Consider the following 57671-nt stretch of genomic DNA (forward strand, 5'->3'; position numbering starts at 1 on the left):
AAGTGCGCCAGCGGTGAGATTCCCGATTAGGGCGTCGCTAGCAGGTGCGGCTCGTGACATGCGGTGAACAGACATTCGAGGTGCGCTATGTGAGTGTCCCGGATGAGTCGGCAGCGGTCAGTTGCTTTTGACCGCAGCCGGCCAGGTTCCGTCATTCGCTCGCGCGACGCGACGGACACTCGAATGTCCGCATCGGATAGTGACGATTTGCTTGAGGGGCGCCTGCACCAACCGTGTCGGGCAGTCGTGAATCGACACAGCGAAGCTGACACGTTCGATCTCACGCGACGTCCACGACGACCTTCCCGCGTGCGGTGGCGTTCGTGATGGCGTCGTAGGCGCATTCTGCGGATCGCAGGTCGAACCGGCGCGGATCGAGATTCGGAGTGAGCTTGCCGGCTTCGACCAACCGTGTGGCCTCGCGCAGTATCGCTCCGTGATGCGCGCGATGCATGCCCGTCAGGAGCGGATAGAGGGTGAAGACCCCAGAGTACGTGGCTTCTCGGAAAGACAGCGGCGCCAGCGCATGCGTACCCCAACCCAACGCGCTGACAACATGGCCAAAATGCTTGACCGCAGCAAACGAAGCATCGAGCGATGGGCCGCCGACGGTGTCGACAACGAGGTCGAAGCCAGTGTCGTGCGTCAACGATGCGACATACTGTTCGACGGATTGCGACCGGTAGTCTATTGGCTTAGCGCCGAGCCGCGCAACGAGATCGTGGTCGCGTGAACTTGCTGTTGCAAAAACTTGAGCACCGAGTGCGCGCGCCAGTTGCACCGAGATATGTCCGACACCGCCTGCTCCACCTTGCACCAGCACCGTTTCGCCCGCTTGCAGATGGGCCCGATCGACAATGCCGGAATAGGAAGTGATGAACGCGAGGGGGAGCGCCGCGGCTTCACGCATCGATAGGTTGGAGGGCTTGATCGCAAGCAGATCGGCATCCACCGCCGCATACTGGGCCAGCGAGCCCTGAATGCCGCCGACGCCGCCCGTCATACCGTAGACCTCGTCGCCGACATGGAAAGCGGTCACGCCCGGCCCGACGGCATCGACTACGCCAGCCATATCGATGCCGAGCACCAGCGGGAGCGGATGCTTCGCATGCGCCGCGCTGCCAGCGCGGATCTTGGTGTCGAGCGGATTGAGACCGCTTGCGGCAATGCGCACGCGCACCTGGCCGTGTGCGGGTTCAGGCATCGAGATTTCGGTCAATTCGAGCGGGCCGTTGTAGCGGCTGAGGACGAGCGCTTGCATAGTCATGGTGGTTTCCAATCGGGTTGTCTTTCCGTTGAGCTAATGGGTCGATGGGTTCATCGTGGCGTATGCTATAACGCATGTAAATCAAAGTTTTAGCACGGAGTCCATGCAAAAATGAATGACCCGTACCTGGATTGGGGCGATGTCCGGATTTTTTTGGCGATTGCCCGCTGCGGCACGCTGGGGGCGGCAGCGAAGCGCGTGGGCCAGACCCAGCCCACCATGGGGCGCAGGTTGCGCGCACTCGAAGACGCGCTCGGACATATGCTGTTCCAGCGCACGAGCAATGGCTTTGTGCTGACGGATGAGGGTGCTACGGCGCTCGCCTATGCCGAGCGAATGGAGGAGGAAGCGCTTGGATTCACGCGCGCGCTCACCGGGAAAGAGACCCAGTTGACGGGTCTGCTCCGTGTCTCCTCGTCGGACTGGTTCGGCGTGCACATACTCACCCCCGTGTTCGCGCGCTTTCTAGCGAAGTACCCGGGCATCTCGTTGGAACTCGTCACGGATTCGCGCCTCTACAACCTCGCGCGGCGCGAGGCGGATCTGCTATTCCGCATCACGCCATTCGACGAACCCGACGTCATCCAGCGCAAGCTGATGCACATCGATTATGCGTTGTACGGGCACGTCGATCTCGTCCCGCCGACACGCGGGGACGGTGACGGCTACACGCTGATCAGCATGGACAGCGAGTTCAGCTCGCTGTCCGACGTCGAGTGGGTCAAGCGCATGCTGCCCCGGGCCAGGATCGTGTTCGGCAGCAACAATCGTGGAGTACAGGCGCGCATGTGTGCCGAAGGATCTGGCTTTGCAGTGCTGCCCTGTCCGCTGGGTGATGCGACGCCGGGCATCCGACGAGTCGATTTAGGCGAAGCCCCGCCGGGTCGCGATGTTTGGCTTGGCTTTCACCGCGATTTACGTCGAGTCGCGCGACTGCGCGCACTTCTGGATGCAACGATTGATTCGCTAGCGAACCTTTGAGTGAGGCGGGCGATCAATGCCTCCGTGCGATGTACGTCCGCTTCGCTGGACCGCCTTTCAAAGAATACCCCCAGGGTATCGCAACAATTGTCCTCCAGTGGCTATACGGGTTTGCTCGCGCCCGGCCGTGCGAATGACCATTGTTGCCGGTTGAATCCACCCCAGGAACCGGCCAATTCGTACATGGCAACTCGAAGTGCCCTTATGGGTCGAGATGCGCCGCTCGGACGTCGCCCGCTCGCTCGAGCGGCGCGACAGCATCGTATGGCGCAGTTCGGCCACGAGCCGCCAGACGGTCAGAACATCTGGACGTCGGATATCGGCCCGAGACCTGCCCCTGTCCGACTACCGGCGGATGCGTTTGGTCGCCGGACTCGCCCTCATATTTGCACGACGTCTCGCGCCCGTGTGAACCGATTGCCATCGGCCGAACCGCGGCTTGCCTTTACCTCTCGGATACGCGACATTTCTGGAACCGCCCTCAGGGGAGCAGAACACCCTGATCCAGGACAGTTTGTCACCGCAGCATCCAGGAACAATGCGCATCCCACCGCTAAAAGCCATCGTCGCGTTCGAGAGTGTCGCCCGGACAAAGAGTGTCAATCGGGCGGCCGATGAATTAGGGTTAACGCCGTCGGCGGTCAGCCATCAGATTGCCAATCTCGAATCCATGGTTGGAAGACCCTTGTTCATGAGGCTGGGGCGGGGACTGGTGCTGACGCCAACGGGTCAGCAGTATCTGGCCGATGTCACCGGATCGCTCGCCGACCTGAGCCGCGCGACGGAGCGTGCATCGAGCCAGTCGGGTATCGAGATTCTTCGCATTCATTCGAGTCCCAGCTTTGGGTTGATGTGGCTGCTGCCGCGGCTGGCCTTGTTTCAGGAAGCGAACGGCGACATTCAGTTGAATCTCGCGTGCTCGTACGAGGACGTGTCGTTCACCTCGGGCCACTATGACCTCGACATAAGGCATGGCTACGCCCATTGGACCGATGGCGAGATCAAGACGCTACGCAACGAGTTCATCACGCCTCTTGCCTCGGAGGAATACCTCAAGCAACACCCGGTGCGTACCCCCGAGGATCTGCTCGAACGGCGCCTGATCTTTTCGGAGACGCCTCTCGTACAGTGGAAGCAATGGTTCGGCAAGTTCGGCGTCGCGGTATCGCACAAGGCATACGATTTCGCGTTCGACCGCTCGTACATGTCCCTCGAGGCCGCGGCATTGGGACACGGCATTGCGCTCGAAAGCACGATGCTCGCATCCGTCCATCTCAAACGAGGTTCACTCATACCGGTCTTCGATCGCACGTATGCGGTCGAGGTCGGAGCTCATCACCTCGTTTACCCTGCCAGGAATCTGGACTTGCCACGCGTGGCCAAATTTTTGGACTGGGTCGAGCAAGAGACCAGCCGCGCCGCCTTGTAGCGTCGGGCCGCGCAGGGCGGGGCGGCGGCACACCAGCGTTATGCCAAAAGGCCGCTTCTGATACCCGTGAGTCCACGTCGCAGCCACACCTGAAAATTCTTCAGCAATAGTTGAGCCGAACTGCATTGATCGAGATAGTTGAAGCACTGAAACTGCGTCTACCAACTAACGTGATCGATGGAGACAAACATGTTGCTCGACAGCAAAGTGGTCATCGTAACCGGTGCCGCCTCGCCGCGCGGCATCGGCAAGGCGACCGCAAAAGCGCTCGCTGCGCAAGGCGCGCGCGTAGTGATTCTGGATCTTCACAAGGGAGACGCCGAGCGTGCTGCGCGTGAGTTCGGCGAGGACAACCTCGGTCTCCACTGCGATGTGACCGACAAAGCCGCATGTATAGCTGCCGCCGCGGCGGTCATCGAGAAGTACGGCCGTGTAGATGGATTGATCAACAACGCAGGTATCACGCAGCCTTTGAAGACGATGGACATCGGGGCCGACAACTTCGATGCGGTCATCGACGTGAACCTGCGCGGCACGCTCTATATGTCGCAAGCGGTCATTCCGCAAATGCGGGCGCAAAGGAGCGGCAGCATCGTCTGCATGTCATCCGTTTCCGCGCAACGCGGCGGCGGCATCTTCGGCGGTCCGCACTACAGCGCAGCCAAAGCCGGTGTGCTCGGTCTCGCTCGCGCGATGGCGCGTGAACTCGGCCCGGACAACATCCGCGTCAACTCGATCACCCCGGGTCTCATTCAGACCGACATCACAGGCGACAAGCTCACGACCGAGATGCGCGCCGAAGTCATCAAGGGCATTCCGCTCGGCCGGCTCGGCGATGCCGCGGACGTCGCGAACGCTTGCCTGTTCCTCTCGAGCGACCTGTCGACTTACCTCACAGGCATCACGCTCGACGTCAACGGCGGAATGCTGATCCATTAAGTACGACATCGGCCGCGGTTGCGGCAGATGGGTCAATGCACCCGGCGGTAAAACCCGGGGCGATATGGCAGGAGACAACCATGAAAACGAAGGCCACCGCGCCGTCAATGGCGGGCGATGTCACGAAGCTCGCCGACCCGGCGAGCTTCGAATCAAAAACGTATGCGAAAGTCGGACGGCGCCTGATACCGTTCCTGATGCTGTGCTACCTGGGCGCTTATCTCGATCGTGTCAACGTGGGCTTTGCAAAACTGCAGATGCTCAACGACTTGCGCTTCAGTGAAACCGTGTATGGCCTTGGCGCCGGTATTTTCTTTCTCGGTTATTTTCTCTTCGAGGTACCGAGTAATCTCATGTTGCACAGAGTAGGCGCACGAAACTGGCTCGCTCGCATCATGCTGACCTGGGCTGTGATTTCGGCCTCGTTTGTCTTCGTCAAGTCGCCCACAACGTTCTATGTTCTCCGCTTTATGTTGGGCGTGGCCGAGGCGGGGTTCGCGCCGGGCGTCATTCTGTATCTGACATACTGGTTTCCTTCGGCACGGCGCGCAAAAGCACTCTCACTCTTTTTCATGGCTATTCCGCTGGCCGGCATTGTCGGCGGGCCGCTGTCCGGTTACATCCTGCATGCGTTCCAGGGCGTGCAGGGATTGGCTGGCTGGAAGTGGCTGTTCATCCTCGAAGCCCTGCCGTCGCTGCTCCTTGGTGTCACGATCCTGTTCTACCTCGATAACGGTATCGCTGCCGCGAAGTGGCTCACCGATGCGGAGAAAGCACTCCTCGCACGCAACGTGGCGAACGACAACGCGCACAAGATCGCGCATGTGTCGATCAGGTCGTTCATCGGTGATCGTCGTTTGTGGTTGATGGCCTCCATCTACTTCTGCGTCGTGCTCGGTCAATATGGGCTCACATTCTGGCTGCCGACGATCATCCGCAAATCCGGTGTGGCCGATCCGCTGTGGGTGGGCGTCTTTACAGCCATCCCGTACCTGTGCGCGATCATTGCGCTGCCGCTGGTGGGAGCGAGCGCTGACCGGCATCGCGAACGCCGTCTGCATCTCGCGATCCCGATGCTCGTATCGGCAGCGGGCTTCGCAACGCTTCCGACACTGGGCGGAGTCGGCGCGTCGCTGGTGTGTGTCAGCGTCGCCGCCGCAGGCATTCTCGCTTCGTCTTCGCAGTTCTGGTCACTGCCGACCGCGCTTCTCGGCGGCATGTCCGCCGCGGCGGGTATCGCGGCGGTGAACTGCTTCGCCAATCTCGCCGGCTTCTTCTCGCCGGCCATCGTGGGCTGGTTGAACGATCTGACCGGTAAATCGACGGCTGGGCTCATCTTCATCTCCGTCGCGATCGTCATCGGTGCCGGGCTTGTTTTCCTCGTGCCGGCCAAAACCGTCAATCGCTGACACCGTCCGCTGCAAAGACTCACCTTTCTGAATCAAGGATCCACCATGAACAATCCGTCATCAGATGGGCTGACGCTCGCCGAGCGCGCCTACCGGATTCGCAGAAACGCATTGCTGATGGGCGAGGTACAGGGCCAAGGCTATATCGGCCAGGCGCTCGATATCGCCGATGTACTCGCGGTTGCCTACTTTGGCGCGATGCGCTACCAGCCCGACAGTCCGGACTGGGAAGGCCGCGATCGCTTCCTGTTGTCCAATGGTCACTATGCAATCGCGCTCTACGCCGCGCTTTTCGAAGCCGGCTTCCTGCCACCGGAAGAACTCGAAACCTACGGCAGCGACGACAGCCGGTTGCCGATGTCCGGAATGGCGAGCTACACGCCCGGCATGGAGATGTCCGGCGGCTCGCTCGGCCACGGTCTCACGATCGCGGTGGGCCGCTGCCTGGGACTGAAGCGCAAGGGCTCGAACGCCTTCGTCTACACGCTCTTCTCCGACGGTGAACTCGACGAAGGCGCCATCTGGGAGGGCCTCATGTCGGCCGCTCACTGGAAGCTGGACAACCTGATCGCCATGGTCGATGTCAACAACCAGCAAGCCGACGGTCCGTCCTCGACGATCATGGCGTTCGAGCCGCTCGTCGAGAAGCTCGAAGCATTTGGCTGGTTCACCCAGCGGGTGGACGGCAACGACATTGACGCAGTGAAGGCTGCCTTCGATGCTGCACGCAATCATCCGAAAGAGCAGCCCCGGATCATCGTTTGCGATACCCGCATGGGCTGCGGCGTGCCGTTCCTCGAAGAACGGGAAAAGAATCATTTCATCCGCGTCGACGCCCATGAGTGGCAACTGGCGCTCGCAGCACTCGAAGCAGGGAGACAAGCATGAGCGACACCACTCTCACCACGAAGCCGCGCCTGAAGACCTCGGCGATGATCGCCTCTATTGCCGGCGAAGGACAGGTCACGCGTTCCGCCCCGTTCGGTCATGCGCTGGCCCGGTTGGCTCGGGAGAAGACGAACGTAGTTGGCATGACTGCCGACCTCGGCAAGTACACCGACCTGCACATCTTCGGAAAGGAGTTTCCAGACCGTTACTATCAGATGGGCATGGCCGAGCAATTGCTGATGGGCGCGGCCGCCGGTATGGCGCATGAAGGCGCCCAGCCGTTCGTGACGACGTACGCCGTATTCGCAACCCGTCGCGCGTATGACTTCATGCACCAGGCCATCGCGGAAGACAACCTCGACGTAAAGATCATCTGCGCACTGCCGGGGCTTACGACCGGCTACGGACCGAGCCATCAGGCGGCCGAGGATCTTGCGCTGATGCGCGCGATGCCGAACATGACGGTCATCGATCCGTGCGATGCGCTCGATACCGAGCAGATGGTGCCCGTGATCGCCGCGCATAACGGGCCGGTGTATGCGCGCCTGCTGCGTGGCAACGTTCCGGCCGTGCTCGATGAATACGACTATCAGTTCGAACTCGGCAAAGCCAAGCTGCTGCGCGACGGCGCCGACGTTCTGATCATCTCCTCGGGCATCATGACGATGCGCTCGCTGGAAGTCGCGAAGGTGCTCGAAGCGGACAACGTAGGCGTTGGCGTATTGCACGTGCCGACCATCAAGCCGCTCGACACCGAGACGATCTTGCGTGAAGCCCGACGCACGGGTCGCATGGTCGTGGTCGCCGAGAATCATTCGGTGATCGGCGGTCTTGGCGAAGCGGTCGCGACCTCGCTGCTTACGGCGGGCGTGATGCCAATGTACCGTCAAATCGCACTGCCCGATGAGTTCCTCGGTGCGGGCGCGCTGCCGACCTTGCACGATCGCTATGGCATCTCCACCCACGTCATGGCCAATACCATCAAGGGCTGGCTTGGTTGAGCCCACAGTGTTGTCCCGGCGCAGCACCACGGCGGACATCGCTTCGCCTGCGTATGAAACATGTCCTCGGCTAGCTTGAGCGGGGAGGGTGCGTCGGTTCCATCTACGCACTCTCCTGAAAAAGTAGGCTGCTGACATGTGTCAAGCAAAGCCTGCCCGACTGACGAAGAGCGCTGACGGGCCGCTTGCCGCTTGTCATCGGCCTCTCGGAATGAGCGAGCGACTGGCAGCACCGGGTCGGCCGCGGTCGGTTGCTTTTGACCGCAGCCGGCCACGACCGCTCATTCGCCAGCGACTCCACATGGCCGTGCGAGCGTGTGCTGATATCTTGGTAACTGCGGCCCGGCCTCGATCCACGCCGCCTGCCACATGACCGAGACGTGGCGTGGCAGAAAAAAGGGGCGATGCCTCATTTGCGATGCCCCTTATCACCGGCTACGGTGCCGATGTGCTGCGCGGCTGTATAGCGCGCAGATATCGGGCTATCTCCCCCGCCGCGTCGCGAGCGCTACGCATTACACCGATGAGCGTGGCAGACGCGGCGCCGCACCACTCGCCGTAACCGACAAACCACAAGCGTTCCTCGTCGCTGGCTCGCGTCCCGTCTGTCCTCGGCATTCCGTTTGCATCGCTGATCTGTAGCGGGTCAAGATGTTTGAGTGCGGGGCGGAACCCGGTGCACCAGATCACGACATCGACGCGGGAATGCGTGCCGTCGCTCCACGCGACGCCGTCTGTATCGAAATGGCTGAACGGACGCATTGCGTGCAGAACGCCACGCGCACGCGCGTCCCGTACAGGTGGCACCATGACGATGTCGCCCAAACCACCTACCGGCGCCGTCATCGTGTGCCCATCGCGTAGAGCCTGCCATTTGGCGGTCGCGCGTTCGAACAAGACCCGGCCATCCACGTCGTCCGGAAGAAAAACCGGTTCCTGCAACGTCACCCACATGGCGTTGCAGACTGTCGATACCTCCGCCAGGATTTGCGCGCCCGAGTTGCCGCCGCCCACCACCAGCACGTTTTGTCCGCGCAGATCGTTCGGATTGCGATACTGAGCCGAATGCATCTGACGACCGCGAAAGATCTCGCGTCCAGGATAGTCGGGGACATACGGCGCGCTCCAGGTACCGGTCGCACTCACGATCGCCCCGGCGAGCCATTCCCCGCGATCGGTACTGACCAGCAACCCACCCTGAACGCGTGAAACGGATTCGACATGAACGGGGCGTCGGACAGGGATGTGATAACGCTCCTCATATCGCGCCAGATAGTCGATAACCTCGTTGCGCGACGGGTACCTGTCGTGTGATACGGGCATCTGCCAGCCTGGCAGCGAACTCCATTGCGCCGGCGAAAACAGGTGTAGCGAGTCCCAGGTATGTCGCCAGGCGCCTCCTGGGGCGCTTTGGTTATCCAGCACGAGATAGTCGAGCCCCGCGCGACGCAGAAAGTAGGCGGTGGCAAGCCCGGCCTGGCCACCGCCGATTACCACGACATCAATGTCTACAGGCATCCGCTTTCGTCCCATCTCATGATTCGGATTCCGGCGGTCACGCCGTCCATTGAGCTCAAAGGCGGTGGGCGGTGCACTGCACTACGTGGCCACCCGCGACGTAATCACGTGCTCGAGGCCAGCTGGCCCGACCGGTGCCTCGGCGAGCCACGGAATGAGTGCGGTGCGCTGGGCCAGATCGTCCGCCACGCGGCGGACGAACGGCACCTCGTAAGTGCCCCGCTGGCACAGCATCGGGTCGGTCGTGCCACTCGCCAGCAACGACTGGTTGATGACCCACGCGTACGGCGTAATTCCCGCGCGCGCGAGGTCGGCGCTCAGGCGTTCCGCTTCGTGAACCGGCGTGGCTTCCGGCAACGTGACGATCAGGATGCGGCTGTAATCCGGGTCCCGCAGGCGCGGCAGCAGTTGACGGACCGACTCCGGCATGTCGCCTTGTGTGCGCATCACTTCGCGGTGATAGGCCTCGGCAGCGTCCAGCAGCAGAATGGTGTGCCCGGTCGGCGCGGTGTCAAGCACCACGAAGCCGGACTTGCCTTGATCGACCGTGCGCGCGAAGGCCCTGAAGACGGCGATTTCCTCCGTGCAGGGCGAGCGCAGATCTTCCTCGAGCATTGCCCGGCCGCCCGCATCGAGGTGCGATGCCGCTTTGGCCAGCACCTCTTCGGTGTACTGCTGCACTTCGCGCGCCGGGTCGATGCGTGTGACGCTCAGGCGAGGCACGACGCCATCGACGGTGGCGGCCACGTGCGAGGCCGGATCGGTGGTCGAGAGGATCACGTCGTGTCCGCGCCCGGCCAACGCAACTGCGATCGCGGCTGCTACCGTGGTCTTGCCCACGCCGCCTTTACCCATCGTCATGATCACGCCGCGGCCCGCGGCCGACAGCTCGTCTACCAGGCCGCCCAGGCCCGGCGGCAAGGCGGTGTCGGGCATCCGGTGTTCGGTCGGCATGCGCACGCGTTCGGGATGCGCCATGTCGCGCAGCGCATCCAGCCCGACCGTGCCGCGCGGCAGAAACGGAATGCGCGTCTGAGGCAAGCCCGCCAGTTCGTGCGGCATGTCGGCCAGTGCCTGTTGCGCACGCCGGGTCATGGCGGTCGCAATCGCGTCGTCGTTACGATCTTTGTAGAAGAGTCCGTTGATCGCCAGCACCTGGTTGCAGATGCCGAGGTCGGCCAGTTCGTGCCGCGTGCGATTCGCTTCGCGCAGTGCTGCGACTTCGGGCCGGCTCACCAGCACGACGGTGGTCTGGGCTGCGCTCGACAGCCGTTCGACGGTTGCCGCGTAGAGCGCTTTCTGCTTCTCCAGTCCGGCCAACGGTCCGAGGCACGAGGCGCCCCCCGTCGACGACGAGATGAACGCGTTCCACGCCGAAGGCAGCGTCAACAGGCGCAGCGTGTGGCCGGTCGGAGCGGTGTCGAAAATCACGTGATCGAAATCGGCCGTTGCGGCGGGGTCGCCGAGCAGTTTGGAGAATTCGTCGAAGGCAGCAATCTCGACCGTACACGCCCCGGAAAACTGCTCTTCCATATTGCGGATCGCCGCGGCAGGCAAGACGCCGCGATACGGTTCGACCATGCGTTCCCGGTAGGTCTGCGCGGCCACTTCCGGATCGATGTTCAACGCGAACAGGCCCGGCGCGCCCGGCACCGCGGTCGGCAACTGACTCAGGCGGACGCCGAGCACCTCGTCGAGATTGGAGGCCGGGTCCGTGCTGACGATGAGCACCCGCTTGCCGGCATCGGCCATGGCAAGGCCCGTGGTACAGGAAAGCGATGTCTTGCCGACGCCGCCTTTTCCGGTGAAGAAGAGATATCGGGTCTGCGTTTCAGGAAGGGACATGAGCGTTCCTTAGCAGCAGCCCGAGCCCGGCGAACAGCAGCTGCCGGCCTTGATATGAGGCTTTTCCTCCGTCGTCAGCGCAATGCCGAGTTTCTGCGCAAGCTGCTGGCGCGACGGATACATCCCCGTCGAGACGATATGGCCGTCGACCACGAGGATCGGCAGCCGCTCCATGCCGGCTTCCATTTCCTTGACCACCGCGGCGTTGGCGGCGAACGCCTGCGGCGCGTGGCCCAGGTTGTAGCGGGCCACCGTCACGCCGTGCGCCTCGACCCACTTCAGATCGGCGGCGAATTGCGCCAGTACGGGGTCGACGTCTACGCCGCAAACGCCGGTCGAGCAACACATGGCGGGATCGAACACTTCGAGATTCTTCATGGCAGGCACCTTGGAGCAATTGGAATTCAGCGACTTCCACAAGCTCGGATGCGTCTGCGGACAAAGATGCGTGAATTCGGGCAGACCGCGGATCGCTTCGGGAATGAGGGTTCGCTCAATGCGTGTGAATCCGCGGCGCGCAAAAAAATTGAGGGCGGATTCATCGTTCGGAATAAGGTATAGCGCGCGCAGCGATCGCGTTTGCGCCAGCGCAATGGATGCGTCGATAAGTCGGCCACCCAGACCGGATGCGCGCAGCCGCGGGTGAACGGCGACCGAACGCAAAAGGGCCGCATCGCCAACTTGCTCCAGCCCAGCCACCCCGACGATCCCGGCGTCCCGTACGGCGACGTGGAAGCCGTCGAGGCTTTGCGCCGTGAGGTCGCTCGCGGGTAGCCCGCACAGGTCCAGCAACGCAAGGATGCCGCCGAAGTCTGTGGCGACTGCCGGGCGAATCTCATCAACGGGCGTGCTCATGCCAATTCTCCCTTACGTTCACGGTATGTAAGTGGCTGCCGGATGATCAAGGTGATTTTTGTGCGGAGGCTGCCAGGGTAGTCCCGCGTGGTAACGGCAAACACCGGGTCGTAGAGGGGCGCCGGCGTCGCGGCGAAAAGGGAGACGGCGTAGCAGATGGTTCCCCACGAGACAAGCTGGGCGATTGCCAGCGCCCATGTCACGGTGTTGTCGTTCTCGTGGCGACGGGGAGCGAAGGCCGGCATGCGGTTAATCCGTTTCCAGAGTTTGTCGATTTCCCGATCGATATCTTTCACGTCAGGCTCTCCGTTCTGTCATAGACCATCTGGCTCGACCATTGTGGTGCCTCAGCTTGCAGAGTGGCGACGGTATGCGTCTTGACGCACGTCAAGGAGGACCGGACTGCCCTTGCCATCATGGAAAGCCGTCTTCTGTGCGACCGGAACAGTGCGGGGACCGGCTACCGACGTATGCGCAAGAGCACTACACCGGACAACATCGCTCTTCGTAAAAGTGAGGTGACGGTCATCTGCGATGTGACCGTGCGGACGTCCCCTTATAGGCCCAAAGCCGTCATCGGCCTCAGTGCTTGCAGAAGGGCGGATATGGGTCGGCAGCGATCAGTTGCTTTTGACCGCAACCGGCCATATCCGGCCATTGGCATCAGCCGCATCAAGGGCTGCTCTTCGATCGAAAGCAGACGTCTCCGCTTGAACGGTGATTGGCCATAACGGTTCGACATTCTATCGATACGCTGCACCACGTGCGGCAAGATAGGTGCCATTTTGAGATTGATGCGCGGCTTAAGCATCTTGTCGACGGCGCGTCAACCGGCGCCACTCTCGCTGCACGCGAGTCGTCTCTGTTAGAGGCGTCGGGATAGAAGTGAACGCAACACTTTGAGATAAACGACACAACCGGATGCGAACGCAGAACAAGCGGAACCTGTCCACCTGAGCGCTTTGTCAGCGATCAGCGTCCCGAATCGAGTATGTGGATTCCCAGCCGCCACCGAGCGCCTTGCACAGCGTGACGAGGTTAGTGTCGGCGGTTGCCTTGCTCTGCTCGAGATTGCTCTGCGCCGCCACCAGCTGCTTCTGCACGTTCAGTACGTCGAGATAATCGACCGCGCCAGCTTTGTACCGTTGCTGTGCGATCGCGAGCGCGCGCTGGTTCAGCGTTACCACGGATACGAGCCGATCGCGCCGGCGCTGTTCGGCAGCGTAGACGACAAGCGCGTCGTCCACCTCCCGCCATGCCTCGAGTACGGTACGTTGGTAGTTGATCGCAGCCTCCTGTTGTTGCGCTTCACGGAGGTGGAGCATTCCCTTGAGACGCCCGCCCTCGAAGATCGGAAGTGTAATCGACGGTCCGATCACGAACTGGCCCGATGCCCAGTTGGCGAGGCTCGACAGCTGCAGGCTCTGGAATCCCGCGCTGCCGTTCAACGAAATGCGCGGATAGAAGTCGGCCTTCGCCATTCCGATCGACGCCGTCGCGGCATGCAACTGTGCCTCCGCTCGCCGGATATCCGGTCTGCGCTGCACGAGTTCGGACGGAAATCCGATCGGCACCTGCTCGGGGAGCGGCGGAACGTCGCGAGACTCGCCGAACGCATGCCGCAGCGCCCCCGGCTCCTGGGCGAGCAACACGCCAATCGCGTTGATCGTCGTCTCGCCTTTCGCTTCGAGCGTCGGAATCAGGCTTTCAATCGATTCGGCCTGTGCTGACGCATTTGCGACATCCAGCTCCGTCGTGACCCCTTCGCGTACGCGAACGTGCGCGAGGTTTACCGCGTCCCGGGCAATCTCGAGGTTCTGCCGCGCGATACGAAGCTGAGACTGCGTATCGCGCAACTCGATATAGTCGCGCGCAAGCTCGGCCCGGACCGACAGCAGCACCGCATTGCGGTCCTCGTATGACGCGTCGCTCAATGCGGTCGCCGCTTCGACGCCACGTCGAACCCGGCCCCAGATGTCGATCTCCCACGACGCATCGAAGCCCGACTGATACAGATTGTAGGCCGGCGAACCTTTGGACCCCGGCAATGCTGCCACGCCGACCGGCGAGGTTCCCGATGCCGATTGCGGTTGCGTCTGTGTCGGCGTGACGCCAAGCAACGACAATATCCCGTTCTCGCTTCCACGCTCGCGGTCATACGATGCAGCGCCGACGATGGAAGGAAGTTCCGCGGCACCGGCGACCCGCTGTTGCGCACGGCTCTGGCGCAGGCGCGCGGACGCCACCGCCACGTCCAGGTTCGCGTCGGCGAGCTGCTTTTCCAGCGAGTCGAGCACCGGATCGCCGAAGAGCGTCCACCAATCTGCATTGAATTGCGATTCGACGGTCTTGCTCGATGCTTGCGCCGCTTCCGTGCGGCTGAAGACATCGGGGGTCGAGGTTTTCGGACGCTCGAAGTCCGGACCCAACGTGCATCCCGCCATCACGAGACACGCGAGTATCGCCAGTACCGTCTCGCGGACGGAGAATTCGTTCGTATTCATTTCCCGTTCCCTCCCGCCGTCGGCGCATCGCGATGTTTGCCAACAGCTACCTCCGCTTCGACGGAAAGCCCGACGCTCAGTGCGGACGCTGCCTGCTGTCCGCGGTCGATCGTGATCTTGACCGGTACGCGTTGCACGACTTTGGTGAAATTGCCCGTCGCGTTGTCGGGCGCGATGGGCGCGAAGCTTACGCCGGTCGCGGGCGCGAGACCGTCCACGTGACCTCGAATCACCACGCCCGGAAAGCTGTCGACCTTGATGCGTACGCCGGCACCGCGCCGCATGTTGGTAATCTGGTTTTCCTGAAAGTTGGCCACGACATACGCGTCCCGGAGCGGAACGATCGCGAGAATCGCCGCGCCGGGCGTCACGAACGCGCCCACACGCGCGGAACGTCGCCCGATCTTGCCGTCGACCGGTGCGCGGATCTCGCTGTAGGACAGGTTGAGCGTCGCCTGTTCCAGTGCCGCCTCGGCACGCGCCAGTGCCCCTGCCGCCTTGTCGCGCCCGGCGCGCAGGACGTCGAGGTTCTGCTCGGTCGCCGTCAACACGGCCCGATCGCGCGCTTGCTGTGCAAGCTGCTCGGCAAGCGTCGTCGCAGCATGCTGCTGCTCCTGTGCCGTCCCTGCACCAGCTTCCGAGAGATTCTGGTAGCGCGATGCATTGGCCCGCGCAAACGCGATACTGGCATCGTCGGACCGCAGCGTCGCGCGCGCCTGCTCGACGAGCGACGGCTGCCGTGCGATCTCGGCGTCGAAATTGGCCACGGACGCCTTGGCCGCGACCACATCGGCCTGGGCACTCAGCAATGCTGCGCGGAAGTCGCGATCGTCGATGCGTACCAGCAACTGGCCGGCCTTCACCGACTCGTTGTCGTCCACCAGGACATCGGAAATCTGGCCGGCGACGCGTGGCGCCACGAGCGTGAAGTCGGCTTGCACGTAGGCGTCGTTCGTGGATTCGGTTTCGGGTGCGGAAACGAGCCGTGCGCAGCCCCATACGGCCATGCCTGCCGCGACCAGGGATGCGGCAACGTAAGTGGTCTTGAACGGAAAACGGGTGGCGGTCGACATGATTTCGTCCATCAACGGGAAGGAGGCGGCGTAATGGTCCACGGCGGATAGATCCGCACGGGCAACACCGGAACAAGGAAAAGAAGTGCAACGGCGACGCCCGCCATCACGCGATAAAGATCGGCCGACGTCAGCACGAACGCCTGCTCGTGGACTCGGTGTGCAAGTTCGCCGAAATCATGAAGGCTGTCGATGCTCTGGTCCGTCATCGCCATGTGGTTGCCCAGGCGGTCCACCAGCACGTTCGAATGGAAGCGTTCGCGAGCGGTACCGACACCTTCGATCAGCGCAGTCGCCGCAGCGGCGGAGAACGTCTTCAGCGAATTGAACATGGCCGACGCGAACGGGCCCTCGGTCGGCGGCAAGCCCGTCGTCACGCCCATCAGGATCGACAGGATCACCATCGGCTGGGCCGCGATCTGTAACGACTGAAGCAGGTAGAAGTTGTCGCGAATCCACTCGGACGTCATCACGCTGCCCATCGCGCAGGTCGTTGCCATGAGGGCAAGGCCGATACCGAGCACCCAGCGGCGATCGATCTGCCTAAGGTTCAGCACGGCGGCGGTCAACGGCAGCGTGATCAGCAGCGGAAGCGCGACCAGCAGCGACAGCGGAGCCGTCTGCAGCGCTCTGTAGGCGTGAACCTTCGCGAGATACTGTCCCGGTATCGCAGCAACGCCGACCAGCAGCACCACAGCGCCCGTGAGCGTGAGGAGGCCGTGCGCGAAGTTGCGGCGGCCGAGCATCTGCAGCTTGAAAAAGGGCAGCGGGTGAAACCATTCGTTGACGAAAAACACCGCAAGCAGGAGCGCCCCGCCGGAAAACATCGCCCAGACGAAGCCGGAATTCAGCCAGTCGAGGCGATCGCCTTGCAGAAGACCGATCACGAGCATCGCCACGCCGGGAAAGCCGGTGAGGAATCCGATCCAGTTGAACGAACCGAACCGTTCGAGTTTCAGCGGATCGGCCGGAAGGCCGAACTGAATCGCCACACAGCTGCCGATCCCGAGCGGCACGATCTGAAGAAAGGCCATGCGCCAGCTGACATACTCCGTCCACAACGCAGCCAGCGGCGTGCCGAGCGCGGGCCCGAACGTCGCGGTCAGCGCGTAGCCTGCTAGCCCGTACAACTTTACCTTGGGCGGCAGATAGCGCAGCGCGACGATGATCAGCATCGGCGGCAGGCAGCCGCCCGCCACGCCCTGCAGCACGCGCAGCACGTACAGCGCGGGCAGGGTCGGCGCGATCGGGCAAAGCATGCCGAAGATCAACGTGGCGACGACGGCGCCGATCGTGAATCGCTTCAGCGTGAAGGTCATGCCAAACCACGGGGCGAACACCATCGTCGCCACGTTGGCGGCTTCGAACAGCGCGGTCAGCCACGTCCCGTCGTCATGTCCGATCGACAGTGCGCCTTGAATGTCGGCCATCGCCGCTGCGGTGACTTGTTCGTTGAGTATCGCCAGCAACGACGCGAACAGCATTCCGGTCAGGCCGATAGCGACACGCGGCGACAATGCAGCGTGACCGGAGCCTGTTTGCACCGGCGTCTGCGTGCTCCGCACCGGCGCGTGCGCCGGTGCGGGTATTCCGAGCGGCTCGCTCGTTCCGGTCGTCGAAGGGTTGGCGGAACTCATAGGATCCCTTGGCTACTGAGATTGGAGAAATGACGGCATGGGCGCGACGCCGTCAGCGTGCGGCCGGTTCATGGCGACGCGCTTCGTCGAAGTACTGCGGCGCTTCCCGGCGATCGAACATGCCGTACTCCCGCACGATGCGGATATGCCGAACGCGCGTATCGGAACGCAGATTCGCTCCGCGTTCGAACGCGGCGGCGGCAGCTTGGTCGCGCCAGGTCGCGACGACGATCACATCGCCGGGCGTCAACAGCGCGTCGAATGCGTCCCATGCAACGAGGCCGTGCGCCTGCGTGTCGAGCCCCAACCATCCGGCAACCGCTCGCGGACCTGCCTGCCTGGGCCAGTCCGGCGCGCACGTCGCGTCCAGCAGCGTGACGGCCGTGCCTGCGCCGACCTCGGTCACGTCGAGGCGCTGTTCCTGCAGGACCTGGCCTGCCGGAACACACGTATCGGCCACGACCTGGCCGATGCGCAGCTGGTAGTCGGAAAATATGCGATCGCGCGCGACCTGCTGAATGGTGTGGTGCTTCGTCGAGGTTCGCCAGCGCACCAGCGACTTCTCGTCGCGCCAGCTCGACAGCGACAGAAGCCATCCGTCCCGGGTCAGGCTTCCATAGCGCGTGTTGTCGACAAACCCGTCGATCTTCTCGAGTTCGGGCCGAAGCATCTTCGCCATGCCGAGATAGGCATCGAACTGTTCCGGTATCGGCTTGACTTCAAGCATTGCAGCAAACATGGCGGACTCCTTCATTCGGTTAGCGATACGGCGCAATGCGCAATGCGCGCGGCGCCTTTGATGCGGGCCGGTATCGTCGTGCTGTCGCAGCCACGCGGTGATGGAGTTCATTGTCGGAGATGAAGTGGCGCTCTCATAGCGCGGGCAGTTTCGGTTTTGGGCCAATGAGTGAGCGAATTGCGCCACGGCCGCAATGGACGTCTTCATTACCTGCACGACCGGAAAGACGCTGTTGCCGTCCGGCCGCAACGATCTGGCATCGGCGAACCGTGGGTGGCACGATCGGCCTGCTTCATGCCGAATGAAAATGGATCGATTGCGGCCATCCTGACGCGCTTTTGGGTCAGCCGAACGTGTGAAAGCTCGACGTGCAGCATCGCGCGCATACAATCGCGACGTAGGGATTCAATCGACCGCGTCGGGAGGCGGAATGGACAAGTTGCGCGAGATGGAAGTCTTTGTGGCCGTCGTCGACCGCGGCAGCTTCACCGCCGCATCGGAGAAGCTCGGCTTGTCGACGGCAGCGGTTTCGCGGGCGGTGCATTCGCTCGAAACCCGAATCGGCACGCAACTGCTGGCGCGCACGACGCGCTCGGTGCGGGCGACGGATGCCGGCACGACGTACGCCGATGCGTGCCGCAAGGTGCTCGACGTGATCACGGACGCGGAGGTGAATATCGCCACGGATCATGAAAACCCCGTGGGCACGCTGACCATTTCAGCCCCGGTGCTGTTCGGCCAGCGATTCATCGCGCCGCTGGTGAATGCATTCGTATTGCGTTATCCCGATGTCGACGTCAACGCCGTGTATGTCGACCGGACCACGCGGCTGCTCGAGGAGGGTGTCGATATTGCCATCCGGATCGGCCACTTGGGCGACTCTTCGGTATTCGCGCTTCCGTTGGGTGTCGTTCGGCGGCGAACGTATGCAGCGCCTGCCTATCTCGCTGCGCACGGAGAACCCGCGCATCCGCGCGACCTGCTCCATCACGACTGCGTGTCATGCACCGGCGTGTCGCTTCCGCTCGAGTGGGTGTTTCACGACAACGGTTCGCGAGTGCCCGTTCGACTTCGGCCGCGGATGATCGTCGATCTGGTTCCCGCCGCCGTTCTGGCTGCCGTCGATTGCGTGGGCGTGACCCAGCTCTTGTCGTATCAGGCTGCCCCGGAGGTGCGCGACGGCAGGCTTCGGCCAATCCTGACGGCGTTCGAGCACGAGCCGATTCCCGTAAGCCTGCTCCATGTCGAGCGGCGAGGCGCGAGCGGGAAGGTCCGGGCCTTCGTGGATTTCGTTACCCACACGCTGCGCAACAATGCAGAACTTCAGGGCACGGACGTGATCGCGACACGGAGCTCGCGGTAGGCGGCCACCAGCGAATCGAGGTCGAACGCGCGGTTCAGGCCGCTCGGATTCGGCAGCACCCATACACGCGCACCGCCGAACGTATCGGATTGCGCGCCCCACTGGATGTCGCGCTTGCCGGACATCGCCGCAAGGGCGGTCTTGCCGAGAAACGCGACGTACCTCGGCGCATGGTATTGGATCTTCCGCTCGAATCCCGATGCGGCCGCTTCGAACTCCGATCGCGACAATTCGGCGGCACGGGCCGTCGCACGCGAAACGGCGGTGGTGAGCCCGCAACCATATCGAAGCAGCGTGCGATCGTCATCGGGACGAATCCGTTCGGGCGAAAAACCGGCGAGGTGAACGACGCGCCAGAATCGGTTGCTTGCGTTCGAGAAATGATGGCCCGCCGAGGCCGAACCGAGCCCTGGGTTGATGCCGCAAAAGATCACCGACAACCCGCGTTCGAGAATGTCCGAGAGCGGCTGAACCGGATTGGCGTGACTCACGGATGCAATCGCCGTTGCGAATGCGAACCGGCCGCGTCTCCCGCACCGGCCTGCGCGTGCCGATTCGAATCGGCCGTGCTCCTGAACCGTTGCCGGTACTGTTGCGGCGTGACGTTGAGCCGCCGCGCGAACGTCGCGCGCATGTGCGTGGCACTGTGGAAGCCGCATTTGAACGCGACGGTCTTGAGCGGTGCATCCGACGTTTCGAGCAATGTCCTCGCGGTATCGACGCGAATCTGTTCGACGAACGCGGACGGCGTCACCTTTGCATGCTTGGCGAACAGCCGCGAGAAGGTCCGGCGGCTCACCGACACGGCGCTCGCGAGCTGCTCGATCGACAGCGTATCGGCGATGTGGTCGGTCACGTACTGGTGGACCTTGCCGATGATCGGGTCCTCGTCCTTGCCGGCCGAAATGAACGGACTGTACTGCGACTGCCCGCCTTCGCGCTGAATATAGACGACCAGTTGCTTCGCGATGCGTACGGCCATCTCGTGTCCCCAGTCTTCCGATACGAATGACAGGCAAAGATCGATGCCTGCCGTCACGCCGGCGGACGTAAACAGTCGCCCGTCCCGGATGAAGATGCTGTCGGGTTTTACGCTGGCCAGCGGAAACTCGTTTGCGAGGCGCGCTGCAACCGCCCAGTGCGTCGTCACGGCCTTGCCGTCGATCAGGCCCGCATGGCCGAGCAGAAACGTTCCGTTGCACACGGAGCCGAATCGCGTCGCGCCCCGTGCCTGGCACTGCAGCCAGCCGAGGACGTCGCCGGAGGGGCAGGCGTCCGGCAATTGCGGGCCGCCCGCGACCAGTATCAGGTCATATTGCGCGTCGAGATCCCCGAAGCCGAACTGAACGGACAACTGCATTCCGTTCGAACACGTCACGGTGCCGGCCCTCTTTCCGACGAGGGAAACCTCATACCTCTGATGAACAGGAAGATACGTGTTGGCTTCCGCAAATACGTCCAGTGGGCCTGCGACATCCAACGCCTGCACACCATCGAAGACGACAATGGCGACTTTCATTCCTGACCTTCAGCAAATAAGAACCCGCTCGCGCGGAGGCACCACATACCGCGACTGCTGCATCGCGTTTCGAGCCGGCGCGGCGACCTGGTGACGAGCGTTGCGCCAGATTACCGCAACGGACGGACCGCGTGGACACACGGTCCGGTAATTGACTTTTGCGGCGCAGGAAGAAGGCTGAATGTAAGCCGTGCCGGCGTGCTCCGACGTTTGTGGAGCGGCAGCCGTGTGTCGGGCGCCGAAACCGGTGACGCGACGTGGCCGAAATCTCGCCGCGATTGGCCGCGCAAGGTTGCATGTCCGGGTTTCCGCTCCCGCTCCGCCTGACTAGACTGGGTTCGGCAACGCGCGAGGCAACGACGCCGCCGAAGATGGGCACGGAACCGAATCGTCGTATCGCTCGCAACGCGTCACGTGGCGCCGCTGTTTCGAAGGAACGACGCGGCCCGTCTGCGGCCGGTATCGGCGTCGAAAGCGTGGCCTCGCCCGGAATACGTTTGCGGAGGAATGTGTCATGGATGTCGGAATCATGCTGTATGCCGGCTTTCGGCTGCTCGAGGCAAGCGGTCCAATGGATGTTTTTCAGGAAGCGAATCGCCAGTGCGGCCGGATCGTCTACGAACAGCACCTCGTCGGACCGGTGCCCGGGCCCGTCGTCTGTTCGAACGGAACCGCGGTGGGCACGACAGCGTGCCTGGCGGACGCGGCCGCATCATTCGACATCGTCGTGATACCCGGTTCTCCGTTCGACGGTCCGGAGCGAGAGCATCGTGCGCTCGTGGACTGGCTTCACGAAACCGGATGTCACGTGCGGAAGCTCGCGACGGTATCCAACGGAGCGTTTCTGCTCGCACGTGCCGGCCTTGCCGATCGTCGCTGGCTGGTCACGCATCCGGGCGGCGGACAGCGTCTTGCCGACGAGCATTCGCAGGTGAACGTCGTCGCCGGTCAGCATTGCGTGAAGGACGGCAACGTCTATTCGGCGGACGGCGTGCACGCCGGCATTCGCGTTGCCCTGGCGCTCGTCGGCGAGGATCTGGGCCAGCGCGTCGTCGAGCACATCGCCAGAAGATTGTTGGCGTAACCGCACTGAAGTGGCGCACGAGCGGGCGCCATCGGTCACGCGCGCTCGGTCCGGGACATCGCGTCGATGAGCAGGCGCATCGCGTCGCAACCCGCCGTGGCCCGGAAAACGCTCATTTTGGCCTGCAAGCGCGGTTCATCCGCGCATCGACGGCTTCGATCGTTGGCAGAATGATCTCGACTCCTTCGCAATTCTTTCATGTGTGCGCGCACGAACGTGCGCGATGAGTCGGGCCTGATACAACGAGTCCGTTGGAACGATCGTCCGTGAACGGGTTTGGAACGCACGCTGTTCTCGAGTTGGAAGGCAAATCATTCATCGTCATCGGTCGCCGACGCGGTCGGCGCCCATTTCCCTACGAGGCAGCCATGTCCCGGAATCCCGCTGTTACGTCGCAGATTCTTCCGCCACCTGCTCACGCCGGCGAACTGATGTCCGGCGCGGACATCATCCTGCGGGTGCTCGCCGAACAGGGCGTCGATACGCTGTTTGGATACAGCGGCGGTGCAATCCTGCCCACATACGACGCCGTGTTTCGTTTCAACGAATTGCACAAGGCAAGCCCCAAGCGCCAGATCCGGTTCGTCGTTCCTGCGAACGAGCAGGCTGCAGGCTTCATGGCCGCCGGCTACGCGCGTGCCAGCGGAAAAGTGGGCGTGTTCATGGTGACGTCCGGCCCGGGCGCGACGAATGCGGTCACGCCGATCGCCGACTGCAACGGGGATTCGGTTCCCGTCGTCCTGATCTGCGGACAGGTTCCGCGCGCGATGGTCGGCACCGATGCGTTTCAGGAAGCGCCGGTCTTCAACATCATGTCGGCGTGCGCAAAGCAGGTATTTCTCGTCACCGATCCGGCGAAGCTGGAGCAGACGCTGCGAAGCGCATTCGAAATCGCTCGCACCGGCCGTCCGGGACCGGTGGTCGTCGACGTGCCTAAGGACGTTCAGAACTGGGTGGGACCTTATCTCGGCCACGGTACATTGCAGTTTCGCGGGTACTCGGATCGACTTCGAATGGTGGCAAAAGGCGCCCGTCTGGACGACGACAAGCGTGCGGCATTCTTCGACCTGCTGGCGCAGAGCCGGCGCCCGCTGCTCTATGCGGGCGGCGGCATTGTCGCAGCGGAAGCGGCAGGCGAGCTGCTGCGGTTTTCCGAGCGCTACAGGATCCCCGTCGTGACCACGCTGATGGGCATCGGCGCGATACCCGCACGATATGAGCTGGGGCTTGGCATGCTCGGCATGCATGGCACCGCCTGCGCGAACTACGCGGTCGAAGACTGCGATTTCCTGATCGCAGTGGGTGCCCGGTTCGACGATCGGGTCGTGGGCGGCCGCCCTGATCGATTCGCGCCACGCGCACGGCATGTGGCTCACATCGACATCGACGAGGCGGAAATCAACAAGGTCAAGCGGGCGCAGTGGAGTCACATCGGCAATGCGAAGGACGCGTTGCGGTCGTTGATGACGCATGACCGGATCGTGCAAAGCTCCGCGGACTGGCTAGATCGAGTCGCGGAACTCAAGCGCCGCCACGGGATGAATTTCGACCGGAACAAGTCAGCGATTCAGCCACAGTACGTGATCGAGAAACTCAGCGAGATGACGGGCGGGCGCGCGATCGTCACGACTGGAGTAGGCCAGCATCAGATGTGGGCCGCTCAGTATTTCGATTTCGTCGAGCCGCGCAGCTTCCTCACATCGGGCAGCATGGGCACGATGGGCTTCGGGCTACCGGCTGCGATCGGTGCGCAGTTGGCGAGGCCGGATGCGCTGGTAATCGATATCGACGGTGACGGCAGCATCCGGATGAATGTCGGCGAACTCGAGACGGCGAGTACGTATGGTGTGCCCGTGAAGGTGCTGCTTCTCAACAACTGCGGCGACGGGATGATCCGGCAGTGGCAGCGGCTCTTCTTTGATGGACGGATGTTCGTGAGCGACAAGGCGCTTCATCGAAAGGACTTCGTGATGGCGGCTCGGGCCGATGGATTCGAATTCGCTTGCCGCGTCGATACGATCAGTGAATTGGAGGCCAAGCTTAGGGCGTTCATTGAATTTGAGGGGCCAGCCTTCCTCGACGTAAGGATCGACCCAGGTGCCGATGTGTTCCCAATGGTCGGGCCGGGTCAAAGCTATTCGACGATGGTCACGGGGCCCTTTATCGCGGCCCGAGCGGGCATTGAGCGTGGAGCGCACCACGAAGGCCCCCCGAACCGGACCGATATGTTCTGATGCTGCTGCACTCTGGCGCTGCGGCACATAACGCGTGCACGAACGAGAAGCAGAGCGGTCGGGGCGGAGCATATCGTATGCCAGCCCCCCGCCTTGCTTCATATCGCCGACTTCTATCCCGATCCTGGTCGAACATCATGATTGACGAAAATCTGATTCATAAGGCGCTCGCAAACCCCTTGAGGCGCGAAATTCTGGCGTGGCTGAAAACGCCGGATCGAGGATTCGCGAGAGGAGTCGTCGACTTTCGTCATGGCGTGCCGTCGAATGCGATCCATGCACGTAGCGGTCTATCGCAGTCTACGGTATCTGCACATATCGCGACGTTGATTGACGCCGGGCTTCTCGTTTCGAACCGAGTGGGTCAGTGGATTTTTGTGTCTCGTAATGAAGAGGTAATACGCGCGTTCGGCAAGCATGTCTACTTGCATCTTTGACGAGATCGTTGGCGCATCGCGGACAGACGAGTGTCTAACGTCGGCGGCTCTTATACATCTGTTTGCGGACTTTCCAGGCAAGTACACTGAAGATCCGCTTCGGGTCGATCTGCGTCGGTCGCGCCTCGCAGGGCGGCGGACGGCCGCGTTCGGCCATGAAGCGCCGTTCGCCTGCATGCACATTCGGACAGTCTAGCGACCGCTCCAGTCGGCAAACGGTCGTTCCGATGAGAATGATTCAGATTCCGTCATCTGCCAAAGCGCTCCTGACCTGCACTCAGGGTGTTCAGAACCCGGTGAATTCTCAACCCGCCGGATTGGCGCTGCGGCGACATGCTACGATCAATGCGATCCGACTTTCATCCCGACGCACAATGACGACCATGTATGAATTGCTCGGTGTGTGCGAGAACGCGACCAACGAGGAAATCAAGCGAGGCTACCGAAAGGCGGCGATGAAAGCGCATCCCGACCGCAATGTCGGGTGCGAAGCGGACGCGCATGCGCGATTTCAGGAGATCAAGGAGGCATACGCGATTCTCTCGGACCCGGAGCTGCGCCGCGTCTATGACACCGCTTACGCAGAGGAAATGCTCCGTCACGCACGGCTTCGCGAAGAAGAGGAGCGCTTGAACGCGGAGCGCGAAGCGGAATATGCGCGGTTCGTGGCATGGGCGATGCGCTTCGCCGAGCAAGGGCACAACCGTGACGTCGTGTTCGGTGTTCTGCTCGGCCGTGATTGCGATGTTCAACTCGCCGAGCGCATTGCCGGCAGCGTGGTCGAGTTGCATGCGTCGCGCCAGCCGGGCGCATCGCGGGACGGGGAGCGTGATGAGCAGATGCCGCAATGCGACGAGAGGGCGACACAGGCGGCATCGGCGCAGGCGTCAAAGAGCGACGCGCGAAGGAGTGGCGAACACGCGCATACGGACTTTTTCAGCGCTCTCTGGCACGGCGTGTTCGGGCTGCGCCGGTGAGCCTTGGTGTGTGACCAGTTCTGCGAACGCAGAACTCGAACGCGATCGGTGCCAACTTCGAGGGAGGTTTTTTGATCGACTGCTTCATGAATTGACGGCTAATTGGGCAGTATTCGGCCATCAACTGCCGTTGAGAGAGACGGGAAATCTGCCGCTGGACCGGCCGCAATGCCTCGGAACCTGACGGACTCGCTATGCACGCAAGTCGGCGGTGACGTGCGCTCACTTGTCGGAGTTTGAGTTTCGACTTTAGTCGAGTGACGGCCGATCACCTCTCGGTGGCCGCAGACGAATGGTTAAATCCGCTAGTGGTTTGTTGATCGCAATGTCACTTTTCGCCTCGGCGACTTTTCAGCCGTTGGCATTATATGACGAATTGGACACAATTCGGCTGGTTATCTCTGCGCCATTGTGGCGTTGCAAGTTGCATGATATACAATGACGTTTCCATTTTCACAATGATAGGCGCTGGAGACCGAATGCCAATATCAGAAAAAACCGTCGAGTTGAACGTCTCACGAACTATCATCGAAAAAATGAGGCGAACGCATCAGATCAATGCGTATGCTATCGGTGCAACTCAAGCTCAAGAACAACAGTTTGGCTTCGATGTGCTCGCTACCGATGGATCGTGGTGTGGTGGTTTTATTCAATACAAGCGGTTGTATGCAAATGGTAATATTAATAGATGGAATCTCAACCGCACTAAGTATCGCGATCAGCACTCGATATTATGCGCTGTTGAAGCTTTAGGTTACCCGGTCTTCTATTGTTTTCCAAAATTTGATTCGGAAACGACGCTTCGACAGTGGACACCTCCATCTCTTTGGAGTCAGGTGTGGTGGATTCAGCCGTCCGCTATTCCTGTACCTTCTCCTGTTGATGCTCACCATCATGTAACATACGACAACGCAACCGGAGTCTGGCAGGTGTATTCAGATGAAGGTACAGAGTTCGATCCAGGCTCTGCCGATTTTTCTTTTGTTGAAAAGCGGATGTTAGATCTGGATGTCGAGACTCATTCACTCGAGCGCCTTAAGGGAAGCGTTCGCGAGATAATGGAGACTCGCTGGAAAAGCATTTCGCAGCCTACTCAAATAGATGCTGGTAAAAGTACTCGCGGTTTAACGGGTTACATGAGTAACGTGTCTCGGGGTCTCGGGCTGATCGCATTTCAACTCGAGGAATACCAAGGCGAACACGACAAAGGTGCCGGCACATCGAATGTAAGAGTTCGAAATACTCAAGGAGTTCGCCAAAGGTCGTAGTGGCTGCCAGTGTACCTTGCGGTGCGACGTTCCTTACCGACGGAGGATCTGTGCGAGTCTGTAACGGCAGAACTTCGACGGACCGACGGGCGTCCCATTCGCGTCGGAAAAGAGCCGTCGGCGCTTTTGCATGGTATCCGGTCGCTTCGACACCTGCCGCCCACGCGTCGCCAAGCATCAAACCGACATCGGCGGTTCAGGTTTAGCCATCTTCTATGGGCCATGCATGTGTACAGTGAATCGTTTAAGGCCCTGATCCGGCATGTACGTCAGACGATTAATGGCAGCGCTGGAGGCTCTCCATATATATCCGCGTAAGCTCGTCTCAGTAAATAATAATAAGGCATCCAATCAAGTTCGAAAAGAATATTGCTATCTTCAGGCATGACAAAATCGCTCCGCGCAAGCCGAATCAGGAGGTAACAGATTGCATACACCGACAGTGTCGTGAAAAGCGTTAGCCTTGCGGCTTCACTATCGTAAACTGGGCCATTGCTCTTCCACAACGCGCCGTCGCTGGCGTCCGGGCGTGAGTGCGAATAGTTGCAAAGCTGCTGGTACGTCGCGGCCAACATGCTTCCGTTTTCGAACATCCACTTCCCTTGTTCCTTTCGGAGATTGCCGAGCAACCGACTCCTACATCGGCCAAACGTCAGATCGCCACCTCCTGCCTTCCAGGCGATATAATCTTTATCGTTCGGATAGAGACTCCCGTAAGCTCCGATCATTACGAGCTCGAGGGCCGTGCGTAATTCCGCGATTGTGGCTCGGTAATATCCGTGCAGGAAATTAAAGGTCGAGCATTGGAAGCACTCGCCGGCGCTGAGGAGATTTCCGAATATCTCGTCAGGCTTTTGTGGGTCGCCGACCGTCTCAATCCAGTCACCCCAGAGGCTATACATTAGGCGAAGCCAGATCCCGTTGTGATTAGAAGTTGTTATGGATACATCTTCGGGGAGGTGCATAATTCCGTCCCAGATTTCCTGATCAATCAAGTCGGACGGTGGTACGGCTTCGCCGCCAGAAGCAAACTCATGCGGCTCGAGTACGCTGCGAATCGCTCGGAAATCAGAAAGTGGAAGTTTCTTAGTCATCTATTAAGTATAGCGAATTTTCGCTACTCATCGACTAGCTGGTTCGCTTTGCAAACCTCGAAAACCCGTGTGTATTTCGCTGCTTGTTGGAGTACGCCATCACGACTCACCGGATAACCTGGTTCGTATTCTTCAATACTTCTTCCGCCCTTCCTCGTTTCGGGAGGAGGCAATTTTCTCGGCTCGCTGTCCGCGGAATCAGTTGCACGGCGGACGATGCCCCACCATGTCTGACGGTTGTGATGATCAACAGGCGGCATGCGACCTTGGTTTTGCGAATGGCCGTTGGACTTTGAGAACGGTCGTTGCCGGTGCGGCGAACCGGATGACAGCAACGGGTCGATGCCGGACGCCGACTTCGCGCGAAAGCGCATCGCTCGATGCCCGTCATGGACGGGATCACACCGATAAGCGCAAGCGTTGAATGCCGCCCCCCCGGTCGAAACAGCGGCCATCTGATCGTGGAGTAGTATTCCCCCATGTCCAGGTTATTGCTCGGCCTCTGCGGCGCGCCGTCAACCATCCGTGACGAGGGTGGCAAGCTCATCAAAGGGTTTGGAAACTCCTTGAACGATGCGTGCGGTGGCGTCGGCCGCGACGACGGCATTGATGGGAATGCATCATGTCAATCGAATGGAAGCACCGTGCAAGGCTATTTATCCAGCGTTTCTGGCAGCCGACCAGTGCGTGCATGACCTGCATGCCGGGGAGCTGGGGCAGTATTACGAGCGTTGCCCACTGGACGATTGCATTTCATACAGGTTTGCTTACTGGCCTCCTGGCCGTACTTTTGACTTTCACGCCTGCGTCAAAACTCTACGCGCATCGATACGGCAATGCGCTGATCGTTGGCTTGCTGACAACGCTAGGCGACGCCTACTCGCACACGAGTCACTACCGTATCCCCTATGTCGAGCACATCGTGACGGGGGCAATTTCAGGTCTCTTGACACTGGCGGCCTCATATCTCTTCGAAGACCGCGCGCGACGCCTTCGGGCGGTATGGGCTCGAGTTTTCGGATAGCGTATCCGGTGTCTTCCTGAGCCCTCCCGGCCGAGCGGCAAAAGGCTCCCCGGCGAGGCGACGCTTCATGATCGGGAGACTGCGTAAGGACAACGGGAGTTCGCGTCTGTGACATGCCCCAGCGTCAGCGTGCGGCCAGCTCGAGCCGGTCCGACGAAATTGGCGGGCGTCGGCTTCGCGTCCCAGGTGCGATGGTCGCGGGTCGCGCCGCGAACGTCGGCGTGCCGGTGACGCAAAACCATTTGTACCGCCCGGCAATCAACGGTATTCGCCAAGACAGCGACTGTTCCGCAGTGCCTGACTCGACGCGGGACGTAACGTGATCTGCATCAAAGCTCGCATGCGATGTGCCACGTTTAATGTGCGAAGCGGAATCGCTCGTTTTTGAGGCTGCCATGCGCCGTGACCGACGCTGGCGTCTGCCCGCGCAGCGGCGCGCCGCCGCCTCGGCTTGGGCCGGGAAGCAATCGGGAGACTGGACATGCTGCGCGATGTGCTGGTGCACGTAGACGGGAGCGAGTCGGGGCGGCGCAGGGTGCAATTCGCCGTCGACTTGGCAATGAGCGTCGGTGCACGACTGAGCGGAATACACGTGACCCCGCCGGCGGAGGTTCCACCTCTGTACAAACCGACCCGCGTGGCGGAAGTCACTGCATATCTCTCCGCGAAGCTGGCACAGGACAGCACCGCGGCAACGGTGGCCTTCAGGGAAGAAGCCGTGGCGCGCCTTGCTGATGCATGCTGGTTCGAAGCGAAAGGCGACGTAGCCAAAGGCATCAGCGACCGAGCCCGCTACGCGGACCTCGTCATCATTGGCCAGGACGAATGGCAAGGCTCGCCCGAAACGCATCCCTTGCCGATCGCCCACTCGGTTGCCGTCCGATGCGGTCGCCCGGTCCTGGTTGTGCCTGCCGCGGCACCACCATCACTGGTCAGGGCCGCCGTTGCCTGGGATGGCAGCCGTGAATCCGTGAGGGCCGTCCACGATGCCTTGCCGCTGCTGCGGCTGTCGCGGTTGGTCCGGATCATCGCGTTCGTTTCTCCGACCGCGGAGGGCAGTGAGGACGACGCGGAAAGTCTCCTGGACCACCTGACCCGACATGCCGTCGCTGTCGATTCAGCCGTACTTCGGATCGGTTCCACGGAAGAGCATGGTTCACTGCGTGAACACATTGAGAACGGGCCATACGACTGGCTGGTGATGGGCGCTTACTCTCATCCCATGTGGATGGAGTTCATCCTCGGTGGCGTCACTCAGTCCATTCTCCTGTCGGCGAAGATACCCGTGCTGGTTTCCCATTGACGAGGTGAGTGGATGGACGCCAAAGGATTGCAGCGCACGCACGTTTTTCGGGGCCTTTGGGGGCGTCTGAAGGAGCACCCGCTAGCCCGGGTCGGGCCGGGGCTGATCACCGGCGTCGCCGACGATGACCCCAGCGGGATCGCCACCTATTCCCAGGCGGGTGCCCAATTCGGGCTGAACATGCTTTGGACGATGCCGCTGGCGTACCCGTTGATGGCGGCGGTTCAATCGATGTGCGCGAACCTTGGCAGGGTCACTGGAAAAGGGCTCGCGGCCAACATCAAGACCGCATTCCCGCCGAGCGTGCTGAGGAGCGTCGTGCTGCTGCTGCTCGTTGCGAACACGCTCAACATTGCTGCCGACGTTGCTGCCATGGGCGAGGTTGCGGAGCTCGTCTCCGGTGTCGATCGTCACCTCATGACGGCGTTCTTCGTGTTCGGGACGCTTCTGCTGCAGATGTTCGTTCCCTACCATCGCTACGTCTTCTTCCTGAAGTGGCTCACCGTCTCCCTGCTCGCTTACGCGGCGGTTCTCTTTACGGTTCATGTTCCGTGGGGGCAGGTTGCACTGCGCACGGTCTGGCCCAGGTTCACACCCAATGCCAGCGCCGCCGCCGTGGTGGTCGGTGTCTTTGGCACGACCATCAGCCCATACCTGTTTTTCTGGCAGGCCTCCGAAGAAGTCGAGGACATGCAGGCGAACCGCGGCAGTGCGCCGCTGGTAAGCGACGCGCGTGTCGCCTACGCGGAACTTCGACGTATCCGGTGGGATACGTGGAGCGGCATGCTGTACTCCGACGTCGCCGCCTACTTCATCATTCTTGCGACCGCCGTCACCCTCCATGTGGCTGGCGTCACCGACATCAACACGGCGGCGCAGGCAGCTAGCGCACTGCGGCCGCTCGCCGGCAACTTTGCGTACATGCTTTTCGCGCTCGGTATTCTCGGCGTGGGGCTGATCGGTGTGCCGGTGCTGGCGGGTTCCGGCGCTTACGCCCTGTCCGAGGTGATGGGCTGGAAGGAGGGGCTCGAACGCAAGGTGGGCGATGCGCGCGGGTTCTACGGGATCATCGCCGTCAGCGTGCTTGCCGGACTCGGAATCCAGTATTCGCCAATCAGTCCGATGAAGGCCTTATTCTGGAGCGCGGTGATCAACGGAGTGGTCGCCGTACCGCTGTTGGTCGTCATCATCATCCTTGTCTCGAAGAAATCGGTCATGGGCGCTTTCACGGCGAGTCGGCCGCTGATTGTCCTTGGCTGGATTGCGACCGCGATCATGGGGGCGGCGGCCGTGGCAATGTTCATCCCTGGCTGACCATGCGGTGAACGTTCGGTTCACGTTGCGACCATCGGCTTTCGCCAGCACGCGAGCCGGATCGGCAAGGGGCGGCACGATGCGACGCGACGGCCGTCGGACGGACGGCGCGTCACGGCGCGTCACGTGCGTCCGCACGATGCCTTACGGCTTGGCCCCCATCACGAACTCGAACGTCGCCACGCCGTCGACGCCACCGGTCACGCGGTCGCCCGGCTGCAGCGCGCCGACACCGGCCGGCGTGCCTGTGAAGATCAGGTCGCCGGCCTTCAGCTCGACCGAGCGCGACACGTACGCGATCACGTCCGGCACGGCCCAGATCATGTCCGCGAGATCGCCTTGCTGGCGCGTTTCGCCGTTGACCGCGAGCCAGATCCGGCCGCTTGCCGGGTGGCCGGTCGCGGTCGCCGCGCGCAGCGCGGTCACGGGACCCGACGCATCGAAGCCCTTCGCCCAGTCCCACGGCCGGCTCAGCTTCTTCGCCTCGGCCTGCAGGTCGCGGCGCGTGAGGTCGACGCCGACGCCGTAACCCCATACGTGCGACAGCGCGTCGGCCGGGTCGATCGACCGGCCGTCCTTGCCGATCGCGACGACCAGCTCGATTTCGTGATGGAGGTCGCCGGTCAGCGGCGGATACGGGACGGTGCCGGCGGCCGGGACGATCGCGTCGGCCGGCTTCGTGAAGAAGAACGGCGGTTCGCGGTCGGGGTCGGCGCCCATTTCGCGCGCGTGGTCGGCGTAGTTGCGGCCGACGCAGAAGACGCGGCGCACCGGAAAGCGCGCGGACGACTGTTCGACTTCGACGGAAGGACGCTCGGAAGCGTCGATGACGTATGCGGACATCGGATGGCCTCGTTCGATGAAAAGACGGATGCCGTCGCCCGCGCAATGCACCACGGGCCGGCATGCATGGAACGATACCCGACGCATGCGCGCCCGGATGCGACGCAACTGCGTTTTAACCGGACAAATCTACGCGTCGCCGCCCGCCGGCGCGTCGTCGCCGGCCGGCAGCGCGGCGTTCGCGTCCCGGTACGCCTTCGGCGACACGCCGACCCGCGCGCGGAAGCGCCGCGCGAAATACCCTTCGTCGCGAAAGCCGACGGAGCGCGCGATGTCGGCGATGCGCCGGCTCGTATGGGCGAGCAGCGATTGCGCGAGCGCGATCCGGCGCTCGGTCACGAGATCGGTGAAGGTGCTGCCGGTTTCCTTGCGCACCAGGTGTGCGAGGTAGTTCGGCGACAGGAAGGCGGCCTCGGCGGTGGCCGCGAGCGTCAGGTCCTCGCGGGTCAGGTTCGCGCGCACGTGGCGCATCACGCGCGCGAGCGCGTCGCGCCGGCCCGCGCGCTGGGCGCCGCGCTGCGCGAGCTTGTCGAGCGCGCCCGCGTATTGCGTGCAGACGAGCCCGATCAGCTGCAGCAGATAGCCGCGCAGCAACGTGCTCGAGCCGAAGGTGCGCACGCGGTCGGCATCGAGCATGCATAGCGCGAGGCGGCGCGCCTCGTCGAAGGCGTCGCCGGTCAGGATGAAGTCGAGATGTTCCTGGAAGCGGAACGGCGTCAGCTCGGGAAAGCGGTGCGCGGGGACATCCTCGAGATCGAGCGGATCGACGTCGAGATCGGCGCGCAGGAACGCCTGGCTGAAGTTGATCACGATGAAGTGCGCGCCTTCCGGATGCGGAATCAGGTGCTCGCGGTGCGGCAGCACGAACGCGAGCGCGCCGCGCGGAAACGGTCGCGTGACGCCGCCGATCCGCTGTTCGGTGTCGCCGCCGAGATTGAACTGGATCTGGAAATACGCGTGCCGGTGCGGCTCGGTGATCGCCTGGCGCGACGCCTGGTCGCGGATGTAGAAATCGAGCCGGTCGCTGCGTTCGGGCATCCCGTACAGGCGCGGCGGGGCGGTGGATGGCATGAAGGATTCTGCTGTTCGTGACGCGGTTGAGCCGCGATGGTACAGCGAACCGGGCGCGGCCGGAATCCGTGGGCGCGAGCCGCGCAGGCCGGGCGGGCGGTGTGCGCCCGCCCGGCGACAGGGCAATCAGGCGGCCGGATGAAAGCCCAGGTAGCGGCAGCGCGTGCCGGTCTCGTCGGTCGCGAGCCGGCTGGATGCGCCGACCGATCGGAGCGTGTCGGCGGTCGCGGTGCGATTCGTGAGCAGCGTCCATGCCGTCGGGGCGTGCTCGGCGGCGGCCGTCGCGCGCGCATCGTCGAGCGTGCTCAGCGCGGCCAGCAGGCTGTCGGCGGGCGGCGCATGAATCGCGAAGCCTTCGTTCGCGACGGCTGCCGTATCGATGCCGAGCGCCGCGCACAGTCGCGCGCGCAACGGCGTCTCTGCCTCGCTCGCGGCCCGCGCGCGCGCGATGTTTTCGCGCGTGTGCGCATCGACGATCGTGCCGCCGCGGGTGAGCGGTGCCTGCTGCCATGCGTCGGGCGGGCACTGCTTGCCGTCCGGCATCAGCGGTACGAACGGATTGACCTCGGCCGGGTAGATCCGGCACACCAGCGGCCGTTCTTCGTAGATCCCGCAGCGCAGGTCGTCGAGCAGATTCGGGCACGGCCCGGCATGCGGCGCGGTGAGCAGGGTGGTGACGCGTACCGGAAGCGAGCCGCTGAGCGCGGGCGACGAACGTGCCCGCTTGTAGGCGGCGAACGCGTCGTCGGGGGCCGGTTCGACGGGCCATGGCATGGCGTCGCACAACAGCTCCACGTGGCCACCGCGCCGCAGCCATGCGGTGGCCTCGGCGACGGTCAGCGGAATGCGCAGGTCGTGGCAGCAACGGCCGCAGCCGGTGCATGAAAAGTCGATGTCGTTCTGAGTCATTCGGATAGGGAGTGGGATGCGACCGGCTTCGTCAGCCGGCGATCAGCGGCGCGACGCGCCGGCGCAGTTCGGGCACGATCTCGGCGTCGAACCACGGATGGTGCTTGAACCACGCCTGGTTGCGCGGCGACGGATGCGGCAGCGGCAACACGTCGCGGCCATAGTCGCGCCATGCCTGCACGGTGTCGGTCAGCGTCGCCTTGCGCGTGTCGCGCAGGAAATGCCGCTGCGCGTACTGGCCGACCAGCAGCGTCAGCCGGATCGACGGCAATTCGGCCAGCAGCCGGTCGATCCACAGCGGTGCGCATTCCGGGCGCGGCGGGTTGTCGCCGCTCGCGCCGCGGCCCGGGTAGCAGAAGCCCATCGGCACGATCGCGAAGCGTGTCTCGTCGTAGAACGTGTCGGCGTCGACGCCGAGCCAGTCACGCAGCCGCTTGCCGCTCGCATCGTCCCACGGGATGCCGCTCGCATGGACGCGGGCGCCGGGCGCCTGCCCGACGATCAGGATGCGGGCGTCACGATGTGCGCGCACGACGGGGCGCGGGCCGAGCGGCAGGTCGGCTTCGCAGGCGCGGCACGCGCGGATTTCGGTGAGCAGCACGTCGAGCGGCGTGCGCATTCGTTTCGGCATCGATTCTGAACGGGGACGGATCGGCGGCACGAACGCAGGTGCGTCCGTGCCGCGCGGCGCGCCGGCGTGGACCGGCGCATCGCGTCAGGCGTTCCGCGGGGCACGGCATGGCGTTGCGCGGCGGCCCCGGCACCCCGTGCCGGGATCACCCGCCCGCCGTATCGCCTTCGGCAACCGCAGCATCATACAACGCCGTCTGCGCGATCGCCGTGGCGATTGCCGCGTCGTCCTGCGTGCCATCGAGCATGCCCCAGCGCCGGTATTGCAACAGGAACCAGCGGCCTTCCTGCGGATCCGGTCGGTTCACGGCGCCGGCGTCGTGGAAACGGATCGGCAGCGGCGGCTGCGCGAATGGCCCCGCGCCGTAGTCGCCGAGCAGGCGCGGCGCGATCAGCCGGGCCGGCACGCCGAGCGCGTCGGGCGACGCGAGCCAGTCGGCCGCGTCGCGACGGTGCGCGGCATCGTCGAGCCACGCGCACGCATCGACGAGCGTGCGGATCAGTGCGCGCGCGGTGGCGGGATACAGCGCGACGAAATCGCGCCGGGTCGCGAGCACCTTTTCCGGATGATCGGGCCAGACCTCGCTGGTGACGGCGACGGTCCGGCCCGCGCCGCAGGCTTCGGCCACCGCGTGCCACGGCTCACCCGCGCAGAAGCCGTCGAGCTCGCCGCTCGCGAGCGCCGCGACCATCTCGGGCGGCGGAATCACGACGCTGCGCACGTCGCGCAGCGGATCGACGCCGTGTGACGCGAGCCAGTGGTTCAGCCACATCGCATGCGTGCCGGTCGGGAAGGTCTGCGCGAGCAGCGGCTTGCGGCCGAGTGTCGCGAGCGCCGCGCGGACGTCGCCGCTTGCGCGGTACGCGTCGGCGAGGCCGCGGGCGAACGTGATCGCCTGTCCGTTGCGATTCAGCACCATCAGCGCGGCCATGTCGGTCTGCGGGCCGCCGATGCCGACCTGCAGCCCGCACACGAGCCCGTACAGCGCGTGCGCGGCGTCGAGTTCGCCGGTCAGCAGCTTGTCGCGCACGGCGGCCCAGGATGGCTGGCGGCACAGCTCCAGCGTCAGGCCGTGGCGTGCGCCGAGATTCAGGTGCTGCGCGACGATCAGCGGGGCGGCGTCGCTGAGCGCGACGAACCCGAGGCGAAGATGCGCGCGTTCCGGCGCGGGGGGAGGCGAAGGTTTCATGGCATTCATGACGGGTGGGTCGCATCGAGCAGTTGCCGCGCGATGTCGACGATGCGCTGTCCCTGATCCATCGCGCGCTTGCGCAGCAACGCATACGCATCGTGCTCGGACAGCCTGCGCTGATCCATCAGCAGGCGCTTCGCGCGATCGATCAGCTTGCGTTCGGCGAGCTCGCGCTCGACATCGGCGAGCCGGCGGCGCAATGCATCGTCGTGCGAGAAGCGCGCGAGCGCGACTTCGAGGATCGGCGCGAGGCGCTCGGCCGACAGGCCTTCGACGAGATACGCGCTGACGCCGGCGCCGACCGCCGCGTGAATCAGCGCCTGGTCGGCGTCGTGGCTGAACATCAGCACGGGGCGCGGCGCGGTCGCGTGCATCACGGCCAGTTGCTCGAGCGTGTCGCGCGACGGCGAATCGGTATCGATGATCACGACGTCGGGGCGCTGCTCCTCGACGGCGGCGGGCAGGCGCGCGGGCGTCGCGACGTCGTTGAGCATCTCATAGCCGAGGCGCGCGAGCGCGTCGCCGAGTTCGCCGATCGGCTTGTCGGTGTCGGTGACGAGCAGCACGCGCAGGCGCAAGGGTGGAGCAGGCGTACTCATGAGGCAAACGGCGGCGGCAAAATCGCGGCGCGACGATACGCGGATCGGGCGCAGTGGCCCCGTGCGGACATCGTGTCGGCACCGCGTGCGGCGCTCTGGCGGCCGGTGCGAGGCGCGCCGCTGCTTTCATGATAGATGGGCGGCCGGTGCCGCGTGGTGTCACGCATGCTACGCGGCCCGGGACAAGGTCGTTTCGATCGCGGCACCTGCGTGTGGCACATCGTGCACGGCCGCTTCCCCGATCGCGCCGCCGACGAGGATCACGGCCGGGCTGCCGAGCCGCGCTGCCTCGATACCGCGCGCGAGATTGCCGAGCGTGCCGGTCCAGCGGCGTTCGTCGGGTGTGCCGGCCCATTGCACGGCCGCCGCCGGCGTCGATGCGGGCAATGCGGCGAGCAGGCCCGCCGCGATGCTGTCGACGCGGCTCATGCCCATGTAGATCGCGAGCGTGGTGCCGGTTGCGGCAAGTGCCGCCCAGTCGGGCTCGCCGTGGTCCTGGCGGTGCGCGGTGACGAACGTGACGCCCTGGCAGTGCTCGCGGTGCGTGAGCGAGATGCCGAGGCTCGCGGCCGCCGCGAATCCCGACGAGATGCCGTTGACGATGTCGACCGGAATCCCGGCGGCGCGCAGCGTCGCGAGCTCTTCGCCGGCGCGGCCGAACAGTAGCGCGTCGCCGCCCTTGACGCGCACGACGTGCGCGCCGCGCAGCGCATGGCGGCGCATCAGTTTCTCGATGAATGCCTGCGGCGTGGAGCGGCAGCCGCCGCGCTTGCCGACGCGGATCACGCGCGCGTGCGGCGCGAGTTCGACGATGCCGGGCGCGACGAGATCGTCGAGCAGCAGCACGTCGGCGGCCGCCAGCGCCTTCACGGCCTTCAGCGTAAGGAGATCGGGATCGCCGGGGCCGGCGCCCAGCAGCGTGACTTTACCAGTCGTCATGTCGTATTCCAGTGCCGCGTGCGTGCGGCGATCGATAACGCGTTGTTACTTGCGGCGGCGGCGGGCGGTCGAAGCGACCACGGCATCCGGCCGTGCCGAACACGGGGGACGTCGTTGTCCTGGTCTGCTGCGCCCGCCTGCGACGGCGGGCCTGACTTGCGGGGACTGCCCACCGGCGCCGTTGCCGGTGTGGACAGGATTCAGCAATATCCGGGCCAACCTGAGCGAGCCTGGCGGCGAGCGGGGCGATATGCGCTGCATGGCGCGCCACGATGGATGCCGACCCGCATACGGCCGGGGGACAGCGGCGCACGCGATGCCGTATCGGCGTGCATCGCGCCCCGTCAGCACGCACCGCGATGTCGCACGGCGACAGTGCTGCAGCGCACCACATCTGTGCCTCGCTGCATCCCGACGCGTCGTGCACGGCGCACCGCAGCGATGCGTGCGACGGCCGGCGAGCCTTGTGCGGCGGGGACGCGAGCGCGATTCGGGCCGACATGGCACGGCGTTTGCGTAAGCTGGTTCGGGCGAATCAACGGCGATTCGTCCGCAGTACCGATTACAGACGCGCCCGGCAACGGGCTTCATGGGCAACGGCGTCCTACACATCGGGTCTCGACGAGACCGGGTGTGCAGGACGCCGTTTTTCGTTTGGCGGATGACATGACCGACAAAGCTACCCGTATCGATCTCTTCAGCTTCCGCACCGCGCCGATGCGCGCGTTCCACATGACGTGGATGGCGTTTTTCGTGTGCTTCTTCGCGTGGTTCGCGTGCGCGCCGCTGATGCCGCTGATCGCGCGCGAATTCCACCTCACCGCGGCACAGGTGGCGAACATCAACATCGCCGCGGTGGCCGCGACGATCGCCGTGCGGCTGCTGGTCGGCCCGATGTGCGACCGCTTCGGCCCGCGCCGTGTGTATGCCGGGCTGCTCTTGCTCGGCGCGATTCCCGTGTTCGCGGTGTCGTTCACGCACGACTACCTGTCGTTCCTGATCTGCCGGCTCGGCATCGGCGCGATCGGCGCGGGCTTCGTGATCACGCAGTACCACACGTCGGTGATGTTCGCGCCGAACGTGGTCGGCACCGCGAACGCGACGACGGCCGGCTGGGGCAACGCGGGCGCAGGCGCGACGCAGGCGATGATGCCGCTCCTGGTCGCCGCCGGCCTGATGCTCGGCTTCGGCGACGACGCATCGTGGCGCATCGCGCTCGTCGTGCCGGGCGTCGCGATGCTCGCGATGGCCTGGGCTTACTGGCGCTTCACGCAGGACTGCCCGCAAGGCGACTTCGTCGCGCTGCGCAAGCAGGGCGTGACGGTCGACAGCGGCAAGAAGGGCGGCTGGGCGAGCTTCTTCGCCGCGTGCGGCAACTATCGCGTGTGGATGCTGTTCGTCACGTACGGCGCGTGCTTCGGCGTCGAGGTGTTCATCCACAACATCGCCGCGCTGTACTACGTCGATCACTTCCAGTTGTCGCTGAAGGACGCCGGTTTCGCGGTGGGTCTGTTCGGGCTGCTCGCGCTGTTTGCCCGCGCGCTCGGCGGCTGGCTGTCGGACAAGATCGCCGCGCGCCGCAGCCTCGACGTGCGCGCGACGCTGCTGTGCGCGCTGATCGTCGGCGAAGGGCTCGGGCTGATCTGGTTCTCGCATGCGCAAGGCATCGCCATGGCGCTCGTCGCGATGCTGACCTTCGGCCTCTTCACGCACATGGCCTGCGGCGCGACCTATGCGCTCGTGCCGTTCATCGACCGCAAGGCGCTCGGCGGCGTCGCGGGAATCGTCGGCGCGGGCGGCAACGTCGGCGCGGTGGCCGCGGCCTTCCTGCTGAAGGGCGTCGGCGACGTGCAGCACACGCTGAGCCTGCTCGGGCTCGCCGTCACCGCGACCGCATTGTGCGCGATGGCCGTGCGCTTCAGCGAAGAACACAAGGCACGCGAGGCCGAGCTGCGCGACCGCGCGCTGGCCGCCGCGAACGCCATGAACTGATCGACCGAAGGAAACGTCATCATGAAACTCATCGTCATCGGCCACGGGATGGTCGGCCACAAGCTCCTCGAATGCGTCGCCGCGCAAGCCGGCGCGGCGGGCGCGCTGCAGGTCACGGTGCTCGGCGAGGAACCGCGCCCCGCGTACGACCGCGTGCACCTGTCGGAATTCTTCGCGGGCAAGTCGGCGGACGATCTGTCGCTCGTCGAACCCGGCTTCTTCGAGCGTCATCCGCAGTTCGACCTGCGCCTGAACGCCCAGGTCGCGTCGATCGACCGTGCCGCGCACACGGTCACGCTCGCGTCCGGCGAAACGCTCGCGTACGACAAGCTCGTGCTCGCGACGGGCTCGCGTCCGTTCGTGCCGCCAGTGCCGGGACGCGATCGCGCGGGCTGCTTCGTGTACCGGACGATCGAGGATCTCGAAGCGATGCAGGCGTGCGGCACGCACGCGAAGCGCGGTGTCGTGATCGGCGGCGGGCTGCTCGGCCTCGAATGCGCGAAGGCGCTGCGCGACATGGGGCTCGACACGCACGTCGTCGAATTCGCGCCGCGGCTGATGGCGGTGCAGGTCGACGACGGCGGCGGCCGGATGCTGCGCGCGAAGATCGAGGCGCTCGGCGTGACCGTGCATACAGGCAAGAACACGCTCGAGATCGTCGACGGCGAGGAAGGCACGCACCGGATGGCGTTCGCCGACGGCTCGCATCTCGACACCGACATGATCGTGTTTTCGGCCGGTATCCGCGCACGCGACGAGCTGGCGCGTGCGTGCGGCCTCGACATCGGCCCGCGCGGCGGTGTCGCGATCGACGACGCGTGCCGCACGAGCGATGCGGATATCTACGCGATCGGCGAATGCGCGGCATGGAACGGCATGGTGTACGGCCTCGTCGCGCCGGGCTACGACATGGCGCGCGTGGTCGCGAAGCAGCTCGGCGGCGGTGTCACCGATGCGGCCGATGCGGCCGACGCCGCGTTCGCCGGTGCCGACATGAGCACCAAGCTGAAGCTGATGGGCGTGGACGTCGCGAGCATCGGCGACGCGCATGGCGCGACGGCCGGCAGTCGCACCTACCAGTATGCGGACGAGCGCCGCCAGGTCTACAAGAAGCTGGTGGTGTCGGACTGCGGCAAGTTCCTGCACGGCGCGGTGATGGTCGGCGACGCGGCCGAATACGGCACGCTGCTGCAGATGATGCTGAACCGCATCGAGCTGCCCGAGTCGCCGGAATTCCTGATCCTGCCGTCGTCGGACGGTGTGGCGAAGCCCGCGATCGGCGTCGATGCGCTGCCGGAAGGCGCGCAGATCTGCTCGTGCAACAACGTGTCGAAGTCGCAGATCTGCGCGGCGGTGGCCGACGGCGCGACGAGCCTCGGCGCACTGAAGTCGTGCACGGGCGCAGGCACGTCGTGCGGCGGCTGCGTGCCGCTCGTCACGCAGATCATGAAGGCCGAGATGAAGAAGCAGGGGCTCGCGGTCAACAACCATCTGTGCGAGCACTTCCCGCATTCGCGCCAGGAGCTGTTCCACCTGATCCGCGTCGAGCGCATCACGACCTTCGACGAACTGCTCGCGAAGCATGGCCACGGCCTCGGCTGCGACGTGTGCAAGCCGGCGGTGGCGGGCATTCTAGCGTCGTGCTTCAACGAATTCGTGCTGAAGAAGGAGCATGCGGGGCTGCAGGATTCGAACGACTACTACCTCGCGAACATCCAGCGCGACGGCACGTATTCGGTCGTGCCGCGCATGCCGGGCGGCGAAGTCACGCCGGAAGGGCTGATCGCGGTGGGCCAGGTTGCACAGAAGTACGGGCTCTACACGAAGATCACCGGCGGCCAGCGTGTCGACCTGTTCGGCGCACGCGTCGAGCAGCTGCCGTCGATCTGGGAGGAGCTGATCGCGGCCGGTTTCGAATCGGGCCACGCATACGGCAAGGCCCTGCGCACCGTGAAGTCGTGTGTCGGGTCGACGTGGTGCCGCTACGGCGTCGACGATTCGGTCGGCCTCGCGATCGACCTGGAGAACCGCTACAAGGGGCTGCGCGCGCCGCACAAGATCAAGTTCGGCGTGTCCGGCTGCACGCGCGAGTGTGCGGAGGCGCAGGGCAAGGACGTCGGCATCATCGCGACCGAGAAGGGCTGGAACCTGTACGTGTGCGGCAACGGCGGGATGAAGCCGCGCCACGCGGAACTGCTCGCGTCCGATCTCGACCGTGCCACGCTGGTCCGCTACATCGACCGTTTCCTGATGTTCTACGTGCGCACGGCCGACCGGCTGCAGCGCACCAGCGTGTGGCGCGACAACCTCGAAGGCGGGCTCGACTACCTGATCGACGTCGTCGTGCACGACCGGCTCGGGATCGGCGCCGAACTCGAGGCCGACATGCAGCACGTGGTCGACACCTACGAGTGCGAATGGAAGAAGGCCGTCACCGATCCCGACACGCGCAAGCGCTTCCGCCACTTCGTGAACAGCGACGCGCCGGACACGACCATCGAATTCGTCGAGACGCGCGGCCAGATCCGGCCCGCGACGCCCGGCGAACGGACGGGCGGCAAGCCCGTGTCGATTCCCGTGGTGGCCGTTGGCGCGACGCAGGCCGACACCGAACCCGCAACCGTTTGACCCTCGCCGACACCAGCGTCTTTTCCAAGGAGCCCATCATGAACGATCGTCTTCCGCTGTCCTGGACCCGCGTGTGCCCGCTCGACGACATCGTGCCGAACACCGGCGTGTGTGCACTCGTCAACGGCGCGCAGGTCGCGGTCTTTCACGTCGCGCATGCCGAAGAAGGCGGCGTGTTCGCGATCGACAACGTCGATCCCGTGTCGCAGGCGGCCGTGATGTCGCGCGGGCTGATCGGCAGCCTCGGCGAGCGTGTCGTCGTCGCGTCGCCGCTGTACAAGCAGCATTTCGACCTGCGCACCGGCGAATGCCTCGAGGCGCCCGAGCAGTCGGTGAGCGCGTATCCGTCGCGGGTCGAGGACGGTTTCGTGTGGATCGCAGCCTGATCGCCCCGGAGCGCGCATGACCGCCACCCCCGTCAAGAGCGTGTGCCCGTACTGCGGCGTCGGCTGCGGGATGGTGCTGCACGTCGAGGAAGGCGAAGTCGTCAAGGTGTCCGGCGACGCCGACCATCCGACCAACTTCGGGCGGCTGTGCACGAAGGGCTCGTCGGCGCACGTCGCGTTGCGCCGTTCCGGGCGGCTCGACCGCGCGTTCGTGCGGCGCGCGCGCGAGGACGACCTCGTGCCGCTGCCGGCACGCGACGCGATCGCCGAGACCGCGCGGCGGCTGCGCGCGGTGCTCGACACGCACGGGCCCGATGCGCTGTCGTTCTACGTGTCGGGGCAGATGTCGATCGAGGCGCAATACCTCGTCAACAAGCTCGCGAAGGGCTTCGTCGGCACCAACAACATCGAGTCGAACTCGCGCCTCTGCATGGCGAGCGCGAGCACCGGCTACAAGCAGTCGCTCGGCGCGGACGGCCCCCCCGGGTCGTACCAGGATTTCGACCGCGCGAACCTGTTCTTCGTGATCGGCGCGAACATGGCCGACTGCCATCCGATCCTGTTCCTGCGGATGATGGATCGCGTGAAGGCCGGCGCGAAGCTGATCGTCGTCGATCCGCGCCGCACCGGCACGGCCGACAAGGCCGACCTGTTCCTGCAGATCCGGCCGGGCACCGATCTCGCGCTGACCAACGGGCTGCTGCACCTGCTGCATGCGAACGGCCGCACCGACGCCGCGTTCATCGATGCGTACACCGAAGGCTGGGACGCGATGCCCGCGTTCCTCGCCGACTACACGCCGGAGCGCGTCGCGGAAATCACCGGTCTCGCGGAAGCCGATCTCCGCACGGCCGCGCAATGGATCGGCGACGCGCAGGAATGGATGAGCTGCTGGACGATGGGGCTCAACCAGAGCACGCACGGCGTGTGGAACACCAACGCGATCTGCAACCTGCATCTCGCGACGGGCAAGATCTGCCGCACCGGCAGCGGGCCGTTCTCGCTGACCGGCCAGCCGAACGCGATGGGCGGACGCGAGATGGGCTACATGGGCCCCGGCCTGCCGGGCCAGCGCTCGGTGGCGTCCGACGACGATCGCCGGTTCGTCGAGAACCTGTGGCGCGTGCCGGCCGGCACGCTGCGCAAGGAGACGGGGCAGGGCACGGTCGACCTGTTCTCGCGGTTGGCGGCCGGCGACATCAAGGCATGCTGGATCATCTGCACGAACCCGGTCGCGACCGTGCCGAACCGGCAGAACGTGATCGCCGGGTTGCAGGCCGCCGAGCTCGTGATCGCGCAGGATGCCTTCCTCGACACCGAAACCAACCGCTACGCGGACATCCTGCTGCCCGGCGCACTGTGGGCCGAGGGCGACGGCGTGATGATCAACTCCGAGCGCAACATGACGCTGATGCGCGCGGCGGTCGCGCCGCCCGGCGACGCGCTGCCGGACTGGCGCATCGTCGCGGAAGTCGCGCGCGCGATGGGCTTCGGCGACGCATTCGACTATGCGTCGGCGGCCGACGTGTTCGACGAGATCGTGCGCTTCTCGAATCCGGCGACCGGCTACGACCTGCGCGGCGCGAGCCATGCGGCGCTGCGCGAGGGCCCGGTGCAATGGCCGGTCGCGCCGGGCACCGCGCGCGAGCGGCACCCGATCCGCTACATGAACGACGGCGTGAGCCAGACGCCGCGTCCGGCGACCGACGGGCACGACGCGCCGCGCCTCGCGTTCCCGACGCCGTCGGGCAAGGCGCGCTTCTTCGCGCGGCCGCACGTCGATCCGGCCGAGCTGCCCGACGACACGTTCCCGATCGTGCTGAACACCGGACGGCTGCAGCATCAATGGCACACGATGACGAAGACGGGCAAGGTCGCAATGCTGAACAAGCTGAACCCGCGCCCGTTCGTCGAACTGCACCCGGACGATGCGAGCGCGCTCGGCGTTGCCGCGAAGGACAGCGTCGAGATTCGTTCGGCGCGCGGCCGCGCGGTGCTGCCGGCCGTCGTGACCGAGCGCGTGCGGCGCGGCAACTGCTTCGCGCCGATGCACTGGAACGACGTGTACGGCGACGACCTGTGCATCAACGCGGTGACGAACGACGCGATCGATCCCGAATCGCAGCAACCCGAACTGAAATACTGCGCGGTCGCGTTGCGGCGCGTCGAGACCGATGCGTTCGCGGCCGCCGACGACGAGACGGCGCAACCCGACGCAGGCGCCGACGACGCGCGGCCCGCGCCGGCGCTGGTGCAGGCTACTGCTTCACAGGAATCCGACATGGCAGACATCGACACTTTCGCGGCCGCGCTCGGCGTGGCCGACCTCGCTCCGCCGCCATTGACGGACACCGAACGGCTGTACGTGGCCGGCCTTGTCAGCGGGCTGAAGGCGAGCGCCGGCCGGCGCGAGGGCAGCGTGCCCGTGCTGCCGGCCAGCGCGCCGCTCACGCCGCCGGTGCGGTTCTGGCTCGACGGGATGCTGGCGGGGCTGTTCAGCCGCTCGTTGCCGGCGAGCGTGCCGGGTGCCGCGGCGCCCGCGCTGCCGGGCGATGCCAGCGCGACCGGCGGTGTGCGGATCGTGCGCACGCGGCCGAAGGTCGTGCTGCTGTGGGCATCGCAGACCGGCAACATCGAATCGTTGACCGAGGATTACGCGACGCAGCTGATGAACGCGGGCTTCGAGATCCGCACCGCGTGCATGTCCGACTATCCGGTGGCGTCGCTCGCCGGTGCGCAATACGTGCTGCTGATGACGAGCACGTTCGGCGACGGCGACGCGCCCGACAACGGCAGCGAGTTCTGGGAAGCGCTGCAGGCCGGCAGCGCCGCGCGCCTCGACGGCGTGCACTTCGCGGTGCTCGCGTTCGGCGATCGCAACTACGACCAGTTCTGCGGCCATGGCCGCCGGCTCGACGCGCGGCTCGCGGAACTCGGCGCGGCGCGTCTTTGCGCGCGCGTCGATTGCGACGTCGAATTCCAGCGCGACGCCGACCAGTGGCTCGAACGCGTCGTCGCGCGGATCAAGGAAGCGGATGCGGCGCTGCACGCGGTGCCGTCCGCCGGCTTGAGCCCGTCGGGGCTGCTGCCGACCAAGGCGCATCCGGCGCCGTCGAAGCTCGTCGCGAACCTGCGGCTCAACCGGCCGGGCGCGGCGAAGGACACGCGCTACGTGTCGCTGTCGACCGAGGGCGCGAACCTCGAATACGAAACCGGCGACGCGCTCGGCGTGTGGCCGACCAACTGCCCGGAGCTGGTCGACGAACTGCTGTCCGTCACCGCGCTGAAGGCTGACGCTCCCGTGTCGGTGGCGGGTGTCGGCGACGTGCGCCTCGGAGATGCGCTCGCGCGCCACTTCGACATCACGCGCCCGCACCCCGACACGCTCGCCTTCATCGCGTCGCGCAGCGCGAACGGCGCACTGAAGGCGCTGCTCGGCGACGATCGCAAGGCCGACCTGAAGCAATGGTTGTGGGGGCAACAGCTCGCGGACGTGCTGCACGAGTTCCCGGTCGATCTGTCGGGCACGGAGCTGGTCGGGATGCTCAAGCGCATGCAGCCGCGCCTCTATTCGATCGCATCGAGCCCGAGCGCGCACCAGGGCGAGATCCACCTGACTGTGTCGGCCGTGCGCTATCACAACGGGCGGCGTGCGCGCAAAGGCGTTGCGTCGACGTTCCTCGCCGATCGCGCGGACGACGGCCGCGTGCCCGTGTTCGTGCAGAAGTCCGCACACTTCCGGCCGCCGGTGAACGGCGACGTGCCGATCGTGATGGTCGGCCCCGGCACCGGCGTCGCGCCGTTCCGCGGCTTCCTGCACGAGCGGCAAGCACGTGGCGCGCGCGGGCGAAACTGGCTGTTCTTCGGCGAGCAGCACGCGCAGACCGACTTCTACTACGGCGACGAACTGGGCGCGATGCACGAAAGCGGCTTCCTGACGCGGCTCGATCTCGCGTTCTCGCGCGACCAGGCCGACAAGATCTACGTGCAGGACCGGATGCGCGAGCAGGGCGCCGAGCTGTTCGCGTGGCTGGAGGAAGGCGCGCACTTCTACGTGTGCGGCGATGCGGCGCGGATGGCGAAGGACGTCGATACCGCGCTGAAGGCGGTGGTCGCCGAGCACGGCGGGATGTCGGACGAAGCCGCGAACGACTACGTCGCGCGGCTTTCGAAGGCCCGCCGCTACATGCGCGACGTGTACTGAACGCTGGCGACGCGGGCCGGGAGGGTTACGGCTGTTCGTCCGGTTGCGGTCGCGGTTGGTCGAACCACTGCCGGCTCGAGCGCGACAGCAACAGCAAGGTCGCCAGCGTGAAAAGGCAGTAGACCGTGCTCAGGAAATCGGCCGGCCGGTGCGCGACGGTGAAGGCCATCAACGCGAGCGTGGCGATGACGAGCCCGATCATCGTGATGCGCGCCCAGTTCTTCCGGCGCGCGATCTGCACGACGAGCAGCGCGAGGGCGACGGCGATCGCGACGAAGGTCGCCGCGAGCATCCGGACCATCCCGGCGCGAAACGAGCCGCTCGGGAAGCGGTCGAGCAGCGCCGGAACGACCGCCGACTCGAAAATGGCGACCCGGTACGCGAAGATGCACCACGCGCCCGTCAGCAGCGTAACGGCCACCCGCACGGTTTCCGGCGTATCGCCGCCGAAAATCGGCATATTCTTCAGCGAAGTCATTTTCATTTCGATGGGTTCCTTCGCGGCGGCGGGCATGCCGTTTGCGTTCGGCCGGCGGCGTTGCGGCCGCGGGCGGGAATCGATCGTCGCAGCGTAGCACAGGCGCAGGCGCCGGCCGGTTCGTTACGCGGCCGGTGCGCATCGTTCCTTCACGATCGACCGGAGCAAGCATGAAGAAGGGATTTGTCAGCGCGGCGAACCGGGCCGCGACCGTTTGCATGGCGGGCATCCTGGCGGCCGCCGCGGCATGGAGCCTGCCGGCCGCGGCACAGGGCTCGACGGCGCCCACGGGCACGGCCGCCGCGACGCCCGACAATGCGGTGCTGCTGACCGTGTTCCTCAAGCACGACCAGTCGCGCCCGCTCGCCGAGCTGAATGCGCAACTCGCGAAGCAGGGGTTCTACAAGGCGTTTCCGCCGCCGGGCGTGGAGGTGGTGAGCTGGACCGTGACGATGGGGATCGGGCAGATCGTCGTGCTGCGGTTGCCGGCGTCGCGGCTGCGGGAGGTCAATCGCGTGCTCGAGGATACGGCGTGGGGCGCGTACCGGACGGAGTTCTACCCGACTTACGACTACAAGGCGATCGGGTTGGGGGAGCATGAGCGGGCGGAGTAATGAGGGGCCGTGTGTGCCCGGCGCGGGATACGGCGGGCGACCCGCCACACAGACCCGTCCCCATTTCCGGCGGGTCGCGCCGGTTCGTGAATTCGTCCTCGTCCGTGCTGCCCGGCCGGGAGAATTTTTCCCAATTCCGCCCCCGGTCATTCATCCGATGAAAAAACCCCGCCGGTTCCCGGTATGATGCGCACCTTGCGTTTGTCGGACGCGATATTTTTGATGCGATTTTGATGTGTGAGACGCCACAAAACCGCACAATCCGAATCTGAAAGAATCTGTAATATAAATTCCGTATACTCGTAAGTTCTGATCCAGGCGCCGCCCGCGATTTCCGTCGGCCGACCGCCCACGCAGAACAACCAGATACGTCGCCGCCTGGCCGTCTTGCGCCGCGACACGCTATGCACCACCACTGAACAACCTATGTCTTCCCGCCACTCTGGTTCGCCCGGCCGCGCCGCGGCGGCGATCGCCCGTGCCCGGGCGTTGATCCGCAACGAGCGTGTGCTGTCGCCGCTGCTCGCGCTCGGCATCGGCCTGCTGCTGATCGTGGTCTTCCAGCACTTGTCGGAATCCGTCGACTACCGGTCGGTGATCCGCCAGCTGCGTCACATGTCCGCCGGCGAGTGGGGCGCGTCGCTGGCCGCGACGGCGCTCAGCTATCTCGCGCTCGTCGCCCGCGACGCGGTCGGCCTGCGCTACGTCGCCGCGAAGGTGCCGCGCGCCGCGCTGTGGATCGGCGCGATCGCCGGCTCCGCGCTGGGCAACGCGACCGGCTTCGGCGCGCTGACGGGCGGCGCGGTCCGCGCGCGCGTGTACGGCGTGTCGGGCGTCACGCCCGCGCAGATCGGCCGGATGACGGTATTCACCAGCGGCACGCTGGCGCTCGCGATGGTGTGGATGACGGCGATCGGCATGGTCTGCGTGCCGGAGGCGCTTGCCGCGATGCTGCACGTCGCGCCCGGCGTGCTGACGTGGACCGGCGCGGCGCTGCTCGTGGTGCTGGCCGCGATGGTCATGATGTGCGGCAACACCGCGCGCCCGGTCGTCACGCGTTTCAAGTGGCTGTCGTTCGACGTGCCGGCGCGGCGCGATCTCGTCGCGCAGGTCGTCTATGCGGTGCTCGACGTCGTCGCGGCCGGCCTGACGCTTTGGGTGCTGCTGCCGGCCGCGCCGGTCGGTTTCCCGACCTTCATTACCGTTTACGCCGCGGCGTTGCTGCTCGGGATGATCGGTCATACGCCGGGCGGGATCGGCGTGTTCGAAGCCGCGATGGTCTTCACGCTCGGTCGCGAAGTGCCGCCGCACGCGATGGTCGCTGCGCTGATCGCGTATCGCGCGATCTATTTCGGCGTGCCGCTCGTGCTGTCGGCCGGCCTGCTGGCCGGTTTCGAAGGCCGCGCGCTGCGGCGCCGGCTCGTGTCGCGGCAGGCCGCGCGCGTGTCGCAACTCGCGCCGCTGTTCCTGAGCCTCGTGACGTTCGCGGTCGGCGGGATGCTGGTGATCTCGAGCGCGACGCCCGCGTTCTGGCACCGGATCGCGATCCTGCGCCACCTCGTGCCGCTGTGGGTGCTCGAAGGCTCGCAGGTGATCTGCAGCGTGCTTGGCGTCGCGCTGCTGTTCGTCGCGCGCGGGCTGCTGCGCCGCCTCGACGGCGCATGGTGGATGACGTTCGCGCTGACGCTCGCGAGCCTCGCGCTGTCGCTGGCGAAGGGCCTCGCGTTCGTCGAGGCCGGCGTGCTCGGCATTCTGCTGGTGCTGCTGCTCGTCAGCCGCCGCCGTTTCAACCGGCATTCGTCGCTGCTCGCCGAGCGCTTCACGGTGAGCTGGTTCGTGTCGGTGGCGATGGTGCTGATGCTGGCCGTGTGGGTGCTGTTCTTCGCGTTCCGCGACGTGCCGTACACACGCGAGCTGTGGTCGCATTTCTCGTTCGACGCGCGTGCGCCGCGTGCGCTGCGCGCGACGCTCGCGGCCGGCGTGTTCGTCGCGCTGTTCGCGCTTTGGCAATTGCTGCGCCCGGCGCCGGGCCGTTTCGTGAAGCCCGCGGAGCAGGATCTGTCGGATGCCGAACGGATCATCCGCGCGCAGGAGTGCAGCGACGCTGGCCTCGCGCTGATGGGCGACAAGTCGTTCCTGTTCTCGGAGTCCCGCCAGGCGTTCCTGATGTATGCGAAGAACGGCCGCACGTGGGCCGCGCTCCACGACCCGGTCGGGCCGCGCGAGGAATGGCCGGCGCTGATCAGCAAGTTCATTGCGCTCGCACACGCGCACAGCGGCCGTGCGGCGTTCTACCAGGTGCGCGCGAACGCGTTGCCGTTGTATCTCGACGCGGGGCTCACGCTGATGAAGCTCGGCGAGGAAGCGCACATCGCGCTCGACCGGTTCGACCTGAAAGGCTCGAACCGGTCGCACCTGCGCTATGCGCTGCGTCGCGGCGACAAGGACGCGCTGACGGTCGAGGTGATCGCGCCGAGCGACGTGCCGGCCGCGCTGCCGGCGCTGCGCGACATCTCCGACGGCTGGCTCGACAGCCGCGACGCGCGCGAGAAGAGCTTCTCGGTGGCGGCGTTCCACGACGGCTATCTCGCGACGCAGTCGGTGATGCTCGTGCGCCAGGCCGACAAGCCGATCGCGTTCGTCACGTTCATGACGACCGACCTCAACACCGAGGCGACGGTCGGCGTGATGCGTCATCTGCCGGAAGCGTCGCCGTATGCGATGGAGTATCTGTTTACGCAGCTCGCGCTGCATCTGAAGGAAGCGGGGTTCCGCAAGCTGAGCCTGGGCATTGCGCCGTTCTCGGGGATGGGGGCGGCGAAGATGCCGTCGCCGTGGCACCGGTTCGGGCTGATGGTCTGGCGCTTCGGCGGCCGCTTCTACAACTTCCGTGGCTTGCGTGCATTCAAGAGCAAGTTCGAGCCGCACTGGGAGCCGCGCTATCTCGCGGCCTCGGGCTCGGTCGGCGTGTTCGTCACGCTCGCGGATCTGTCCCTGCTGGCTGGAGGTCGGCGTTCATGATGTTGAAGAAGGGTATCGCGCAGGCGGCAGTCGCCTGCGCGGGAATGATGCTGGCCGGCGCCGCGCTCGCGGCGCAGCCGGCTGCGGCGAAACCGGAAACCGTGTCGGGCGGCCGTTACGGCCCCGTGACCGTGACGAAGCCGAGCGGCCCGCTGCGCGGCTTCGTCGTGCTGTTCTCGCGTGAGCGCGGCTGGGGCGCCGCCGATCAGCAGGCAGCCGACGCACTCGCTAAAGCGGGGGCGATGACGGTCGGTGTGGATTCGGAGCGCTACGCGGCGAACCTTGCCGCGAAGCAGGAAACCTGTCACCACCTCGACGGCGACGCCGAGGCGGTCAGCCACCAGCTCGAACGCCTGGCGCAATCGGCGCGTTACTACACGCCGATCGTCGCGGGCGTGGGCCAGGGCGGCGCGATCGCGAAGCAGATCCTGTCGATGGCGCCGGAGAACACCATCGCCGGCGTCGTGTCGGTCGCGCCGGCGGCGAAGCTCGATGCGCGCTTCAAGCCGTGCCCGCCCGATCCGACGATCGTGCGCCGCGCGATGCCGGGCTTCGTCGAAACCGCCGCGGCCGGCGACACCACGAAGCTCGTGTCGCTCGTCACGTCGCACCTGCACGACACCAGCAGCAGCGACGAGCTCGACGTGTCGGACCTGCCGCTCGTCGAGCTGCCGGCCAAGGGCGGCAGCGACCGCCTCGCGATCGTGATCTCGGGCGACGGCGGCTGGCGCGATCTCGACAAGACGATCGCCGAGGCGCTGCAGCGCGACGGCGTGTCCGTGGTCGGCATCGACAGCCTGCGCTACTTCTGGAGCGAGAAGCCGCCCGCACAGGTGAGCCGCGACCTCGCGCGCGTGATGCGTACGTACATGGCGCGCTGGCATGCGAACCGTGTGGCGCTGGTTGGCTACTCGTTCGGCGCGGACGTGATGCCGTTCGCGTACAACCGGCTGCCGGGCGACCTGCGCGACAAGGTCGCGGTGATGTCGCTGCTCGGCTTCGCGCCGGCGGCGGATTTCCAGATCCGCGTGACGGGCTGGCTCGGCATGCCGGCGAGCGACAAGGCGATGAAGGTCGCGCCGGAAATCGCGAAGGTGCCGCCGCAGCTCGTGCAGTGCTTCTACGGCGCGGAAGAGAAGGACACGATGTGTCCGGCGCTCGCGAATACCGGCGCCGACGTGATCAAGACGGGGGGCGACCACCACTTCGGCCACGACTACATCGCGCTCGAGAGGAAGATCCTCGGCGCGTTCGGCAAGCCGGTGGCGGCGCGCTGAACGCCGGCGCCCGCTTCGCGGCGGGCGCGGCGCTTGCGGTTCATCGGACGGGCGGCCTGCGGGCCGCCCGTTTTCATTGCTCCGTCTGCGTCGCCGGATCCTGCCGCGGCGCTGCCGTTCTCGCATCGCGCTGATAGAAGCCCGGGAACCGGTCGAGCTGCTGGCGCGCGGCGGCCAGATCGGCATCGACGCCGAGCACCGCGCTCGAAAACCCGGTGCGCTCCATCAGCAGCAACTGGTCGATCAGCACGTCGCCCGTCGCACGCAAGTCGCCGGCGAAGCCGAAGCGTTTGCGCAGCAGATAGGCCTGGCTGTACGCGCGGCCGTCGGTGAAGGACGGGAAATGCAGGTCGATGCGCGCGGCCTGCGCGATTCGTTCAGCGAGCGGCGGCAGTTCCTCGTCGTTGCCGATCGTCAGGGTCGTGCGCGTCGCCGTGTCGGGCGCGTTCGTATCGTCGGCGTGTTCGGCCGGCGTCAGCAGCCGGATGCGTGCGTTCGCGCTCGCGTTCACTGTTTCGTCGATCGGGTTCATGCGTGCTCCGCGTGGTGACGTGCGTCGTTCGCCGCGGCCTTGAAAGGCTCGGTGCCGATGCGGCGCACCGTGTCGATGAATCGTTCGCTGCGGCCGTCGGCATCGAGACGCGCGTCGAGATACACGTCGACGAGCGCGTCCACGACATCGACGATCTCGTCCGCCGAGAACGACGGGCCGATCACCTTGCCCGGCCGCGCGGGGCCGCTCGCGCTCGAGCCGTCCGAGCCGCCGATCGTCACCTGGTACCACTCCGCGCCGTCCTTGTCGACGCCGAGGATGCCGATGTGCCCGCTGTGATGGTGGCCGCACGAGTTGATGCAGCCGCTGATGTGCAGGTCGATGTCGCCAACGTCGTGCTGCATGTCGAGATCCTGGAACCGCTCGGCGATCGCGTCGGCGATCGGGATCGAGCGCGCGTTCGCGAGCGCGCAGAAGTCGCCGCCGGGGCACGCGATCATGTCGGTCAGGAGTCCGACGTTCGCACTGGCAAGACCGATCGCGCGCGCGTTCTCCCACAGCAGGAACAGGTCGTCGACATGCACCCACGGCAGCACCACGTTCTGCGTGTGCGTCACGCGCGCCTCGCCGGCCGAGAAGCGCTCGGCGAGTTCGGCCAGCGCGTCGAGCTGCTCGGGCGATGCATCGCCGGGCGCCTGCAGGCGACGCTTGAACGACAGCGTGACGATGCGCAGCGCCGGGTCGCGGTGTGCGGCGACGTTGCGCGCGAGCCAGCGCGCGAAGGCCGGATGGCGATTGGCGTGGGCGGCCATGCGTGCTTCGGCATCGTCGAGGTCGAGCGTGCGCGGCTTCAGCCGCGGCGGCACGAACGATGCCGCGATGCGGTCGAACTCGGCCTGCGGAATCGTGTGCGGGCCGCCGTCGTGCTCGACGATCTGGCGGAACTCTTCCTCGACGTCGTCGATGTAGCGCTGCCCCTCGCTCTTCACGAGGATCTTGATGCGTGCCTTGTACTTGTTGTCGCGGCGTCCGTGGCGGTTGTAGACGCGGACGATCGCCTCGATGTAGTTCATCACGTGCTGCCACGGCAGGAACGCGCGCAGCAGTGTCGCGATCAGCGGCGTGCGGCCCATGCCGCCGCCGGCGCTCACGCGAAAACCGAGCTCGCCCGCGTCGTTGCGCACGAGCTTCAGCCCGACGTCGTGCCAGTCGGTCGCCGCGCGGTCCTCGGCCGCGCCGGTGATCGCGATCTTGAACTTGCGCGGCAGGAACGCGAATTCCGGATGCAGCGTCGTCCACTGGCGCATCACCTCCGCGAACGGCCGCGGATCGGCGATCTCGTCGGGCGCGACGCCCGCGCGCTCGTCGCACGAAATGTTGCGGATGCAATTACCGCTCGTCTGGATCCCGTGCATGTCGACGGTCGCGAGCAGGTCCATCACGTCGGCCGCCTTCGCGAGCGGAATCCAGTTGAACTGCACGTTGGTGCGGGTCGTGAAGTGCGCGTTGCGGGTCGGCAGGCGCAGCGTGCCGAGCAGCGCCTGCGCGTCGCAGGCGGCGCGATAGGTGGCGTCGTCGGGCACGTCGTAGTCGCGTGCGATTCGGGCGAGCACGCGAAGCTGCGCGCTCGACAGTTCGCCGTACGGCACGGCCACGCGCAGCATCGGCGCGTGGCGCTGCACGTACCAGCCGTTCTGCAGGCGCAACGGCCGGAACGCGTCCTCGCTCAGCGTGCCGTGCTGCCAGCGTTCGAGCTGGTCGCGGAACTGGGCGGCGCGGCTCAGCACGAGCGCCCGGTCGAAATCGGTATATCGATACATGACGTGATACGCGAGAGGAGCGGCGGCGCAGGGGCGCGCGCCGCTCGGGAGGGGACGTTGCGACGGGTGTCGGGCAACCGGAGACAGCGTAGGGAACGCGGGGCGGCGGGAAAAGAAGCAGATCGGGACGAAAAGGGCACAGCAGATTCGCGGGGCGCGGGCATGCGTTGCGCATGCCTGCGCCGGGTTCACGCCTGCGCGTCGACGATCAACGCCGGATCGAGCGCGCGGATGCGCTGGTCGATGAAGTAGCCGCCGCCTTCCTGGTAGCGCAGATACAGCCGGCCGCACGACACGCAGCGGCTGACGTTGCAGCGGTTGTACGGAAAGTGGCGCGGCGCGATCGGTGCGTCGTCGGACCCGTAACGCGTGCGGTCCGGATGGTATTCGTCGTAGGTCGGCTCGGGGTCGTCGGGCGGCATGAGCGTCGCCACTTCGACGAGCTGCGTGTCCCGTAGCGACAGCGGCAGGCTCGTCCAGCCGGCAAGCGGGGTCTTCGTGCAGGTGCACGGCTGCGTGACGCCAGCGGCTTCGGCGGCGAGCCTCAGCAGCGCGGCGTGATCGAGGTACGGCAATGCGCTCATGGGATGGGTCGAGGGGGCGAAAAGAGGTGCACTGTAACCCGTGCGTGCGTCGGCTGCACGGCGGCGGCCGCCTGCGTGCGGGCTCAACCGGCCTTGCGTACGGCCGGCTCGGCGACCAGTTCGCCGAGCACGCGGATCGCGCGTTCGATGTCGCGGTTCCACGGATGGCCGAAGTTCACGCGCACGCAGCGCTCGAAGCCGTGCGCGGCCGAGAACAGCGGTCCCGGCGCGAAGCTGATGCCGCGCGCGATCGCCTGGCGGTGCAGTTCCATCGCATCGATCGCATCGGGAAACGACAGCCACAGGAAATACCCGCCGTCCGGCCGCACCCACTCGACGCCGTCCGGCAGCCAGCGCCGCAGCGCGTCGTCCATGCGGGCGAGCTGCGCCTGCAGTGCGCCGCGCAGCTTTCGCAGGTGACGATCGTAGCCGCCGTGCTCCAGATAGTTCGCGATGCCGGCCTGCGCGGGAATGCTCGCCGACAGCGTGGTCATCAGCTTGAGCCGCTGCACCTTTTCCGCGAAACGGCCGGCGGCGGCCCAGCCGATCCGGTAGCCGGGCGCGAGCGTCTTCGAGAACGAACTGCAATGCATCACGAGGCCGTGCCGGTCGAAAGCGCGCGCGGGCAGCGGGTAGTCGGGGCCGAAATGCAGCTCGCCGTACACGTCGTCCTCGATCAGCGGCACCTCGCGCGCGGCAAGCATCTCCACGAGCGCGCGCTTCTTGTCGAGCGACAACGTGACACCGGTCGGATTCTGGAAATTGGTCATGAACCAGCACGCGCGAATGTCGTGCCGGTCGAGCGCGTTCGCAAGCGCATCGAGATCGAGGCCCGTGCGCGGATCGACGGGAATCTCGACCGCGCGCAGGTCGAGTCGCTCGATCGCCTGCAGCGCCGCATAGAAGCCGGGCGATTCGACCGCGACGACGTCGCCGGGCCGCGTGACGGCCATCAGGCACAGGTTCAGCGCTTCGAGCGCGCCGTTCGTGACGACGATCTCGTCGACGGGCTGTGCGACGCCGGTCGCCAGATAGCGGCGCGCGATCTGCTGGCGCAGCGCCTCGTTGCCGGGCGGCAGATCGACGACCGTGCTCCACGGGCTGACGAGCCGCGTCGCCTGCGCGAGCGACTTCGCGAGGCGCGGCAGCGGAAACAGCTGCGGCGACGGGAAGGCGGAGCCGAGCGGCACGATGCCGGGCTGCGTCGCGGCGTCGAGCACCGAGAACACGAGATCGCTGATGTCGACCTTGCGCGTCGCGCCGGCGCGGCTCGCGCGGCGTTTCGCGGGCGGGTTCGCCGCCGGGCCCGCACCCGGCGCGACGTAATAGCCGGAGCGTTCGCGTGCGCGGATCAGCCCCCACTGTTCGAGCAGGTAATACGCGCGAAACACCGTCGACTGGCTCACGCCATGTTGCGCGATGATCTGCCGCAGCGACGGCAGGCGCGTGCCGACCGCGAGGTTGCCGTGGCGGATTTCGTCGGCGATCGTGTGGGCGAGGGTTTCGTAGCGTTTCATCGGTGCGGGTGGTGCATGCTTGCGCCACGCGCGGGCCAGTGCGGCGCCACGCCGGCGGGGCGGGTCATTGTCTGACGAGCGGCCCGAAAAGGAAAGCGCGACGGCCGCGGCGGCTGGCCGCGCTTTCGGGGCGATGCCAGTGCCGATGCTTGCGCCGCATCAGGCCGCGTTCTGCTCCGCGTTGCGGCCGTTAGCACCGTCCCTTTCGCCTGGAAGCGTCCGGCGCCAACGACGCGTAACGACTTTCTCCTGATCATTCGTTGTTCTCGCATACGCATTCGTCTGAGCGCGACGACACGCGATCGAACGGGTGCACGCATGTCGTCCTCCGCATGAGGCGGACACGATTCGCGTGCGGCTTGTTCCAATTGCGCCGCGATATTTTTTATGGTCTTGTTGCACGATCACGCGTCGACTCGAAAAAGGACGGCGGATGCAGTCGGGCCATTCATACGGGGTCCCTTTGATCAGGGGAATAGGCGCGCGCGAGCGTGGGCTTCGTGCCGTCCGTCGATTGCTTGTCCTGTTGGCGCTGGGCGTGTCATGCGTGCCCGCTTTGGCCGCTTCTCCCGAGACCGTCAACGACAACGTACTGCGCGTCCTTGCATGGCCCGGCTATGCGGACAACGATGTCGTCAATGCATTTGAGACGCAATTCCATGTGCGCGTCGAAGTGACGTTCGTCGATTCCGACGAAGCGTTGTGGACGCGAATGCACAGCGCGTCGCCACCGCCGTATGACGTGCTCGCGGCCAACACGGCCGAGATCCA

47 protein-coding genes (1 of these 47 running past the window's edge) are annotated in these 57671 nt (G+C 65.1%); 23 read left to right on the top strand and 24 right to left on the bottom strand.

Annotation, left to right across the window (positions count from 1 at the left end; all coding sequences use genetic code 11):
• Positions 1-280: 280 nt before the first annotated feature.
• The gene (locus DIE08_RS23645; protein ID WP_124903838.1) at positions 281-1267 is read right to left on the bottom strand and encodes a zinc-dependent alcohol dehydrogenase family protein; all 987 of its coding nucleotides are present in this window, start codon (positions 1265-1267) and stop codon (positions 281-283) included.
• 111 nt (positions 1268-1378) lie between these two features.
• On the opposite strand from DIE08_RS23645, the gene DIE08_RS23650 reads away from it, so the two are divergent.
• The 6 genes from DIE08_RS23650 (at position 1379) to DIE08_RS23675 (ending at position 7914) form a co-directional block, all read left to right on the top strand.
• Positions 1379-2248, top strand: coding sequence for a LysR family transcriptional regulator (locus DIE08_RS23650; RefSeq protein WP_059607304.1), 870 nt, complete (start codon positions 1379-1381; stop codon positions 2246-2248).
• Between the two features lie 538 nt (positions 2249-2786).
• Positions 2787-3677: a LysR substrate-binding domain-containing protein gene (locus DIE08_RS23655; protein WP_124623170.1), complete on the top strand. Its 891-nt coding sequence runs from the start codon at positions 2787-2789 to the stop codon at positions 3675-3677.
• Positions 3678-3866: 189 nt separating this feature from the next.
• Entirely contained in the window at positions 3867-4616 is a 750-nt protein-coding gene (locus DIE08_RS23660; protein WP_124903840.1) for an SDR family NAD(P)-dependent oxidoreductase, read from the top strand.
• 80 nt (positions 4617-4696) lie between these two features.
• Entirely contained in the window at positions 4697-6025 is a 1329-nt protein-coding gene (locus tag DIE08_RS23665) for an MFS transporter (RefSeq protein ID WP_124903842.1), read from the top strand.
• A gap of 45 nt (positions 6026-6070) precedes the next feature.
• Positions 6071-6913: a transketolase gene (locus tag DIE08_RS23670; RefSeq protein ID WP_124622955.1), complete on the top strand. Its 843-nt coding sequence runs from the start codon at positions 6071-6073 to the stop codon at positions 6911-6913.
• Positions 6910-7914 (top strand): transketolase family protein, encoded by a 1005-nt coding sequence (locus DIE08_RS23675; RefSeq protein ID WP_124903844.1) that lies wholly within the window; start codon positions 6910-6912, stop codon positions 7912-7914. The genes DIE08_RS23670 and DIE08_RS23675 overlap by 4 nt, the downstream gene beginning before the upstream one ends.
• A 435-nt stretch (positions 7915-8349) precedes the next feature.
• Here DIE08_RS23675 and DIE08_RS23680 read toward each other — a convergent pair whose 3' ends face one another.
• From DIE08_RS23680 to DIE08_RS23715, 8 genes are all read right to left on the bottom strand, one after another.
• Complete coding sequence (locus DIE08_RS23680) at positions 8350-9432, bottom strand: ArsO family NAD(P)H-dependent flavin-containing monooxygenase (protein ID WP_124903846.1); 1083 nt, start codon at positions 9430-9432, stop codon at positions 8350-8352.
• An 81-nt stretch (positions 9433-9513) separates the two neighbouring features.
• A complete protein-coding gene (gene arsA, locus DIE08_RS23685; protein WP_124903848.1) occupies positions 9514-11277 on the bottom strand; it encodes an arsenical pump-driving ATPase in 1764 nt (587 codons plus the stop codon).
• Between the two features lie 9 nt (positions 11278-11286).
• Complete coding sequence (gene arsD, locus DIE08_RS23690) at positions 11287-12132, bottom strand: arsenite efflux transporter metallochaperone ArsD (RefSeq protein ID WP_124903850.1); 846 nt, start codon at positions 12130-12132, stop codon at positions 11287-11289.
• Positions 12129-12428 carry a hypothetical protein gene (locus DIE08_RS23695; protein ID WP_260436556.1) on the bottom strand — a complete coding sequence of 100 codons (300 nt, stop codon included), beginning with the start codon at positions 12426-12428 and terminating at the stop codon, positions 12129-12131. The genes arsD and DIE08_RS23695 overlap by 4 nt, the downstream gene beginning before the upstream one ends.
• 669 nt (positions 12429-13097) lie before the next feature.
• A complete protein-coding gene (locus DIE08_RS23700) occupies positions 13098-14636 on the bottom strand; it encodes an efflux transporter outer membrane subunit (protein WP_124903852.1) in 1539 nt (512 codons plus the stop codon).
• A complete protein-coding gene (locus tag DIE08_RS23705) occupies positions 14633-15709 on the bottom strand; it encodes an HlyD family secretion protein (protein WP_124623168.1) in 1077 nt (358 codons plus the stop codon). Before DIE08_RS23705 ends, DIE08_RS23700 begins: the two co-directional genes overlap by 4 nt.
• Before the next feature lie 11 nt (positions 15710-15720).
• A complete protein-coding gene (locus tag DIE08_RS23710) occupies positions 15721-17346 on the bottom strand; it encodes an MFS transporter (protein ID WP_124622943.1) in 1626 nt (541 codons plus the stop codon).
• A gap of 52 nt (positions 17347-17398) precedes the next feature.
• The gene (locus tag DIE08_RS23715; protein ID WP_059599031.1) at positions 17399-18085 is read right to left on the bottom strand and encodes an antibiotic biosynthesis monooxygenase; all 687 of its coding nucleotides are present in this window, start codon (positions 18083-18085) and stop codon (positions 17399-17401) included.
• 430 nt (positions 18086-18515) lie between these two features.
• Between DIE08_RS23715 and DIE08_RS23720 the strand changes: the two genes are divergently transcribed.
• Complete coding sequence (locus DIE08_RS23720) at positions 18516-19448, top strand: LysR family transcriptional regulator (RefSeq protein ID WP_124622941.1); 933 nt, start codon at positions 18516-18518, stop codon at positions 19446-19448.
• On the opposite strand, the gene mug is transcribed toward DIE08_RS23720, so the two are convergent.
• The gene (gene mug / locus DIE08_RS23725) at positions 19409-19939 is read right to left on the bottom strand and encodes a G/U mismatch-specific DNA glycosylase (protein ID WP_059599029.1); all 531 of its coding nucleotides are present in this window, start codon (positions 19937-19939) and stop codon (positions 19409-19411) included. The genes DIE08_RS23720 and mug overlap by 40 nt on opposite strands.
• Complete coding sequence (locus DIE08_RS23730; RefSeq protein ID WP_124622939.1) at positions 19936-20967, bottom strand: GlxA family transcriptional regulator; 1032 nt, start codon at positions 20965-20967, stop codon at positions 19936-19938. The genes mug and DIE08_RS23730 overlap by 4 nt, the downstream gene beginning before the upstream one ends.
• Positions 20968-21496: 529 nt before the next feature.
• On the opposite strand from DIE08_RS23730, the gene DIE08_RS23735 reads away from it, so the two are divergent.
• The 5 genes from DIE08_RS23735 (at position 21497) to DIE08_RS23755 (ending at position 26967) form a co-directional block, all read left to right on the top strand.
• Positions 21497-22051, top strand: a complete 555-nt coding sequence (locus DIE08_RS23735) for a DJ-1/PfpI family protein (protein WP_260436557.1) — start codon at positions 21497-21499, stop codon at positions 22049-22051.
• Between the two features lie 368 nt (positions 22052-22419).
• The gene (gene ilvB, locus DIE08_RS23740) at positions 22420-24285 is read left to right on the top strand and encodes a biosynthetic-type acetolactate synthase large subunit (protein ID WP_124903856.1); all 1866 of its coding nucleotides are present in this window, start codon (positions 22420-22422) and stop codon (positions 24283-24285) included.
• A gap of 137 nt (positions 24286-24422) precedes the next feature.
• Positions 24423-24722, top strand: coding sequence for a helix-turn-helix transcriptional regulator (locus tag DIE08_RS23745; RefSeq protein WP_082728813.1), 300 nt, complete (start codon positions 24423-24425; stop codon positions 24720-24722).
• Between the two features lie 374 nt (positions 24723-25096).
• Positions 25097-25699, top strand: a complete 603-nt coding sequence (locus DIE08_RS23750; RefSeq protein WP_124903858.1) for a J domain-containing protein — start codon at positions 25097-25099, stop codon at positions 25697-25699.
• Positions 25700-26178: 479 nt separating this feature from the next.
• Positions 26179-26967 (top strand): hypothetical protein, encoded by a 789-nt coding sequence (locus DIE08_RS23755; protein ID WP_124903860.1) that lies wholly within the window; start codon positions 26179-26181, stop codon positions 26965-26967.
• Positions 26968-27236: 269 nt separating this feature from the next.
• On the opposite strand, the gene DIE08_RS23760 is transcribed toward DIE08_RS23755, so the two are convergent.
• Positions 27237-28061 (bottom strand): hypothetical protein, encoded by an 825-nt coding sequence (locus tag DIE08_RS23760; protein ID WP_124903862.1) that lies wholly within the window; start codon positions 28059-28061, stop codon positions 27237-27239.
• Positions 28062-28683: 622 nt separating this feature from the next.
• Between DIE08_RS23760 and DIE08_RS23765 the strand changes: the two genes are divergently transcribed.
• The 3 genes from DIE08_RS23765 to DIE08_RS23775 all read left to right on the top strand — a co-directional run bounded on the left by DIE08_RS23765 (position 28684) and on the right by DIE08_RS23775 (position 31702).
• Complete coding sequence (locus tag DIE08_RS23765; RefSeq protein ID WP_124903864.1) at positions 28684-29085, top strand: hypothetical protein; 402 nt, start codon at positions 28684-28686, stop codon at positions 29083-29085.
• A 481-nt stretch (positions 29086-29566) separates the two neighbouring features.
• Positions 29567-30388, top strand: coding sequence for a universal stress protein (locus DIE08_RS23770; RefSeq protein ID WP_124903866.1), 822 nt, complete (start codon positions 29567-29569; stop codon positions 30386-30388).
• Between the two features lie 12 nt (positions 30389-30400).
• Positions 30401-31702 carry an NRAMP family divalent metal transporter gene (locus tag DIE08_RS23775; RefSeq protein WP_124903868.1) on the top strand — a complete coding sequence of 434 codons (1302 nt, stop codon included), beginning with the start codon at positions 30401-30403 and terminating at the stop codon, positions 31700-31702.
• Between the two features lie 144 nt (positions 31703-31846).
• Here DIE08_RS23775 and DIE08_RS23780 read toward each other — a convergent pair whose 3' ends face one another.
• The 7 genes from DIE08_RS23780 to cobA form a co-directional block, all read right to left on the bottom strand.
• Complete coding sequence (locus DIE08_RS23780) at positions 31847-32545, bottom strand: fumarylacetoacetate hydrolase family protein (protein WP_124903870.1); 699 nt, start codon at positions 32543-32545, stop codon at positions 31847-31849.
• A 129-nt stretch (positions 32546-32674) separates the two neighbouring features.
• Positions 32675-33616, bottom strand: a complete 942-nt coding sequence (locus DIE08_RS23785) for a helix-turn-helix transcriptional regulator (protein WP_059679368.1) — start codon at positions 33614-33616, stop codon at positions 32675-32677.
• Between the two features lie 126 nt (positions 33617-33742).
• Positions 33743-34525 carry a YkgJ family cysteine cluster protein gene (locus DIE08_RS23790; RefSeq protein WP_124903872.1) on the bottom strand — a complete coding sequence of 261 codons (783 nt, stop codon included), beginning with the start codon at positions 34523-34525 and terminating at the stop codon, positions 33743-33745.
• 31 nt (positions 34526-34556) lie between these two features.
• On the bottom strand, positions 34557-35156 hold the full coding sequence (locus tag DIE08_RS23795) for a uracil-DNA glycosylase family protein (RefSeq protein WP_124903874.1): 600 nt from the start codon (positions 35154-35156) through the stop codon (positions 34557-34559).
• 145 nt (positions 35157-35301) lie between these two features.
• Entirely contained in the window at positions 35302-36345 is a 1044-nt protein-coding gene (locus tag DIE08_RS23800) for a CmpA/NrtA family ABC transporter substrate-binding protein (RefSeq protein WP_124903876.1), read from the bottom strand.
• Positions 36346-36350: 5 nt separating this feature from the next.
• Positions 36351-36947, bottom strand: coding sequence for an ANTAR domain-containing response regulator (locus tag DIE08_RS23805; RefSeq protein ID WP_059600584.1), 597 nt, complete (start codon positions 36945-36947; stop codon positions 36351-36353).
• A 168-nt stretch (positions 36948-37115) separates the two neighbouring features.
• Positions 37116-37886 carry a uroporphyrinogen-III C-methyltransferase gene (cobA, locus tag DIE08_RS23810; protein ID WP_124903878.1) on the bottom strand — a complete coding sequence of 257 codons (771 nt, stop codon included), beginning with the start codon at positions 37884-37886 and terminating at the stop codon, positions 37116-37118.
• Positions 37887-38552: 666 nt separating this feature from the next.
• On the opposite strand from cobA, the gene DIE08_RS23820 reads away from it, so the two are divergent.
• Genes DIE08_RS23820 through DIE08_RS23835 form a run of 4 tightly spaced genes read left to right on the top strand, consistent with a single transcriptional unit; the run spans position 38553 to position 47096 of the window.
• Positions 38553-39878 carry an MFS transporter gene (locus DIE08_RS23820; protein ID WP_124903880.1) on the top strand — a complete coding sequence of 442 codons (1326 nt, stop codon included), beginning with the start codon at positions 38553-38555 and terminating at the stop codon, positions 39876-39878.
• Between the two features lie 21 nt (positions 39879-39899).
• Positions 39900-42506: a nitrite reductase large subunit NirB gene (gene nirB, locus DIE08_RS23825; RefSeq protein ID WP_124903882.1), complete on the top strand. Its 2607-nt coding sequence runs from the start codon at positions 39900-39902 to the stop codon at positions 42504-42506.
• Positions 42507-42544: 38 nt separating this feature from the next.
• Positions 42545-42892, top strand: a complete 348-nt coding sequence (gene nirD, locus DIE08_RS23830) for a nitrite reductase small subunit NirD (protein ID WP_124622908.1) — start codon at positions 42545-42547, stop codon at positions 42890-42892.
• Positions 42893-42908: 16 nt separating this feature from the next.
• Positions 42909-47096: a bifunctional nitrate reductase/sulfite reductase flavoprotein subunit alpha gene (locus tag DIE08_RS23835; RefSeq protein WP_124903884.1), complete on the top strand. Its 4188-nt coding sequence runs from the start codon at positions 42909-42911 to the stop codon at positions 47094-47096.
• Between the two features lie 25 nt (positions 47097-47121).
• On the opposite strand, the gene DIE08_RS23840 is transcribed toward DIE08_RS23835, so the two are convergent.
• Positions 47122-47580: a hypothetical protein gene (locus DIE08_RS23840; protein ID WP_124903886.1), complete on the bottom strand. Its 459-nt coding sequence runs from the start codon at positions 47578-47580 to the stop codon at positions 47122-47124.
• A 164-nt stretch (positions 47581-47744) separates the two neighbouring features.
• Here DIE08_RS23840 and DIE08_RS23845 point away from each other — a divergent pair, with 164 nt between their 5' ends.
• The 3 genes from DIE08_RS23845 to DIE08_RS23860 all read left to right on the top strand — a co-directional run bounded on the left by DIE08_RS23845 (position 47745) and on the right by DIE08_RS23860 (position 52486).
• On the top strand, positions 47745-48188 hold the full coding sequence (locus DIE08_RS23845) for a hypothetical protein (RefSeq protein WP_409360405.1): 444 nt from the start codon (positions 47745-47747) through the stop codon (positions 48186-48188).
• 426 nt (positions 48189-48614) lie between these two features.
• The gene (gene mprF, locus DIE08_RS23855; protein ID WP_124903888.1) at positions 48615-51209 is read left to right on the top strand and encodes a bifunctional lysylphosphatidylglycerol flippase/synthetase MprF; all 2595 of its coding nucleotides are present in this window, start codon (positions 48615-48617) and stop codon (positions 51207-51209) included.
• Complete coding sequence (locus tag DIE08_RS23860) at positions 51206-52486, top strand: virulence factor family protein (RefSeq protein WP_124903890.1); 1281 nt, start codon at positions 51206-51208, stop codon at positions 52484-52486. Before mprF ends, DIE08_RS23860 begins: the two co-directional genes overlap by 4 nt.
• Before the next feature lie 73 nt (positions 52487-52559).
• Here DIE08_RS23860 and DIE08_RS23865 read toward each other — a convergent pair whose 3' ends face one another.
• From DIE08_RS23865 to DIE08_RS23880, 4 genes are all read right to left on the bottom strand, one after another.
• Positions 52560-53018 carry a DUF934 domain-containing protein gene (locus DIE08_RS23865; protein ID WP_124903892.1) on the bottom strand — a complete coding sequence of 153 codons (459 nt, stop codon included), beginning with the start codon at positions 53016-53018 and terminating at the stop codon, positions 52560-52562.
• On the bottom strand, positions 53015-54799 hold the full coding sequence (locus tag DIE08_RS23870) for a nitrite/sulfite reductase (RefSeq protein WP_124903894.1): 1785 nt from the start codon (positions 54797-54799) through the stop codon (positions 53015-53017). The genes DIE08_RS23865 and DIE08_RS23870 overlap by 4 nt, the downstream gene beginning before the upstream one ends.
• 188 nt (positions 54800-54987) lie before the next feature.
• Positions 54988-55383, bottom strand: coding sequence for a hypothetical protein (locus tag DIE08_RS23875; protein WP_059600572.1), 396 nt, complete (start codon positions 55381-55383; stop codon positions 54988-54990).
• A gap of 83 nt (positions 55384-55466) precedes the next feature.
• On the bottom strand, positions 55467-56900 hold the full coding sequence (locus DIE08_RS23880; RefSeq protein WP_124903896.1) for a PLP-dependent aminotransferase family protein: 1434 nt from the start codon (positions 56898-56900) through the stop codon (positions 55467-55469).
• Between the two features lie 433 nt (positions 56901-57333).
• Here DIE08_RS23880 and DIE08_RS23885 point away from each other — a divergent pair, with 433 nt between their 5' ends.
• Positions 57334-57671, top strand: the beginning of a protein-coding gene (locus DIE08_RS23885; protein WP_124903898.1) for an extracellular solute-binding protein. Its footprint extends 787 nt past the window's final position; only the first 338 of its 1125 coding nucleotides appear in the window; the start codon lies at positions 57334-57336; its stop codon lies off the right edge, out of view.

The sequence above is a fragment of the Burkholderia sp. Bp9004 genome, assembly GCF_003858025.1.
In the GTDB taxonomy this organism is placed as follows: Bacteria; Pseudomonadota; Gammaproteobacteria; order Burkholderiales; family Burkholderiaceae; genus Burkholderia; species Burkholderia diffusa.

Coding starts and splice junctions, on each gene's coding strand:
- DIE08_RS23645 (WP_124903838.1), bottom strand. CDS start 1,267: ATGACTATGCAAGCGCTCGTCCTCAGCCGCTACAACGGCCCGCTCGAA.
- DIE08_RS23650 (WP_059607304.1), top strand. CDS start 1,379: ATGAATGACCCGTACCTGGATTGGGGCGATGTCCGGATTTTTTTGGCG.
- DIE08_RS23655 (WP_124623170.1), top strand. CDS start 2,787: ATGCGCATCCCACCGCTAAAAGCCATCGTCGCGTTCGAGAGTGTCGCC.
- DIE08_RS23660 (WP_124903840.1), top strand. CDS start 3,867: ATGTTGCTCGACAGCAAAGTGGTCATCGTAACCGGTGCCGCCTCGCCG.
- DIE08_RS23665 (WP_124903842.1), top strand. CDS start 4,697: ATGAAAACGAAGGCCACCGCGCCGTCAATGGCGGGCGATGTCACGAAG.
- DIE08_RS23670 (WP_124622955.1), top strand. CDS start 6,071: ATGAACAATCCGTCATCAGATGGGCTGACGCTCGCCGAGCGCGCCTAC.
- DIE08_RS23675 (WP_124903844.1), top strand. CDS start 6,910: ATGAGCGACACCACTCTCACCACGAAGCCGCGCCTGAAGACCTCGGCG.
- DIE08_RS23680 (WP_124903846.1), bottom strand. CDS start 9,432: ATGCCTGTAGACATTGATGTCGTGGTAATCGGCGGTGGCCAGGCCGGG.
- arsA (WP_124903848.1), bottom strand. CDS start 11,277: ATGTCCCTTCCTGAAACGCAGACCCGATATCTCTTCTTCACCGGAAAA.
- arsD (WP_124903850.1), bottom strand. CDS start 12,132: ATGAGCACGCCCGTTGATGAGATTCGCCCGGCAGTCGCCACAGACTTC.
- DIE08_RS23700 (WP_124903852.1), bottom strand. CDS start 14,636: ATGAATACGAACGAATTCTCCGTCCGCGAGACGGTACTGGCGATACTC.
- DIE08_RS23705 (WP_124623168.1), bottom strand. CDS start 15,709: ATGTCGACCGCCACCCGTTTTCCGTTCAAGACCACTTACGTTGCCGCA.
- DIE08_RS23710 (WP_124622943.1), bottom strand. CDS start 17,346: ATGAGTTCCGCCAACCCTTCGACGACCGGAACGAGCGAGCCGCTCGGA.
- DIE08_RS23715 (WP_059599031.1), bottom strand. CDS start 18,085: ATGTTTGCTGCAATGCTTGAAGTCAAGCCGATACCGGAACAGTTCGAT.
- DIE08_RS23720 (WP_124622941.1), top strand. CDS start 18,516: ATGGACAAGTTGCGCGAGATGGAAGTCTTTGTGGCCGTCGTCGACCGC.
- DIE08_RS23730 (WP_124622939.1), bottom strand. CDS start 20,967: ATGAAAGTCGCCATTGTCGTCTTCGATGGTGTGCAGGCGTTGGATGTC.
- DIE08_RS23735 (WP_260436557.1), top strand. CDS start 21,497: ATGCTGTATGCCGGCTTTCGGCTGCTCGAGGCAAGCGGTCCAATGGAT.
- ilvB (WP_124903856.1), top strand. CDS start 22,420: ATGTCCCGGAATCCCGCTGTTACGTCGCAGATTCTTCCGCCACCTGCT.
- DIE08_RS23745 (WP_082728813.1), top strand. CDS start 24,423: ATGATTGACGAAAATCTGATTCATAAGGCGCTCGCAAACCCCTTGAGG.
- DIE08_RS23750 (WP_124903858.1), top strand. CDS start 25,097: ATGACGACCATGTATGAATTGCTCGGTGTGTGCGAGAACGCGACCAAC.
- DIE08_RS23755 (WP_124903860.1), top strand. CDS start 26,179: ATGCCAATATCAGAAAAAACCGTCGAGTTGAACGTCTCACGAACTATC.
- DIE08_RS23760 (WP_124903862.1), bottom strand. CDS start 28,061: ATGACTAAGAAACTTCCACTTTCTGATTTCCGAGCGATTCGCAGCGTA.
- DIE08_RS23765 (WP_124903864.1), top strand. CDS start 28,684: ATGTCAATCGAATGGAAGCACCGTGCAAGGCTATTTATCCAGCGTTTC.
- DIE08_RS23770 (WP_124903866.1), top strand. CDS start 29,567: ATGCTGCGCGATGTGCTGGTGCACGTAGACGGGAGCGAGTCGGGGCGG.
- DIE08_RS23775 (WP_124903868.1), top strand. CDS start 30,401: ATGGACGCCAAAGGATTGCAGCGCACGCACGTTTTTCGGGGCCTTTGG.
- DIE08_RS23780 (WP_124903870.1), bottom strand. CDS start 32,545: ATGTCCGCATACGTCATCGACGCTTCCGAGCGTCCTTCCGTCGAAGTC.
- DIE08_RS23785 (WP_059679368.1), bottom strand. CDS start 33,616: ATGCCATCCACCGCCCCGCCGCGCCTGTACGGGATGCCCGAACGCAGC.
- DIE08_RS23790 (WP_124903872.1), bottom strand. CDS start 34,525: ATGACTCAGAACGACATCGACTTTTCATGCACCGGCTGCGGCCGTTGC.
- DIE08_RS23795 (WP_124903874.1), bottom strand. CDS start 35,156: ATGCCGAAACGAATGCGCACGCCGCTCGACGTGCTGCTCACCGAAATC.
- DIE08_RS23800 (WP_124903876.1), bottom strand. CDS start 36,345: ATGAAACCTTCGCCTCCCCCCGCGCCGGAACGCGCGCATCTTCGCCTC.
- DIE08_RS23805 (WP_059600584.1), bottom strand. CDS start 36,947: ATGAGTACGCCTGCTCCACCCTTGCGCCTGCGCGTGCTGCTCGTCACC.
- cobA (WP_124903878.1), bottom strand. CDS start 37,886: ATGACGACTGGTAAAGTCACGCTGCTGGGCGCCGGCCCCGGCGATCCC.
- DIE08_RS23820 (WP_124903880.1), top strand. CDS start 38,553: ATGACCGACAAAGCTACCCGTATCGATCTCTTCAGCTTCCGCACCGCG.
- nirB (WP_124903882.1), top strand. CDS start 39,900: ATGAAACTCATCGTCATCGGCCACGGGATGGTCGGCCACAAGCTCCTC.
- nirD (WP_124622908.1), top strand. CDS start 42,545: ATGAACGATCGTCTTCCGCTGTCCTGGACCCGCGTGTGCCCGCTCGAC.
- DIE08_RS23835 (WP_124903884.1), top strand. CDS start 42,909: ATGACCGCCACCCCCGTCAAGAGCGTGTGCCCGTACTGCGGCGTCGGC.
- DIE08_RS23840 (WP_124903886.1), bottom strand. CDS start 47,580: ATGAAAATGACTTCGCTGAAGAATATGCCGATTTTCGGCGGCGATACG.
- DIE08_RS23845 (WP_409360405.1), top strand. CDS start 47,745: ATGAAGAAGGGATTTGTCAGCGCGGCGAACCGGGCCGCGACCGTTTGC.
- mprF (WP_124903888.1), top strand. CDS start 48,615: ATGTCTTCCCGCCACTCTGGTTCGCCCGGCCGCGCCGCGGCGGCGATC.
- DIE08_RS23860 (WP_124903890.1), top strand. CDS start 51,206: ATGATGTTGAAGAAGGGTATCGCGCAGGCGGCAGTCGCCTGCGCGGGA.
- DIE08_RS23865 (WP_124903892.1), bottom strand. CDS start 53,018: ATGAACCCGATCGACGAAACAGTGAACGCGAGCGCGAACGCACGCATC.
- DIE08_RS23870 (WP_124903894.1), bottom strand. CDS start 54,799: ATGTATCGATATACCGATTTCGACCGGGCGCTCGTGCTGAGCCGCGCC.
- DIE08_RS23875 (WP_059600572.1), bottom strand. CDS start 55,383: ATGAGCGCATTGCCGTACCTCGATCACGCCGCGCTGCTGAGGCTCGCC.
- DIE08_RS23880 (WP_124903896.1), bottom strand. CDS start 56,900: ATGAAACGCTACGAAACCCTCGCCCACACGATCGCCGACGAAATCCGC.